At 45.4% G+C, this 51,756-nt stretch carries 48 protein-coding genes and 1 pseudogene; 24 read left to right on the top strand and 25 right to left on the bottom strand.

Translation table 11 applies throughout. The features are described 5' to 3' along the window. Positions 1-339: hypothetical protein (locus QUB68_RS20600; RefSeq protein WP_332995923.1), on the top strand; the 339-nt coding region annotated here is incomplete at its 5' end. Here QUB68_RS20600 and QUB68_RS20595 read toward each other — a convergent pair. The 4 genes from QUB68_RS20595 to psbH form a co-directional block, all read right to left on the bottom strand. Further along, a complete protein-coding gene (locus tag QUB68_RS20595; protein ID WP_332995921.1) occupies positions 336-602 on the bottom strand; it encodes a DUF3146 family protein in 267 nt (88 codons plus the stop codon). The genes QUB68_RS20600 and QUB68_RS20595 overlap by 4 nt on opposite strands. Then, the gene (pth, locus tag QUB68_RS20590) at positions 599-1,261 is read right to left on the bottom strand and encodes an aminoacyl-tRNA hydrolase (RefSeq protein ID WP_332995919.1); all 663 of its coding nucleotides are present in this window, start codon (positions 1,259-1,261) and stop codon (positions 599-601) included. The genes QUB68_RS20595 and pth overlap by 4 nt, the downstream gene beginning before the upstream one ends. Then, on the bottom strand, positions 1,262-1,510 hold the full coding sequence (locus tag QUB68_RS20585) for a TatA/E family twin arginine-targeting protein translocase (RefSeq protein ID WP_332995917.1): 249 nt from the start codon (positions 1,508-1,510) through the stop codon (positions 1,262-1,264). A gap of 150 nt (positions 1,511-1,660) precedes the next feature. Continuing rightward, positions 1,661-1,864: a photosystem II reaction center phosphoprotein PsbH gene (psbH, locus tag QUB68_RS20580; RefSeq protein ID WP_006633692.1), complete on the bottom strand. Its 204-nt coding sequence runs from the start codon at positions 1,862-1,864 to the stop codon at positions 1,661-1,663. A gap of 214 nt (positions 1,865-2,078) precedes the next feature. Between psbH and psbN the strand changes: the two genes are divergently transcribed. From psbN to QUB68_RS20540, 8 genes are all read left to right on the top strand, one after another. After that, positions 2,079-2,210 (top strand): photosystem II reaction center protein PsbN, encoded by a 132-nt coding sequence (gene psbN / locus QUB68_RS20575; protein WP_332995915.1) that lies wholly within the window; start codon positions 2,079-2,081, stop codon positions 2,208-2,210. Beyond that, entirely contained in the window at positions 2,191-2,376 is a 186-nt protein-coding gene (locus QUB68_RS20570; protein ID WP_332995913.1) for a hypothetical protein, read from the top strand. The genes psbN and QUB68_RS20570 overlap by 20 nt, the downstream gene beginning before the upstream one ends. Before the next feature lie 238 nt (positions 2,377-2,614). Further along, entirely contained in the window at positions 2,615-3,715 is a 1,101-nt protein-coding gene (gene aroC, locus QUB68_RS20565; protein ID WP_332995911.1) for a chorismate synthase, read from the top strand. A 1-nt stretch (position 3,716) separates the two neighbouring features. Beyond that, positions 3,717-4,628, top strand: a complete 912-nt coding sequence (locus tag QUB68_RS20560; protein WP_332995910.1) for an MBL fold metallo-hydrolase — start codon at positions 3,717-3,719, stop codon at positions 4,626-4,628. A 932-nt stretch (positions 4,629-5,560) separates the two neighbouring features. Continuing rightward, positions 5,561-6,484 (top strand): hypothetical protein, encoded by a 924-nt coding sequence (locus QUB68_RS20555; RefSeq protein WP_332995908.1) that lies wholly within the window; start codon positions 5,561-5,563, stop codon positions 6,482-6,484. 617 nt (positions 6,485-7,101) lie between these two features. Continuing rightward, complete coding sequence (locus QUB68_RS20550; RefSeq protein ID WP_332995906.1) at positions 7,102-7,731, top strand: class II aldolase/adducin family protein; 630 nt, start codon at positions 7,102-7,104, stop codon at positions 7,729-7,731. A gap of 329 nt (positions 7,732-8,060) precedes the next feature. Continuing rightward, entirely contained in the window at positions 8,061-8,615 is a 555-nt protein-coding gene (locus QUB68_RS20545) for an Npun_F5560 family protein (protein WP_332995904.1), read from the top strand. Then, positions 8,608-9,261: a hypothetical protein gene (locus QUB68_RS20540; RefSeq protein WP_332995902.1), complete on the top strand. Its 654-nt coding sequence runs from the start codon at positions 8,608-8,610 to the stop codon at positions 9,259-9,261. The genes QUB68_RS20545 and QUB68_RS20540 overlap by 8 nt, the downstream gene beginning before the upstream one ends. A 51-nt stretch (positions 9,262-9,312) precedes the next feature. Here the strand turns inward: QUB68_RS20540 and QUB68_RS20535 are convergent, their stop codons facing one another. Beyond that, complete coding sequence (locus QUB68_RS20535; RefSeq protein ID WP_332995900.1) at positions 9,313-9,654, bottom strand: STAS domain-containing protein; 342 nt, start codon at positions 9,652-9,654, stop codon at positions 9,313-9,315. A gap of 324 nt (positions 9,655-9,978) precedes the next feature. On the opposite strand from QUB68_RS20535, the gene QUB68_RS20530 reads away from it, so the two are divergent. The 3 genes from QUB68_RS20530 (at position 9,979) to QUB68_RS20520 (ending at position 12,399) form a co-directional block, all read left to right on the top strand. Then, positions 9,979-10,602: a DedA family protein gene (locus QUB68_RS20530; protein ID WP_332995898.1), complete on the top strand. Its 624-nt coding sequence runs from the start codon at positions 9,979-9,981 to the stop codon at positions 10,600-10,602. Positions 10,603-10,861: 259 nt separating this feature from the next. Continuing rightward, positions 10,862-11,596, top strand: coding sequence for a hypothetical protein (locus QUB68_RS20525; protein ID WP_332995896.1), 735 nt, complete (start codon positions 10,862-10,864; stop codon positions 11,594-11,596). Between the two features lie 188 nt (positions 11,597-11,784). Then, the gene (locus tag QUB68_RS20520) at positions 11,785-12,399 is read left to right on the top strand and encodes a Uma2 family endonuclease (protein ID WP_332995895.1); all 615 of its coding nucleotides are present in this window, start codon (positions 11,785-11,787) and stop codon (positions 12,397-12,399) included. 36 nt (positions 12,400-12,435) lie between these two features. Here the strand turns inward: QUB68_RS20520 and QUB68_RS20515 are convergent, their stop codons facing one another. The 3 genes from QUB68_RS20515 to QUB68_RS20505 form a co-directional block, all read right to left on the bottom strand. Continuing rightward, entirely contained in the window at positions 12,436-13,335 is a 900-nt protein-coding gene (locus QUB68_RS20515; RefSeq protein ID WP_332995893.1) for a type IV pilin-like G/H family protein, read from the bottom strand. Between the two features lie 61 nt (positions 13,336-13,396). Continuing rightward, positions 13,397-14,443, bottom strand: coding sequence for a hypothetical protein (locus tag QUB68_RS20510; protein WP_332995891.1), 1,047 nt, complete (start codon positions 14,441-14,443; stop codon positions 13,397-13,399). Positions 14,444-14,676: 233 nt separating this feature from the next. Next, a complete protein-coding gene (locus tag QUB68_RS20505; protein ID WP_332995889.1) occupies positions 14,677-15,111 on the bottom strand; it encodes a hypothetical protein in 435 nt (144 codons plus the stop codon). Positions 15,112-15,437: 326 nt separating this feature from the next. On the opposite strand from QUB68_RS20505, the gene QUB68_RS20500 reads away from it, so the two are divergent. Next, positions 15,438-16,211, top strand: a complete 774-nt coding sequence (locus tag QUB68_RS20500) for a pentapeptide repeat-containing protein (RefSeq protein WP_332995887.1) — start codon at positions 15,438-15,440, stop codon at positions 16,209-16,211. A 112-nt stretch (positions 16,212-16,323) separates the two neighbouring features. Here the strand turns inward: QUB68_RS20500 and QUB68_RS20495 are convergent, their stop codons facing one another. The 3 genes from QUB68_RS20495 to QUB68_RS20485 all read right to left on the bottom strand — a co-directional run bounded on the left by QUB68_RS20495 (position 16,324) and on the right by QUB68_RS20485 (position 19,084). Beyond that, positions 16,324-16,911: a Uma2 family endonuclease gene (locus QUB68_RS20495; RefSeq protein ID WP_332995885.1), complete on the bottom strand. Its 588-nt coding sequence runs from the start codon at positions 16,909-16,911 to the stop codon at positions 16,324-16,326. Positions 16,912-16,970: 59 nt separating this feature from the next. Continuing rightward, entirely contained in the window at positions 16,971-17,660 is a 690-nt protein-coding gene (locus QUB68_RS20490; RefSeq protein ID WP_332995884.1) for a Uma2 family endonuclease, read from the bottom strand. A 221-nt stretch (positions 17,661-17,881) separates the two neighbouring features. Beyond that, a complete protein-coding gene (locus QUB68_RS20485) occupies positions 17,882-19,084 on the bottom strand; it encodes an argininosuccinate synthase (RefSeq protein ID WP_332995882.1) in 1,203 nt (400 codons plus the stop codon). Positions 19,085-19,412: 328 nt separating this feature from the next. On the opposite strand from QUB68_RS20485, the gene QUB68_RS20480 reads away from it, so the two are divergent. The 4 genes from QUB68_RS20480 (at position 19,413) to QUB68_RS20465 (ending at position 27,213) form a co-directional block, all read left to right on the top strand. Then, entirely contained in the window at positions 19,413-20,351 is a 939-nt protein-coding gene (locus QUB68_RS20480; protein WP_332995880.1) for a glycosyltransferase family 2 protein, read from the top strand. Positions 20,352-20,919: 568 nt separating this feature from the next. After that, on the top strand, positions 20,920-24,135 hold the full coding sequence (locus QUB68_RS20475; protein ID WP_332995878.1) for a PAS domain-containing protein: 3,216 nt from the start codon (positions 20,920-20,922) through the stop codon (positions 24,133-24,135). A gap of 243 nt (positions 24,136-24,378) precedes the next feature. Continuing rightward, positions 24,379-26,493: a bifunctional arginine dihydrolase/ornithine cyclodeaminase gene (gene argZ / locus QUB68_RS20470; protein WP_332995876.1), complete on the top strand. Its 2,115-nt coding sequence runs from the start codon at positions 24,379-24,381 to the stop codon at positions 26,491-26,493. A gap of 204 nt (positions 26,494-26,697) precedes the next feature. Next, positions 26,698-27,213, top strand: coding sequence for a DUF29 family protein (locus QUB68_RS20465; RefSeq protein ID WP_332995874.1), 516 nt, complete (start codon positions 26,698-26,700; stop codon positions 27,211-27,213). A 673-nt stretch (positions 27,214-27,886) separates the two neighbouring features. Here QUB68_RS20465 and QUB68_RS20460 read toward each other — a convergent pair. The 4 genes from QUB68_RS20460 to sixA all read right to left on the bottom strand — a co-directional run bounded on the left by QUB68_RS20460 (position 27,887) and on the right by sixA (position 32,693). Then, positions 27,887-28,864 (bottom strand): BsuBI/PstI family type II restriction endonuclease, encoded by a 978-nt coding sequence (locus tag QUB68_RS20460; protein ID WP_332995873.1) that lies wholly within the window; start codon positions 28,862-28,864, stop codon positions 27,887-27,889. 19 nt (positions 28,865-28,883) lie between these two features. Continuing rightward, the gene (locus tag QUB68_RS20455) at positions 28,884-30,413 is read right to left on the bottom strand and encodes an Eco57I restriction-modification methylase domain-containing protein (protein WP_332995871.1); all 1,530 of its coding nucleotides are present in this window, start codon (positions 30,411-30,413) and stop codon (positions 28,884-28,886) included. A gap of 413 nt (positions 30,414-30,826) precedes the next feature. Further along, positions 30,827-31,972, bottom strand: a complete 1,146-nt coding sequence (locus QUB68_RS20450; RefSeq protein WP_332995869.1) for a citrate synthase — start codon at positions 31,970-31,972, stop codon at positions 30,827-30,829. Between the two features lie 226 nt (positions 31,973-32,198). Further along, positions 32,199-32,693: a phosphohistidine phosphatase SixA gene (gene sixA / locus QUB68_RS20445; RefSeq protein ID WP_332995867.1), complete on the bottom strand. Its 495-nt coding sequence runs from the start codon at positions 32,691-32,693 to the stop codon at positions 32,199-32,201. Here sixA and QUB68_RS20440 point away from each other — a divergent pair. Then, the gene (locus tag QUB68_RS20440; protein WP_332995865.1) at positions 32,688-32,876 is read left to right on the top strand and encodes a hypothetical protein; all 189 of its coding nucleotides are present in this window, start codon (positions 32,688-32,690) and stop codon (positions 32,874-32,876) included. The two genes, sixA and QUB68_RS20440, sit on opposite strands and share 6 nt — an antisense overlap. Before the next feature lie 24 nt (positions 32,877-32,900). Here the strand turns inward: QUB68_RS20440 and QUB68_RS20435 are convergent, their stop codons facing one another. Then, positions 32,901-34,175, bottom strand: a complete 1,275-nt coding sequence (locus QUB68_RS20435) for a DHH family phosphoesterase (protein WP_332995864.1) — start codon at positions 34,173-34,175, stop codon at positions 32,901-32,903. 365 nt (positions 34,176-34,540) lie between these two features. Continuing rightward, positions 34,541-35,038 carry an HNH endonuclease gene (locus QUB68_RS20430; RefSeq protein ID WP_332946494.1) on the bottom strand — a complete coding sequence of 166 codons (498 nt, stop codon included), beginning with the start codon at positions 35,036-35,038 and terminating at the stop codon, positions 34,541-34,543. A 342-nt stretch (positions 35,039-35,380) separates the two neighbouring features. Here QUB68_RS20430 and QUB68_RS20425 point away from each other — a divergent pair, with 342 nt between their 5' ends. Continuing rightward, entirely contained in the window at positions 35,381-35,845 is a 465-nt protein-coding gene (locus QUB68_RS20425; protein WP_332995863.1) for a COP23 domain-containing protein, read from the top strand. A gap of 170 nt (positions 35,846-36,015) precedes the next feature. Here QUB68_RS20425 and QUB68_RS20420 read toward each other — a convergent pair whose 3' ends face one another. Next, entirely contained in the window at positions 36,016-38,739 is a 2,724-nt protein-coding gene (locus tag QUB68_RS20420; protein WP_332995861.1) for an AAA-like domain-containing protein, read from the bottom strand. A 212-nt stretch (positions 38,740-38,951) separates the two neighbouring features. Between QUB68_RS20420 and QUB68_RS20415 the strand changes: the two genes are divergently transcribed. Beyond that, positions 38,952-39,701, top strand: coding sequence for a 5-formyltetrahydrofolate cyclo-ligase (locus QUB68_RS20415; protein WP_332995860.1), 750 nt, complete (start codon positions 38,952-38,954; stop codon positions 39,699-39,701). Between the two features lie 55 nt (positions 39,702-39,756). Here the strand turns inward: QUB68_RS20415 and QUB68_RS20410 are convergent, their stop codons facing one another. Next, a complete protein-coding gene (locus QUB68_RS20410) occupies positions 39,757-41,634 on the bottom strand; it encodes an AAA-like domain-containing protein (RefSeq protein ID WP_332995859.1) in 1,878 nt (625 codons plus the stop codon). A 280-nt stretch (positions 41,635-41,914) separates the two neighbouring features. Here QUB68_RS20410 and QUB68_RS20405 point away from each other — a divergent pair, with 280 nt between their 5' ends. The 3 genes from QUB68_RS20405 to QUB68_RS20395 all read left to right on the top strand — a co-directional run bounded on the left by QUB68_RS20405 (position 41,915) and on the right by QUB68_RS20395 (position 44,069). After that, entirely contained in the window at positions 41,915-42,088 is a 174-nt protein-coding gene (locus QUB68_RS20405; RefSeq protein WP_332995858.1) for a hypothetical protein, read from the top strand. Positions 42,089-42,118: 30 nt separating this feature from the next. Next, positions 42,119-42,469 (top strand): hypothetical protein, encoded by a 351-nt coding sequence (locus tag QUB68_RS20400; protein WP_332995856.1) that lies wholly within the window; start codon positions 42,119-42,121, stop codon positions 42,467-42,469. Between the two features lie 277 nt (positions 42,470-42,746). Then, on the top strand, positions 42,747-44,069 hold the full coding sequence (locus QUB68_RS20395) for a serine hydrolase (protein WP_332995855.1): 1,323 nt from the start codon (positions 42,747-42,749) through the stop codon (positions 44,067-44,069). A gap of 248 nt (positions 44,070-44,317) precedes the next feature. On the opposite strand, the gene QUB68_RS20390 is transcribed toward QUB68_RS20395, so the two are convergent. The 6 genes from QUB68_RS20390 to QUB68_RS20365 all read right to left on the bottom strand — a co-directional run bounded on the left by QUB68_RS20390 (position 44,318) and on the right by QUB68_RS20365 (position 51,326). Further along, a complete protein-coding gene (locus tag QUB68_RS20390) occupies positions 44,318-44,686 on the bottom strand; it encodes a DUF4342 domain-containing protein (protein WP_332995854.1) in 369 nt (122 codons plus the stop codon). A gap of 287 nt (positions 44,687-44,973) precedes the next feature. Continuing rightward, positions 44,974-46,851 (bottom strand): DNA mismatch repair endonuclease MutL, encoded by a 1,878-nt coding sequence (mutL, locus tag QUB68_RS20385; protein WP_332995853.1) that lies wholly within the window; start codon positions 46,849-46,851, stop codon positions 44,974-44,976. A gap of 110 nt (positions 46,852-46,961) precedes the next feature. Then, the gene (locus QUB68_RS20380; RefSeq protein ID WP_332996117.1) at positions 46,962-48,056 is read right to left on the bottom strand and encodes an ATP-binding protein; all 1,095 of its coding nucleotides are present in this window, start codon (positions 48,054-48,056) and stop codon (positions 46,962-46,964) included. Positions 48,057-48,396: 340 nt separating this feature from the next. Beyond that, a complete protein-coding gene (locus tag QUB68_RS20375) occupies positions 48,397-49,692 on the bottom strand; it encodes a beta-ketoacyl synthase N-terminal-like domain-containing protein (protein WP_332995851.1) in 1,296 nt (431 codons plus the stop codon). 151 nt (positions 49,693-49,843) lie between these two features. Then, entirely contained in the window at positions 49,844-50,632 is a 789-nt protein-coding gene (locus QUB68_RS20370) for a peptidylprolyl isomerase (RefSeq protein ID WP_442923112.1), read from the bottom strand. 127 nt (positions 50,633-50,759) lie between these two features. Continuing rightward, the gene (locus QUB68_RS20365) at positions 50,760-51,326 is read right to left on the bottom strand and encodes a photosystem I assembly protein Ycf4 (RefSeq protein WP_332995848.1); all 567 of its coding nucleotides are present in this window, start codon (positions 51,324-51,326) and stop codon (positions 50,760-50,762) included. A 200-nt stretch (positions 51,327-51,526) separates the two neighbouring features. Here QUB68_RS20365 and QUB68_RS20360 point away from each other — a divergent pair. After that, positions 51,527-51,756 (top strand): annotated as a pseudogene (locus QUB68_RS20360) (photosystem II D2 protein (photosystem q(a) protein)); the annotation flags it as partial.

Here is a 51,756-nt window from a genome sequence, read left to right as displayed (position 1 = left end):
TTCGCAATCACAATTTTAGGCGTGTATTATGCACGGGGGCAAGAAACCGGGTTTTTTACGACAATAGTTGTTAAAAACCATAAATCTCGGAAAAAACCCGGTTTCTTAGTTCGTAGCGTCAAGGCCAAAGAAACCAGCTTCGCAATCACAATTTTAGGCGTGTATTATGCACGGGGGCAAGAAACCGGGTTTTTTACGACAATAGTTGTTAAAAATCATAAATCTCGGAAAAAACCCGGTTTCTTAGTTCGTAGCATCAAGGCCAAAGAAACCGGGTTTTTCATAGTTTTAGGGTGTTGCCGTCCAGTCTTTGGTAAAAACCCGGTTTCTGACGATTAAAACTCAGCCCGAACTGTAAACGAATAATCCCCCCCTGGTTCAAGCTGATAATCCCATTTTTCTAGAAAACGGTGCAGCGGTTCCTGAATCAATGCCCTACCCTGAGAAGGCTCAAGAATTAGTGTTTTTTCTTCCCGAAAACGCCACTGAAACTGCCACTCAAAGCCGCCGGCAGTTACTTCACCTTCAATCGTGCCTTTTTGCCAAGATTGACCCGTAACCCGGACGTATGCAGTAGTTTCAGGCAAAGGTCTCGAACTCACCCTTTTGTTTCCGTGTTTGTGGCTGCGATCGTGCGACTATTGTAAAGGCTCATGGATTTTTCTACTCCCTGATGGAGGCTAAGTTCCACAGCTTCTCTAACCAGTTTGAGCACTTTTTCTAATAACTGACTTTCCTCTGAGGAAAATTTTCCTAACACGAAGGAAATCGTATCTTTATCATTTTTAGCAGGATCGCTTTGAGGTTTGCCGATGCCAATCCGCAATCTGGGAAATTTGTCTGTGCCCAAATGAGCAATTGCCGATTTCATGCCGTTGTGCCCGCCCGCTGAACCGGCAAGTCGCATTCTCATTTTCCCGATCGGCAAATCCATATCATCGTATACTACTAATACGGACTGTGGAGGTATTTTGTACCAATCTGTGGCCGCCCGAATCGACTGGCCGGACAAATTCATGTAAGTCAGCGGTTTCAGCAACCGGATTTTCTGTCCCCGCGGCCGATTTCCCTCGCCGAATATGCCTTGAAATTTGCGGTTTTCCGACAATGAAATCTGCCAAGCTTTCGCCAAAGCATCTACTGCATTAAAGCCGATGTTGTGTCGCGTGCGATCGTACTTTGGTTCTGGATTCCCCAAACCCACAATTAGCTGGGGAATCACTAACTCCGCTGGAGTTTCCGACTTCTGAGTGTTGTTCATTTAACTATCTGCGGTATCTTCCTTAGCAGCCGCGAGTTTTTCTGGTTCCGGCTTGTTGGCGACTGCTTCTTCTAACTGCTTAGCTTCCCGCGTAAACTCCGACTCAAAATCCCGCGAAGCATCCTGAAAACCCCGAAGTGCTTTCCCGAAACTCCGACCAATTTCTGGTAATTTTTTCGGGCCGAATACCAACAGGGCGATGGTAAAAATTACTGCCATTTCCGGCAAACCAATGCCAAAAATATTCATTTATTTTCTCCTGCAATTTGTTTAATTAGTTAGCATTTAATTACGAGGCACTAACGGGAAAGGGCAAGGGAAAATGGGAAAACTTAGCTTTTACCATTTCTCCTCTACCCTCAGCTTTTACTGTTAGTCTTAATTTTCGCTGCTCAATTTTTAGCGGCCGAGACTCGACCAATCGACATCCACATTCTCTAGAATCAGGGAAGAGTTGTAGATTTGCAAAATAATCAACAAGAACACGAAAAACAGTCCGATGAAAACGCTCATCAATAGGGTGGTTCCCCAACCTGGGGCTACCTTGCCGTATTCTGAGTTAAGGGGTTTGAGTATATCTCCTAACCAAGTCCGTTGTGCCATAAATAACCTGCAATGAATCTCTACAGAAAAGTTTGACATATTTTCACCCCTAATTGCGATCGCAATTTCTCAGAAATGCGGCAGGGGGACTGGGAGAAGCGGAAGTGGGGCTCGCTGCTGCCATACCGTACTGCGCCTAAAATTACTAGATTTTCCGACAAAATGTGATTTTTTGTAATATTATGGGGTTGAGCACTCATCATAAATCAAAAATATGGAACCAGCAGCAGTTCTTGGTATTTCTCTCGGTATGTGTCTGGTGGCAATGACTGGCTTCTCGATTTACACGGCTTTTGGCCCTCCCGCTAAGGAATTGAGAGATCCTTTTGAAGAACACGAAGATTAAAGAAGTTCGGCAACGAGCACGCGATCGGGAGGTAACGGATGGATGGAAGTTCGGCAACGGATTTTTTAACGGATGTAACGGATGGAATGAGGTTCGGCAACGAGCACGCGATCGGGATGTAACGGATGGATGGAAGTTCGGCAACGAGCACGCGATCGGGATGTAACGGATGGATGGAATAGGGAAGAAGGGAGATTTTTACAGTTTTCCTCTTCTCCCAATTCTCTCCCTCTCCCAATTCTCTGCGTAGATATTATTTTACCCCGATGCGATCGAACTTCTGTGCTGCGATCGACCGTTCGCCGCCAGTCAATGCTATATTCTTCAGGAATACAGTAAGTCTATATTTGAAAAATCTATCTTCCAGTTAAAGTAAAAATAATCAAGTTTCACGCAAAAGCATCATGGGCAATACCTTTGGGCATCTATTTCGGATATCGACATTTGGGGAATCTCACGGCGGTGGTGTCGGAGTAGTAATTGATGGTTGTCCTCCCCTGGTGTCGATCGACGCATCGGAAATTCAAGCGGAACTCGATCGCCGCCGCCCCGGACAAAGCAAAATTACCACCCCCCGCAAAGAAGCAGATACCTGCGAAATTCTGTCGGGGGTGTTTGAAGGCAAAACCTTGGGAACTCCGATCGCAATTTTAGTCCGCAATCAAGACACTCGCCCCCAAGATTACGGCGAAATGGCCACAACTTACCGCCCTTCCCACGCTGATGCTACCTACGATGCTAAGTACGGAATTCGTAACTGGCAAGGCGGAGGTCGAAGTTCGGCGAGAGAAACTATTGGTAGAGTAGCAGCAGGGGCGATCGCCAAAAAAATTCTCTTCCAAGCAGCAGGAGTCGAAATAGTCGGCTACGTTAAACGTATCAAAGACTTAGAATGCGTCGCCGACCCAGACACTGTTACCTTAGAACAAGTAGAAAGCAACATCGTCCGCTGTCCAGATGCCGAATGCGCCGAAAAAATGATTGAACTGATCGAAAAAGTTCGCGACAGTGGAGATTCGATCGGCGGTGTAGTCGAATGCGTCGCCCGCAACGTACCCAAAGGCTTAGGAATGCCCGTATTCGACAAACTCGAAGCCGATTTGGCCAAAGCGATCATGTCCTTACCCGCCAGCAAAGGCTTTGAAATTGGTTCGGGCTTTGCCGGGACTCTGCTTTTGGGCAGCGAACACAATGATGAATACTATACTGATGAACAAGGAGAAATTCGCACAGTAACGAATCGCTCCGGTGGAATTCAGGGTGGCATTGCTAACGGTGAAAATATCATTCTGCGGGCGGCTTTCAAGCCAACTGCGACAATTCGGCAGCAGCAGCGTACAGTTACCCGAGAGGGCGAAGCAACGCTGCTAGCGGCCAAAGGACGGCACGATGCTTGCGTTTTGCCAAGAGCTGTGCCAATGGTGGAAGCAATGGTAGCTTTAGTGTTGTGCGACCATCTGCTGCGCCATCACGGACAATGTGGAACCTTAAAGTCTGAATTTTAAAATGGAAATCAGCTTGTCCTCTGTAATGGAAAATCCCGTTGATTGCCCTCAACCCTCCGAAGCAATAACAGGTATAGATGATTTTGTAGTGCAGTTCTGGGGGGTGCGGGGCAGTGTTCCGACACCCGGACAGGAAACGGTTCGCTACGGCGGCAACACTTCTTGTTTGGAAATGCGAGTCGGTGGAAAACGCTTGATTTTTGACGGCGGAACTGGTTTGCGGATGCTGGGTGACCAGTTGCTGGAAGAAATGCCCGTGCAAGCTTATATGTTTTTTACTCACTATCACTGGGATCACATTCAAGGGTTCCCGCTGTTCGCCCCAGCTTTTATCCGCGGCAATAGCTTTGATATTTATGGGGCGATTCCGCCGGATGGAGATTGTCTGAAAAGGCACTTTGTGGAACGGGTGCTGCACTCGAATTCGCCTGTGCCGCTGATGGGTTTGCAGGCAGATTTGAATTTCTATGAGCTCAATCACAACCAGACGATGATGCTGGACGATATTGAGATCAGGACTGGTTCTCTGAATCACCCGAATACTGCTATGGGATATCGGGTGACTTGGCAAGACCGATCTGTTGTTTACTGTTCGGATACGGAACATTTTCCCGATCGACTAGATGAGAATATTTATAATCTAGCCCTCGATGCTGATGTGCTGATCTACGATGCGATGTACACCGACGAGGAATATCACAACCCCAAATCTCCGAAGGTGGGTTGGGGACACTCGACTTGGCAGGAAGCGGTGAAAATAGCTAAGGAGGCCCGGGTGAAACGAGTGGTGATTTTTCACCACGATCCGGCTCACACTGACGATTTTCTCGATCGCATCGCCGAAGACGTGCAAATCGCCTTTCCCAAGGCAGTTATGGCCCGCGAGGGTCTTATTTTGCCGATCGGCTTCTGAATATTGACCGTCAACGGTCGATCGATCGTACCTTTGTCAAACCATCATTTGATGTGGAGCAGGTCTCGCGGCCTGCTCCACAACTTTTTTTATTTGTAGCAAACTCTCTGAGTGCGTGGTATAATTCTTGGCTAGTAACTTTTTAGGAATAATATTTAAGGTTTTTTTGATTGTTTGACCCGCTCTTATTGGAGAAGATCGGGCACGCATTAGCAGTTGGCGATCGGGTTTGCCTTCGTTCGATCGGATCGAGTCTGTAGGCGCGATCGCTTGGCTTTGTGCAACTGTCAAGGGTTTAAATATGCCGGCGGGAAAAAGTATCTAGTGCAGGCAAGGTCTCAGACTTTTGCGAAGTGCCGCGACACAACTAACGTCGCTGCTAAACTAAAGTAAAAATTTATGGCGACGTACCATTATCTGCGATCGAATAACGACGCATCTGCCCGATAGCTTCCGCAAGATGCCCAGCAAGACGTAAAATAAGTGGAGGATTGCCACAGGCTCTACAGGTGAAAGTTTTAATTGTCAACAAACACGGCAAGGCTTTGCAAGATTTCACCAGCAGAGCAATCCTGCTCTGCTGGTGGCAGCAGACTTCCTGAATCCTGGTCGCGCCTGCAACTTTTTGTAGTAATTTATCAAGATAAAAGCTGAGGTTATAGTTACGATAAAACACAACTACGATGCTTTTTTGGAAACATGAATATTGGCAACTCTGAAAAGCCGATATGAAAGCTTTTCGCTACAATCTGAGTGATTTTTCAGCAGTCAATTTCACTCAAAAGAAAAAGAAAGAGACCATCGCTAGACGGTTTAGGACTAGCTGCCAGGCCGCATATGTTATGACTTGACTATTCACTATGGGAAATTTACGTTTTAGATCTTCAGCAAATCAATACAGATGGATTGCCCTAGGCAGTTTTGCTGTAATTATGGGTATTTCAGGGGCCCTTGCCTATCGCCTAGCTCCGCCGCCCGGATTCATGGCTCAAGGCACTCTGGGCTCTAATAGTCCGCCAGTAAAATTTTCGAGCACCGGCACGACAATTCTCAAGCAGGGAGAGCAACTGACTCCGGATGTTCTGCTGGCAGATAATGTTGTCCAAGCAGTGGCAGATGCTGTTAAGCTGTCGCCGCAGCAAGTTCGACAAAATGCTAGCGTCAAGATTTCTAAGCCGGAACAACCGCTAGAGATTGCTGTTGGGTATCGCTCGCTCGATCGCGAACAAGCAGTGCAAACGGCGGATATGTTGATGAAGGGCATGGTTGAAAAAAGCCGCCTGATTAATAGATACCGGTGGCAATCAGTCAATCAGTCGCTCAACCAACGCTTGGCGCAAGTCACTCAAGACCTGAAACAAGCTCAGCAAAAACTCGACCAATACGAAAGAGAGCGCGCTCGCCTGTTGGAGCAAATGAAGCTTCAGCAAGACGTTTACAACAAAACTCAACTGGCGATGGCGGATACGCAAGCCTCGGAAAAAGAAATGGTGAGCAGTTTGGCTGCCGCAGAGGCGCCGCAAGTTGTGGCGACGCCCACGAGCGATCCGACTGTGCCTCTAATTTTGGGAGTGGGCCTGCTGTTGGCGATTTTGGTCAGCCGCGGTTTGATTCCTTCGGTGGCGGATTGGCAGAACAAAACAGCTTTTCAGCGAGAAGAGAGCGAAAGGCTGCAAAGTGCTTTGTACCGACTGATCAAAGAAGGCAGCGGCGAAATCACTCTGGTGCGGTTTGCGATGGAGACGCGGCTGTCGCCGGATGTGGCTCAGCGTTTTTTGAACCAACAAGCTGAAGTCTTTAATGCCAATTGCGAAATTAAAGACGACGGCAGCATCTTGTATCACTTCCACATTTAAAGGGCTGCGGACGCGCGGCGCAGCTATCCCTCGGGGTGAATCGCTCTACACAAGATTTTAGCCGATCGGGCATTCACTGCTCGGTCGGCTTGCCTTTTGGGCGATCGGCTAAAAAATATTTGATTTTTGTGTTCGACTCGCTGCAAGATCTGTATAATTTAAAAAATCAGTAAATATACGGTTGTTTTTTACCTGAGTTACCGGATCGAGGGCTACTTGCTCGTTAAATCTTTCTTAGGGAGTAAGTCACCTCAGTATAAATGCTGTAGTGTAGAAGAATAAGTTGTTGGGGTAGGTTACATAGTTTCACAGAAGAAACTCGATCGGGCAAGAGCCTGGAACAAACTCCCATCCTTCCAAGCGTTCGTTTTCACATTCAACTTTTGCAATCACCTGTTGAGGCACAACTATGATATTTGGCATAATTGGTTCTTCTTTCGTAGTTTACTTTTTGCTAATGTCGATCGCCAATTACGGCGACACAGGAATGTAGACTATTGAAGGCACTTATGCACTATCGACAAAAGGCAGCAGGCAAAAAAGCAGTTTCACAACTTCGGTGAAGTCTGGGCCTCGGACTTGTGTGTCGTCGTGCACGCGACAGGTAGTAAATATACATGGATGAAGGAGTCGTTAAGTACCGCTGCGACTGGAAACAGGCAGAACCCGTATCTGCTGAGGACATAGCGGATTTGATAGACTGGCGCGATCGAATCCACTCGTGGGGACTAATTGGCGTCTACGAAAATGGTATTGGTTTTGGGAACGTCAGCGTCAGGATTGGCAATTCTTGCCAGTTCGTGATTTCCGGCACCCAGACAGCACACTTGCGAGCTATGGGGCCTGAGTCATACTGTACTGTTACCGAATTTAACTTAGAACAAAATTTCCTCGGCTGCCGGGGCCCCGTACCAGCTTCGTCGGAGTCCCTGACTCATGCAGCTCTGTACCTTCACGGTTTCGATGTGGGGGGGATAATTCACGTCCACAATCCTCAACTATGGCAGCAACTGCTGTTTAAGATTCCTACTACTAGAAAAGAAATACCTTACGGCACTCCTCAGATGGCCTTAGAAATGTTTAGACTGTTTGAGGACGAGAATTTGGGCGATCGCAAAATTATGGCGATGGCCGGTCACGAGGACGGAATTATCTGTTTTGGCAGCACCTTGGACGAAGCTGGCAAAGTGCTCGCGGCTGCGATCGGTTATAGAGGAGATCTGGCACTATGCTCAGAAAAAGCGTAGAAACCGGGTTGATGGACAAAAAACCGAGGATGTGACGCGATACCAGTTCAAAAAAAGAATGCAACTACAGACCCGCGATCCAAACCCTTATAGAATAAGTAATTGCCAATTCTTTAATCTTTAATCTCAAATGGCATAAGTCTGTAGTCAGCAGCTAAGGTGATGGCGTTGGTGCCTGATGTGAGTTAAACTGAGCTGGGCAGTTGGCCTGTGGCAGATCGATCGATCTAGCCGGCGCGGGTTCAAAACTTTTAAATTGCCTCTTGCCTGTCAGGTAAGGTAAAGATATTTTAAAGAAACACACCATATAACAAAAGCTGAGAATCATTGTGAATCCAACTAAACTTGTAAGCTCAAAAGAACTGCAATCAGAGGTATCTCGTCTCACCGAAGAGCTGCAAATGCGCGACCAATTGGTGCAGCAATTGTCTCAAGAACTTTTTAGGCTGGTAAAGGGAAATTCAAGTTTTGTACCGGCGCCAGAAGTTTCCGATCGCCACAAAGCTCAAATGCAGGCGATGCGCGAACAACTGCAAGCTGTAGAAGAACAGGTAGGTTTTTATCAGGAACAAATTGCCGATCGGGATACAGAGGTTTATCAACTGCGGCAGTCGGTGCAAGAATTGACCGATCGCTCTCGGATGCTGGAACAAGTGGTGCAGGAATTGCCGGGAGTTTACCGCCAGAAGTTTGCCGAGCGGATCGAGCCGATTAAGGAAAAGTTAGATCAACTGCAAAAGGAAAACCGCCAGTTGCACACCGAGTTGCAAAGCGTTACTTACCGTCTGGCGGTACGCAATCGCAAGGCGAAGGGCCTGGATCTACCGAGTGTCGATCCTGATGACGATCGCGGGATTCAAATGCCGAGCTTTGGCAATGTCTAAGGTTTTGATTGTGGCGGGCGATTCGCGGGGCCCGGCAGATCGTCTCCTGGAGGCGATCGCTCAATCCGATCCTGTAACTGAAGTCAATATCTGTGGGGTGTCGGAACTCTATTCTGGTGCGATCGCCGATGGTGGAGCGATCGTTTGTCCTTTGACGCTGGATCTGCCGTCCGATCTGGTTTTTCTGGGTCAAGATGTGTTTAGATTTTGCGCTAATGTGGCGGCGGCGCGCGATCGAGTGGGGCAGAAACTACAAGTACCCGTGGGCGAGGGCAATTTTTGGCTGCCGGTGGTGTTGACTGCAAAGGGGCCGCTGTATGCAGAGGCGATCGCAGCGGCATCTGACAAGTTGTCTGGCGAGGTGAGTTATTCCTTGCCGCTGCATTTGTCGGATGTTTGGCGACAGCAGCTTTACGAGTTGGCTTTCCGCTTGCTGGTGAATCTTTTAAATGCGCCGCCTGCGACTTATTTGATGCAGTTTGGGTTCGTTGGGGACAGGATTTGTTTCGATCGGCTTTGGCCTTTTCCTGCTGCACCTGCGATCGCTTCTGTCGGCGTTCAAGTGCCGGATTTATTTGTCTGTCATTGGTATTGCTTGACAAATAAGCCTATTTATGATTTGCAAATTAGCTCTGCGGTTGTTTGAAGTGTATTTGAAATTTGAGATGTGAGATTTCAACTCGGCAGATGATTTTAATTAAGCAACTAAAGCGGGAGTTTCTGTTGAGATAATTTGCTCGCAACTGTCGAAAATCTCAAATAGTTGGTCGAGTTGAGTAATTTCAAATATTAGCCTGACTGTGACTGAGAGGTTGCAGATGACGAGGCGACATCCCCGGTGGCGGGCGGCGTTGAGTCCGCCGACTAGGGCGCACAAGCCGGAACTGTCGATAAAATCTACGTCGCCCATGTCTATTACCCATAGTTTGTGGCGATCGGGCAAAATCTCGGCTAGCTGTTGCTGGAGGAGGCTACCTGCTTGGGAGTCGAGGCAGTTGTGAGGTTGGAGGATGATGTGTTGGTTAAAGGAAAATTGCATAGCTGTTATCCTACGATTGTCAAGTATGAATAAGTGAGTTGACTTGCTGATTCTGAGACCGAGAATCAGCGGATGTTAGCTAAGGTTTTAGGATGCGCGATCGGGCTGATGATAAATTTAGTATGAAAATAGGCTTTCGATGGGCCCAACGCAACCGCAGCAATTCTCGATTAATCTAGTATGCCTGGAAGGGTAATTTTTAGTTGGGCGGGCGATCGCAAGTGTAGTGTGTTTTTCATCACAGCGAAAGATTGCACTATTGGCGGAATCGAGCCAATATATAAAAGTATTGAGCTTTGCAAAAGTTTACGAAGGCAGTATCGAATGTCTTTTGAGTTTTTATCGTTAGAGACTATTCAGCAGTTTGCTCATGATTACGGCTACTGGGCTGTATTTTTGGGAATTTTGCTAGAAAATCTGGGAGTCCCTCTTCCAGGCGAGACTATTACTATTGCTGGCGGGTTTTTAGCCGGCAGCGGGGAACTGAATTACTGGTTTGTGCTCGGAAGTGCGATCGCCGGTGCGACTGTGGGTGGAAATTTGGGTTATGCGATCGGCAGATACGGCGGCTGGCCACTACTGCTGAAGCTGGGACAATTTTTCCGCTTTCGGGAAGAACAACTGTTTGACCTCAAAGAACAGTTTAGCAAAAATGCAGCTAAAGCGGTATTTTTGGGTCGTTTCATCGCACTGCTGCGAATTTTTGCCAGCCCTCTAGCGGGTATTGCAGAAATGCCTTTTTGGAAATTTTCGCTGTTCAATGTTCTGGGTGCAGCAAGCTGGGCATCTGTGATGGTAAGTTTGTCATATTTCCTAGGACAAGTTGTGTCTTTGGAGAAGTTGGTAGCTTGGGCGGCTCAATTTGCGGTAGTTGCTTTACTGTTAACAGTTGCTTGGATTGCAATTCCTATTTGGTTGGAGTCGCGGAATTTGGACAAGACTAAGTAAAATTGGAAGCGATTCCCCAAAAAAAAACTCAATCTTCTTGTGGAACGGGCATCTTGCCCGTTCTTGAAAAGAGTGCAACAGATGAAACTTACATTTTGTACCGTGGAACGGGCATCTTGCCCGTTCACAAGAATAGTTGAACAGATGAAACTTACATTTTGTACCAATATCAGCAACGGGCTAGAAGCCCGTTCCACAAACAATAAACTTTTTACTGAAGTGGACTTCTACACCTCTACATTTATAAAAGATAAAAATCATGGGATACACTACAATATTTGACGGAACATTTCATTTAAATAAACGGTTATTAGACAGCGAAGCTATTTACTTATTAGAGTTTTCTCGGACGAGGCGGATGAATCGAAATCCTGCAATTTTGCAAGATGTTCCCGATACGGCGAGAACGGCTGTGGGTTTGCCATTGGGCAAGGAAGGCTGCTATTTTGTCAATGAAAAGTGGGATGAAGAGTCGGAATTGTCGATCGTAGATTACAACCACCCGCCGAAGACTCAGCCAGGATTGTGGTGTCAGTGGATTCCGACTGCTGACGGCGGGGGGATTCAGTGGAATGGCATGGAAAAGTTTTATGATTATGTGGAATGGTTGCAGTATCTCATCAACAATTTTATCGAACCTTGGGGTTATGTTTTGAGAGGCGAGGTGAATTGGCAAGGGGAAAGGGAGGAAGATGTGGGTATGATTTTGGTTGAGAGTAATGTGATTATTTCGCCGGAGGGTGCACAGGAATTGTTGAGGTATGCGGTGTCGCCGGTATCTGTGCCAAAGGTGGTTTGGGATTGTTTGCAAGCGGTGGAAGCGACGGGAGTTCCTCTGACGGGTTGGTATGAATTAGTCGATCGGGCTGTGGAGTTAGGACACGGGGAAGCGGCGCTTTGGGTTAAGCCTAATATTGAGAAATATCTCGATGGTTTGAATCGGGGTTTTGAGTTTGAGGGGAAGGTAATTAAAATGACAGATATTGGGCTGTAAGCAGTTGTTTTGATTGCGGATAAGTAGGTCATTGGAAAAAAACAATAGTATTTGGTAGGGGCGGGTTTAGCCGAGAATCCATGATACAAGCCAGTTGATCGAGGCAAAACCCGCCCTCCCCATCTAATATTTATTTGTACCCACTTAATCCGGTTATAATTGTGAGTACGATCGCACGAGGATGTAGTATGACGGCATCAACAGAAATTCGCGAAGAAGTAATGGAGAGTAAGCCACAGCCTTACTACTCTCCTGAAGAGTATTTAAAGCTGGAAGAGGTGGCAGAATTTAGAAGTGAATACCACGATGGCGAGATAATTCCTATGACAGGCGGCACACCGAATCACAATCGTATAGCCCTGAATTTTGGTGGGGCCCTGAATTTTGCTTTGAAGGGGCAACCCTATGATGTATTCATGAACGATTTGCGTTTGTGGATGCCGTCGAAGCGGGTTTATACTTATCCTGATGTCATGCTGGTGGCGGGGAAGTTGGAGTTTCTTGATGGTAGAAAAGATACGATTACTAATGCGGTGATGGTGGCTGAGGTTTTATCGAAATCGACAGCAAATTACGATCGGGGTGACAAATTTAAACTTTTTCGTTCTATTCCTAGTTTTCGGGAGTATGTTTTGATCGATCAGTACGAGATGCACGTCGAACAGTTTTCTAAGAGGGATGATAATAAGTGGGTTTTGTCTGAGTATGATGGTGCTGATGCGGTTCTGGCGTTGAGTTCGGTGCAGTTTGAGATGTCTTTGGGCGAAATGTACGATCGTGTGGATTTTGAGTCTGAGGAGTGAGGGATGGGGAAAGTGCGATCGCACTTTTGCCTCCACTCAGTTAATTTGAGAATAACCAACAGGACATTGTAGATTGCTCCTAGAGTTAAATACTGGCGATCCTGGAAGCTTTTTTGATGGTTGATTGCTTTGACAAAGTATACTTGATGTAGTTGGTTCACCACTAGCGCTTTTAACTAAATAAACTATACCTATATAATTTCTCAATCCATCTATCTTTGGCAAAGCAATTGATTGAACAAAACGGTTATTGTTGCTCAAAATAATGCTATAAAAGTAATTTTCTATTTCTGATTTCATGCCTAGTTGCAATTTTTCTATGCTAGATGTGAAACTATTTGTTTCGGCGTAAACAGCTCGTTGTGCCTGATTCATCATACCAACATAATTTTTTGCTTTTGCCTGTCTAGCCCTCTTTTGTTGCTCTTCGAGATTAACTACTGTAAGATTAGCAGGAAGTGCCGTTTGCTCAGATATTTTCCGAAAAACCTTTGCATTAGAACTAAAAGAGGTAGGTCTTGATTCTCCAATATTATCTAATTCTAAACGTAATTGATCATCAGCCGTCAAATCAAAAATTGTTCTTGCAATAACTTGATTTCCTACTAATAAATCTAGATATTTTGGTTGACGATTTACGTCAGTACGATACTCAAGTTCCATAAGTGAAGTAGCTGAATTAGACAAAAATAACTTCCCTTCCTGGGTGAAAATTAATATGAAAGACTGACCTGAAACTTGTATTTGCCATCGACCTATCAATTTTTTAGCAACAGAATTTTGAGTAATAGCAGTAGCTACAGAACTTGGAAAAGTTTGAGGATTGATTGAATTCCAGAATCCCAAGCCATCTAGACCTAATAATACTGTCGAGCCAGCACCAATTAATGCCCATTTCCAAGGTGCAAGATTAGAGTTCTTTTGAGGTATAGTCATAGTAATTACTTTTGGGTAGTTTGAGCAGAAATCGACGATTAAATTTAAATTCAAGAATCAATTAAGGAGCAGAAATAGTAAGATTATAATTGGTTTCTCTTGCCTGGAAGCCAACAACAACAATATAGTTGCCCACACTCAGATTTCTTTTAATGATTGCAGGCTTATCTTTAAAAGCCGATAGTATGTCTAGTCTACCACTAATCACACCATTCCCACTTCGATCTTCATATAAAGAGATTCCCACTTCGCTGTTCACACCATCTAGAGACAAATTGATGTCACTGGGATTTGCCAGTTTAAAACGGTAATAACGCTGTTGATTGTTGGAGCTAACACTTCCAGTTAGGGGGATACTACCTTGAAGAAACTCAAGATTTTTTGCTTGGCTTGTATTATTGATAAGCTGAAGTGAGTATTGAGTTTCTCTAACTTGAGATCGAATCACAACAATATAGTTGCCAACACTCAATTGTCTGTCAATAATTCCCTTTTTGGAGTTAAAAGCCGATTCTACGTTTAGTCTACCGCTCTTCACACCAGTCCCAGTTTGATCTTCATATAGAGACATTTCTACTTCGCTATTCACATTACCAAGATATAAACTGATGTTACTGGGATTGTCTATTTGAAAACGGTAAATACTTTCTTGATTGTTAGAGTTAAGATTCCCTGTAAAGGTGCAAGAACTATTGAGAAACCCAAGGTTTGCGGTAGTGCCATTTTGCTCTACTGTGCAGGGTTTTTCGTCAACAGATACTGTTGGAGTTGGCGATGGCGAGACTGGCGCTGGAGTTTGTGGTGCTGGAGAAGAAGTTGATGTCGGTGACGATGAAGGAGTAGGATCTGGTTTAGGAAACTCAGGTGGAGCGGGAGATTTAGGGCTGGGCGGTGGGGTTGGATTGTCTGGTAGATTATTATCACATTTCAAAATACCAAATTTACATAGAACATTATCTCCAAAAAGCCAGGTTCCTATATTCGCTATATTCGCAGCCGCCACTAAACCGCCTGCAAGACCTCCCAAAACTATAGCCATCCCTATTCTTCTTGTAGGTCCGCTAGGGCCACCACTACCGCGACTACCGCCACTACCACCTGATGACATTAATATTTCCTCCTATGCTAACAATTATTTGTCAATCACATTGCCTTCTCAGTCCTAGACACATGAAGACCAAAGAAACCGGGTTTTTCACCTAATCTGTGGGCTATAACGAAAGATTTTCGTAAAAAACCCGGTTTCTGACCTCCCCTGCATCCAGGACTATTTCTAATCATTAGCCTAATGTTGTTGAGAACGACATCAAGCTAGTACCGTTACTTTTTGCCTATTTCCACCTAATCATCTTTTATATTGAGATCATTCCAGTAGACGGTATCAAATAGATTATTACCAAAAACCACTTTTGTGAGCGCCCAACTTCCATCGGTATAGCGCGAGAATGTAGCTTCGCCCGGGCCTGAGTAGTTTACTTCTCTATATTCTGTTTTAACTCTTAAATTGGAAGCCTGTAATGTAGCTACAGCAGTATTATCTGGATTTTCGCGGACTCCTAATATCTGAATTGTTCCACTTCGGGAAGATTTCCATTTATTCACTATTTTTTCTGCTTTACTTGCAGACAAGGATTTATCTTGTTTAATTAAATCACAACCCGTAGTTAAAGTAGACAATACTCCTACACTACCAAGGTAAGATAGGGCAATCAAGCTGAATGTTACGAACTTTTTGTTTAACATGAAACTTCCTATTACTAAATTAATAGTCAGCAAAAATCAACCTAGACTAAGGTTTGGCACAAGACTTAAGGGTCAACACTGTTTGTATTGATTACATTCCACTTTAGCAAATCCACATCAGTCTTAAGAAATAAAAAAGTAATAAAAAAGTAACAGAAAAGTAATAATTAAGGGTAGACACCAAGTGGTTAGACTATTTAGGACTTAGGCAGAAACCGGGTTTTTTACGAAAATATTGCATCAGAGCCTTTAATATCGGTTAAAAACCCGGTTTCTTTGGTATTGATGCGTTCAGGACTGACTACTGCGGTATAATCTAGTGTTGAGGATAAATTATAGTTGTGAGAGGACTGTGACACATGACCGTTGACGAAGCTTTAACGATCGCAGAAACAGCCCTCAACTACGATCGCCTCAACAAAGTTCAAGAGATAGTGTTTCGTCAATCCTGGGAAGGGCGGTCTTATCAAGAAATTGCAGCCAGTGCTGAATATGACTATGATTATATCAAAGATGCTGGTGCTAAATTATGGAAATTACTATCAAAAGCACTAGAAGAAAAAGTAAAAAAAGATAATCTTAAATCAGTATTGAAACGATACTTACGACGCAATCAAGTGAACATACAGCGCAATCTGACCATCGAAGTTAACCTCAGCGGCGCAAATCTCAGTGGAGCAAATCTCAGCGGCGCTAGATTATTCGCAAACTTAAATGAAGCTGATTATGGTCAAGCAGATTTAGATAAAACCATAACCGCTAACACTGAAACAGAATTAGATAACTCTGAAAACGAAATTGACTGGAATGGTTTCTGCTTCCACTCAGAAGCACAAGTGAAAATTGCCGAAACCCTCGATCGCACTTCCGCCCTCTTCATCCCCAACACTCAACTGCGACTGACAACACCCGCCGGCAGACAAAACCAAAAAGCTCAATTTCTCGTCTTCCACCAAGGCAAATTAGGGATTCTTGAGGTTGACGGGCCCGAAGATGCAGCACCAGATGAAGCGGTAGATATTCTGGCGATAAATTCTGGAATCTGTCTTGTTAAACATTACGAAGCTACCCGATGCAGCGAACAACCGGATCTAGTTGTGCAAGAGTTTTTGGAAATATTGAGTCAGGAATAGGTATCATATCAAATCTTGATTCTTCAGTCTGCGGAGGCAGACTTCGTTGGTATAGTCGCGGTTTCAACCGCCGACTCTTCATTGGTATACTCGCGGTTTCAACCGCCGACTCTTACTCGATTTCCGAATCATTTCCAGTAAACACTACATCCTCATATATAGCATCCATAGTCGTGCGAAAATGAACACTAGCTAAATAAACTTCGCTTCCGGGCGTGTAAGACTGCAAAACCCACAACCCCTCAGCATTGCGGCGAAAACACTCCACTCGCTGCCGTTTTTGGCTAATCAATACGTACTCCTGAAGCGTTTCTAACTCCTGGTAGTCAGCAAACTTATCTCCGCGATCGAGCCCTTCTGTACCCTTTGACAAAACCTCGATAATTAAACAAGGATGTCTTTTAAAAGATTGAAATGCTTTGTCGCGTTCATCGCAACTTACCATCACGTCGGGATAGTAGTAGAGATTCTTAGATTCAATCCTCGCTTTCATGTCTGACATATAAACACGACAGCCACTACCCCGAACATGATTTCTTAACAGTGCAAATAAGTTGCCGGCGACAGTCACATGAGCATCGCTTGCACCAGCCATTGCATAGACTTCGCCCTGAATGTACTCATGTTTAATCTGGCTGAGTTCCTCTAATTTCAGGTATTCTTCTGGGGAGATGTAATTTTGGCTTTTATTGGCAATCATTTTTTTTTGAGGATTAAGTTTTTTATAATTCTAGTATCCGCAATCATATTATATCACAATCATTCTTTTTTTAAGCTCGCAATCTGTTGAGCAAACCACATAGCTGCACTGCCATTTGTTTCTGCATTCAAACGTTCCAAAGTTTGATTCAACAAACAAATTGGCAATCCTGAAAGTGCTAGAGAAGTCTCGCATTCCTGATACTTGCCGTTTGACTGCAATTGAAAGGCAAAAACTCGCAAACCTTTAACGTCAACTACCCAATATTCAGGAATTCCCAAACCGGCATAGAGATATTTTTTCTCATCTAAATCTATTGTTAAAGTTGTGTCCGAGATTTCGCCAACCAAATTAGGAACTCGCCACTGTTCTAAATTGATATAACGCCGTTCTCCTGTTTGCCAAGTTGGGTATTCGCTACCGAGGTAAAGCATTAAATCTGGCGATGCAGCTTGCTTTTTAGGTTTTTCTAGCAAGCAGCCGCCTAGCAAACTAAATATCTGTTCTGATTTTTTGCTAAACCAGATTGCGAATAACATCGGAAACAAGTTATTGATGATGGCGTGATTGATTCCTTCTCTTGCTATATCAATTACCAAGAGCCGATCGCAATTAAAGCACAATCCGATGTTATCATTATCGTTTGGAGTGTCGCGATAAGCCAAGTAATCTTCCCAAGTGGCGGTTTTCCACTGAGATGCAGTTGCCGTAATATTTGTTTGAATAACTCTTGAGATTGAGGCGGTCATGGCATTTGCGGGGATTTTTAAATTATTCTATTTATACCTTAGCAAATGCGGTGCGCCGCGCACACCCTACGTACTTTAAATCAGGTGCGCCGACTCCGATCTTCTCTTCAGTCCGCGGAGGCGGACATTGTTTGTGTAGACGCGGTTTCAACCGCCGATTCTTATCTGCCGATTCCGATATTTAAAATAAGGTGCGCAATGCGCACCCTACCTACTAATTTCTAGCCTCGATTCTTCTCCGACCAAATGCGCGTTGGCAATCCCCAAACATAGACAAATCCTTCGGCAGCTTTGTGATCGAATTCATCCTCTGCGCCGTAGGTTGCTAAGTCGAAACTGTACAGCGAATACTCGGATTTGCGGCCGACAATTGTGGCATTTCCTTTGAACATTTTTAGGCGCACGGTTCCAGTTACTCGTTTTTGAGTATCCTGAATAAATGCGTCTAAAGCTGTTTTTAAAGGGTTGTACCAAAGACCGTTGTAAATCATTTCGCTGTAGGTTTCTTCGATGCCGCGCTTGTATCGCGTGACATCTGCTGTCAAGGTCAAACTTTCTAAATCTCGGTGCGCGTGCATCAAAACTAAAATCGCTGGTGTTTCGTAAATCTCCCGCGATTTAATCCCGACTAGGCGGTTTTCAATCATGTCGATACGCCCGACTCCGTGATTTCCAGCTATTTGGTTGAGTTGGGTAATTAGGGCGACTGGTGCTAATTCTTTGCCGTTCAAACTGACTGGTTTTCCGCACTCGAAACCGATTTCTATGTATTCGGGTGTGTTGGGAGTGTTTTCGATCGCCTTTGTCATCAAAAACACCTCTTCCGGCGGTTCCGCCCAAGGATCTTCGAGGATTCCGGCTTCGATCGCCATTCCTAGCAAATTGCGATCGATACTATAAGGCGAAGACTTCTTCACCGGCGACGGAATGCCACATCTTTCGCCATAGGCGATCGTTTCCTCGCGGCTCATTTTCCACTCCCGCGCAGGTGCTAAGATTTTAATCTTGGGATTCAGTGCGCCGATCGACACATCAAACCGTACTTGGTCATTTCCCTTACCTGTACAACCGTGGGCGATCGCATCCGCACCGTATTTTTCCGCAGCTTCTACCAACAATTTAGCAATCAGCGGGCGGGCTAACGCCGTAGAAAGCGGATACCGATTTTCGTAAAGCGCGTTAGCTTGAATTGCTGGAAACGCATAATCCTTGACAAATTCCTCGGTAGCATCGATTACCAACGATTCCGAAGCACCAGATGCCAAAGCTTTTTTGCGGATCGGTTCTAATTCGTCTCCCTGTCCCAAATCCGCCGCCAGAGTAATTACCTCTTCGACTCCCCACTCCTTCATTAGGTAAGGAATGCAGACGGAGGTATCGACTCCGCCCGAATATGCTAGCACAACTTTTTTAGCGCGACTCATTGCTATTTACATCCTGAATTTAACTTAATACGGTTGGGTTAAAACTGTTTATTGCCCGGAGATCCCCCTAAATCTCCCTTAATAAGGGGGACTTTGATCAATTTCTTGTCCCCCCCTTTTTAAGGGGGGTGCCAGGGAGATCGGGCTTAACCCAACCGTATTGGAATTTAACCAACTTTGTATTATGCACCTAATTGCGATCGATTCTTGTCAGCAATCGTACAGATTTAGATATTCTTTTTTTGCTAAAGTTGGCTATTTCCCGGCCCAGTTGCTGCGAAAAATCTGCTACCGTGGGATACGGTAACTGTGGCGATGGAGAAAAGTTGTGTTTTTTAGTGTTGTGATTCCGACCTATAATCGTAAACCGATTTTGGCAAAATGTCTACTGGCTTTGGAAAATCAGCAGTTTGGTAGTAGTGTCATCGATTATGAGGTGATTGTAGTCGATGACGGCTCGACGGACGGGACGATCGAGTGGTTGGCCGCAGATGCCGAGTTTTTGCCGCACGTGCGATCGATCTGTCAATCTCACCAAGGCCCCGCCGCCGCCCGGAATTTGGGCGTTGAAGATGCCAAGGGCGATACGATTATTTTTATTGACAGCGATTTAGTTGTTACAGAGGATTTTTTGCAAGCACACGCAGATGCTTTGCTACAAAGTTACGGAGATACTGATGCGGTTTTTACTTACGGCAGCGTCATCAATACTTGCAACTTTGACAACCCTACCTCGGAACCTTACAAAATTACCGATTTTTCAGCGGCTTATTTTGCTACGGGAAATGTCGCCATTGCCCGCCACTGGCTGCTGGAAGCTGGACTGTTTGACAATCGCTTTCAACTGTACGGATGGGAAGATTTAGAATTGGGTGTCAGGTTGAAAAAATTAGGTTTAAAACTGATTAAATGTCCGCAGGCTGTAGGCTATCACTGGCATCCAGCTTTTAAGTTAGACCAAATACCCGGCATGATTGACCGAGAAATTCAGCGCGGGAGAATGGGAGTTTTGTTTTATCAAAAACACCCAATTTGGGAAGTAAAGCTAATGATTCAAATGACTGTTTTGCACCAAATACTGTGGGGAGTTTTGTCTTTGGGCGGGATGCTGAACGAGCGGACGATGACTCCTTTTTTGCAGTTGTTGATTAACCAAGGCAAACCGCAGTTAGCTTTAGAAATAGCTCGGATTTTTCTGAATTGGTATAATGTCAAAGCCGTGTATGCCGCTTACGGTGAATTGCAAGCTGATCCAAAAGTTTCATAAATTAGCCCGATCGCCTAAACAACATATAAGATATTGTCAGAGCTTGTTAGGGCTTGTGTAGTTGCCGAAAGAGAGTAAGTAGATATACTGAGAAAACACAAGTCCGAGCAACCCGATAAATACAGGAAAAACTGGGTTTTAAACACTGTAAAAGTTTGACGTTTAATGAAATTTGCCGATCGAGCCGGTGATTTGAGGAAGATTGGCTGTTTTCTCGATCGCCTGCGATAATTTGATTTGAAAAAAAAACCTTTATAAACTTATGATACAATTAGTAAACATCTAAGGAGTGCGCTATTTTGGCGATCGGATGGTTACAGGGAGGCTGAGGGTCTGATTTATGCTACATAGCTGATAAAGGCCTCGCATACAGTCGCTCATTAACCGCCAGCGCTCGAAAAACAAGATGCGGAGCTGATTGAAACTTGTATTGCTCAAATCCGCGCCATAAATCAACGTCTACCCAATACTCTTGTTGCTGCAAGCTAATAGTTAGATGCACAAACAGTTGTGGGATTTAATGAATTTTAAAATAAATTCAAAAAATAATACTTTGAGGGGGTCTGTTGTGAATAAATCTGACCAAAAATATGCAAAAATACAAACACGGGCATCTGAAAGCGATGCCTTAAAACCAAATATTTTAATCGTTGACGACCACCCAGAAATCTTGCGCCTTTTATCCCAGCTTTTCTCTAACCTGGGATATAAAGTACGGCCGACACAGGATGGCAAATTAGCCCTGAAGTTTGCGCTGTCCACTCCACCGGATTTGATTTTGCTGGACATCATGATGCCCGGTATGGATGGCTATCAAGTCTGCGAACAGCTAAAAGCTTGTCCCGAAACCAAAGATATTCCTGTAATTTTTATCAGTGCTTTAAATGAAGTATTTGATAAAGTCAAAGCTTTTGCGCTGGGAGGAGTAGATTACATTACTAAACCGTTTGAAATAGAAGAAGTAGTAGCCCGCGTCGAAAATCAACTGCTTCTATCCCGGCTTTCTAAACAAATCATAGCACAAAATGCGCGGCTGCAAGCAGAAATAGAAGAACGCAAGCGGATCGAAGCACAACTGCGAGAAAGTCAGCAGTGGCTGTCGGCAATAATTAAAATGAATCCCAATGTTTTGTACGTTTACGATGTGATCGAACAGCGGACTCTGTATCTCAATCGCGAACTGTATACCGATCTTGGCTACTCGCTGGCAGAAATACAGCAAATGCCATCAGCATTTCTTCCTAACTTAATACACCCTGACGATTGGCCGGCATTCTCAGAACACATGAGCAGGATTGAGACTGCAAAAGACGGTGAAAGCTTTGAGTTTGAGTACAGAATCCAGCACAAAAATGGTGAATATTGCTGGTTTGTTAGCCTGGATACCGTGTTTGTCAGAACAGTGGATCGCAAACCTTGGAAAATTCTGGGAACTGCTACTGAAATTAGCGATCGCAAACAAGCAGAACTCGAACGGCAAACAGCTTTAGCTGCTTTGGAACGGCAAATCAAGCAAAGATTTTTGCTAGAAACAATTAGTCTCGAAATTCGCTACAGCTTAAATCAGGAGCAAGTTTTTCAAACAGCGGCGGCCCAAATCGGTCGAGTTTTTAATGCCGATTCTTGCTTAATTCATACCTATACAGAAGATCCAATTCCCCGCATTCCTTGTGTGGCTCAGTACACAAAATCTGAATCGAAATCGCTTTTAAATGTAGAAATTTCCGTGCAGGACAATCCTCATGCTCAGTTTGTATTGTCCCAAGACAAAGTTGTAGTTACTGACGATATTTGTGCCGAACCGCTACTAGAAAATGTCAGAGATTTATGCGGCAAAATAGGTTTTAAGTCGATGATAGCCGTCCGCACTTCCTACCAGGGAAAAGCCAACGGAATGATCGGCTTGCACAAGTACGATCGTCCCTACCACTGGACGCAAGATGAGATCAGATTATTGAAAACTGTGGCGGCACAAATGGGAATTGCGATCGCCCAAGCCAATCTTCTCGAACAAGATAAACAGCAGCGACTGAAACTTCAACAGAGCGAAGCTAGTCTAGCCGCCGCCCAGAAAATTGCCCATATCGGTAGTTGGGAATTTGATTTTCTGACAAATAAAATTACTTGGTCAGAAGAAGTATTTCGCATTTTTGATCTTGACTCAACCGCACCAGAACCGACATATATCGAACTTGTAGAGATGTATCATCCCGACGACAGAGACTTGTTCCAACAAACTGTCAGCCTCGCTATCTCACAAGGAAATTCCTATAAAAAAGAGTTCCGAATTTTGCATCCCAGCGGTCAAGTTCGATACATGGAAACAAGGGGAAGATCTGTTTTCAACGAAACCGGAGAAGTAATCAAACTGTTGGGAACAGTCATGGACATTACCGATCGCAAACAAGCCGAAGCTGCTTTGCAAATTAGCGAAGAACGTTTTTCTCTAGCATTTGAAGGCAGTGCGACGGGATTGTGGGATTGGAATCTTGCGACGGGAGAAGTCTATTTTAATTCCCGGTGGAAAACGATGCTGGGATATGAAGTAGAGGAGGTAGAAAATAATTTCGCTGGGTGGGAGCAACTGGTACATCCAGACGATGTGCGTCCGGCTAAAGCAGCGATAAATGCTCACCTGGAAGGCAGAGAGCCGACTTATGAAAAGGAATTTCGGATGCTGACAAAATCCGGCGAGTGGAAGTGGATTTTGGCTCAAGCTAAGGTGATGGAACGCGATGCTGCGGGAAATCCTCTGCGGATGACGGGCACGCATACTGATATTAGCGATCGCAAACAAGTAGAAGGAGATTTGCAATTTAGCGAACAGCGAGAACGAGAAAAAGCCCAACAGCTAGCACAAACTCTGGAAGACTTAAAAAATGCTCAAGCCCAACTCATTCAATCCGCCAAAATGTCAAGTATCGGGCAAATGGTAGCGGGAGTTGCCCACGAAATTAACAACCCGATTAGCTTCATCTACGGCAATATTATTCCAGCCGCACAGTACGCTGGCGATTTGGTAAAATTGATCCAACTTTATCAGCAATACTATCCCGAACCAGTTCCCGAAATTGCCGAAGAATTGACAGAAGTCGAAGTAGATTTTATCGCTGAGGATTTCCCGAGAATCCTGGCTTCAATGCAACAAGGTGCTAACCGAATTAAGCAGATTGTGCTGTCTTTGCGCAACTTTTCGAGACTGGATGAAAAAGAGCGCAAAGTAATCGACATTCATGAAGGGATAGAGAGCACTTTGGTGATTTTGCAGCACCGATTGCAGTCACAGCCACAATTTCGGGAAATTCAAGTTGTTAAAAATTACGGCGAACTGCCAAATGTCGAGTGTTATCCGGCGCAATTAAATCAGGTATTTATGAATTTGCTGTTGAATGCGATCGACGCTGTGGAAGAGTCATTAGTCATCAGTCATTCGTCATTAGCAAACAATATTTCAACAGTTACAAATGATGCTGGACAAATGTTTGAGAAAAATCCTCAGATTCGCATTAGCACTGAAATAAATAGAGACAATCAAGTTGTTGTGCGGATTGCTGACAATGGGCCCGGTATCCTTCCCGAAGTTCAGTCAAGGATGTTTGACCCATTTTTTACTACAAAGCCGATCGGCAGTGGCACTGGTTTGGGATTGTCGATTAGTTACCAAATTGTGAAAGATAGCCACGGCGGTAAGTTGTGGTGTGATTCAGAAGTTGGCCGGGGAACAGAATTTGCGATCGAACTACCGATTTCGCAAAAAGTGAAAGTTCGGCAACGGATTATGTAGCGGATTTAACGGATGTTAGGGAAGGATCTATTTTATGGTGCGTTAGAACCTGATATTTTTTCTGATATTTCAAGCAAACTGTTTAGCTTTTAGTTTGATATTATCCTAATCGTGATACAATTAAAGGCTACTTTTTTCGCTGCTAGACGTTGCACTCTTTCTCTTGGGAATGAATTTTACAGTTGATTTCATACATATTATCTCAACTTGCGTCTGTAGCATCTACTACATTTTTACTGAATTATGACTGACTCAATTCGCTTCCTCATGTGCGCTCCCGACCACTACGACGTAGATTACGTGATTAACCCTTGGATGGAGGGCAACGTCCACAAATCATCGCGCGATCGCGCCGTCGAACAGTGGGAGAAACTCTACCACGTCCTCAAAGACAATGCCGTTGTAGACCTCGTGCCGCCCGAAAAAGGCTGGCCGGATATGGTTTTCACCGCCAATGCAGGCTTGCTTTTAGGCAATACTTTTGTCCTCAGCCGCTTCTATCACAAAGAGCGCCAAGGCGAAGAACCCTATTTCAAAGCATGGTTTGAAAGCAAAGGTTTCACCGTGCACGAACTGCCCAAAGACTTGCCGTTTGAGGGCGCTGGCGATGCTTTGCTCGATCGCGAAGGACGCTGGCTGTGGGCCGGATACGGCTTCCGTTCCGAACTCGACTCGCACCCATTACTAGCAAAATGGCTCAACATAGAAGTGCTGTCGCTGCGTTTAGTAGACGAACGTTTCTATCACCTAGACACCTGTTTTTGTCCCCTGACAGGCGGCTATTTGCTCTACTATCCAGCAGCATTTGATTCCTACTCAAACCGCTTAATTGAAATGCGAGTTGCGCCGGAAAAACGCATTGCCATTGAAGAAGCTGATGCCGCAAATTTTGCTTGCAATGCTGTCAATATTGACCAAGTTGTGGTAATGAACAAGGTCAGCGAAGGCTTGAAAACGCGCATCACTAAAGCCGGTTTCCAAGTAATTGAAACGCCGCTGAGCGAATTCCTGAAAGCCGGCGGTGCAGCTAAGTGCCTGACGCTGCGGGTGACGGAACCGGTGCAAGAAGATCGATCGGCAAACGTGATGGTAGAAAGCCGCACAATTCGCATGGAAGGCCACTTGCTCGATGCGGGTTTAATCAGCCGCGCTTTAGATTTAGTTATCGAAAACGGCGGCAGTTTCCAAGTGCTGAATTTCAATCTCGGAGAGCAGCGCCAAAGCACATCATCTGCGGATGTAAAAGTTTCGGCACCTTCCCACGATGTGATGGAAGAAATCATGGGATTGCTGATTGACTTGGGTGCAGTGCCGCCGCCGCAAGACATTTGCGACGCTATTTTAGAAGATGTAGTGCAAGATGGTGTCGGCCCGGATGACTTTTACGTTAGTACGATTTATCCCACGGAAGTGCGGGTAAGCGGCCAGTGGGTGAAAGCGCGAAATCAGCGGATGGACGGTGCAGTTGCGATTACTGAAACCGCAGGAGGCCCGGTGGCTACGTGCAAATTGTTGCGCGATTTAAAAGTAGGTGAAAAAGTCGTTGTCGATGTGGTTGGTATCCGCACTATCCGCAAAACAGAATCGCGGGAACAGCGTAATTCTCAGGAATTTAGCTTTATGTCTGGGAGCGTTTCTAGTGAGCGCCGGGTAGAATTGGTAGTGGAACAAGTAGCGTGGGAATTGCGCCAAATTCGCGATCGGGGTGGTAAAGTTGTAGTTACCGCGGGGCCTGTGGTAATCCACACCGGCGGCGGCGAACATCTAGCGCATTTGATTCGCGAAGGTTATGTGCAAGCGTTGTTGGGCGGAAATGCGATCGCGGTTCATGACATGGAACAATCGAGCATGGGAACCTCTTTGGGAGTTGACATGAAACGCGGCGTTGCTGTGCGCGGCGGACACCGACACCACTTGAAAATGATTAACACCACGCGGCGTTATGGCAGTATTGCTAAAGTCGTTGAAGCAGGCTTGATTACTAGCGGTGTGATGTACGAGTGCGTGAAGCACAATATACCCTTTTCGCTGGCTGGTTCAATCCGCGATGACGGGCCGCTTCCTGACACGCAAATGGATATGGTTAAGGCTCAAGAAGAGTATACTGAGCTGTTACGGGGCGCGGATATGGTGCTGATGCTGTCGTCTATGCTGCACTCGATTGGTGTGGGAAATATGACTCCGGCTGGTGTGAAGATGGTCTGTGTGGACATTAATCCGGCGGTGGTGACTAAATTGAGCGATCGGGGGTCGATCGAATCTACTGGAGTTGTTACGGATGTGGGATTGTTCCTGAGTTTGTTGGTGAATCAATTGGATAAGTTGACTAGCCGCCATCATGTAACTCAATCTGTTTAGATTCAGGGCGGATTCGGCGCGGATTCGGTGGTTGAAACGGTGTAGACTCGGCGGTTGAAACCGCGTCTACACAAACAATGTAGACTCGGCGGTTGAAACCGCGTCTACACAAACAATGTCCGCCTCCCCGGACTCAAGAATAGAGCGCGTAGGGTGCGCAATGCGCACCTTACAAAATTCCTAGAAATGTTGAGAGGAAAATCAATGGTACAGGAATTAATAGACCTCAGAAATTGTATTTTAGAAGGCAGGAATGAAGATGCTCTCTTCATTGTCGATGAATTAGAGGGCATGAGCAAACAAGCAACTCTGCGGAATATCGGGTCTTTTTTACTAATTCTGCTAATCCACCTCATTAAAAACCAAGTAGAACAGCGTTTAACAAATTCTTGGGCCGCTTCTATTGCTAATTCTGTTCGAGGTATTAAAAAGCTCAATCTCAAAGATAATAAAACATCTTACTATATCAATGCCGATGAGTGGGAGCTTTTCATAGAAGATGAACTAGAAGCCGCAATTCGTGAGGCTAGTAGGGAAGTGTTGGAAGGAAGGTTAAGCCGCGCTCAACTTGCTAAGAAGGTGGACAGAGAGCAAATGGTTGCGATCGCAAATCAGCTACTATCCCTGACATACACTTATGCTAGAGGAGAATTCGAGGATGCGATCGACGAATATTTATCGCAGTTACCTGGGGGTGAAGAGTGGAATGTAGACAGTTAAAAAACATTACTAGATAGTCGGTAATCTCGCGCGTTGGGTGTGCGTTGCACACCTTGCGAAATTCCTATAAATATTGAGGTCAAGAGCAATGGTACAGGAATTAATAGACCTGAGAAATTGTATTTTAGAGGGCAGGAATGAAGATGCTCCCTTCATTGTCGATGAATTAGATAAGAACTAATGGCTGGCCCTAAACCTCCGATTGTGTATGGTATCCAAGATAGAGGTTCACCATACCAAAGCGTATTAAAATATCTATTCCCTATGATAATAATTGACCAACAAAACCATGTTATGGAAAATGTGTAAAGCAGAAAAAGCCCGATTGGTAGTAGCGATCGCTTTTATAGTTTCATATTTCCTCTAAATTAGTATATTATCGCAAATTTTCACTCAAAGTTTATGCGATCGCCTCAACAATCATCTTCTCAAGTTTGCTAAAGGCGATCGCTATCTCGCTCAACAACAAATATTCTCAAATGATTTGATGTGTTTTAGAGGGCGATCGGCAATTATCTCTCGAAACCTAGCAACTAAATTAACTATTTTTGCTGGCCTAATCTCGAATAGAAATAAATAATCTCAACGATGCGAGCTCCAAGGGTCTAACGGCTTACGCTTCAACGAACGGCAATGATATAGCGTGTGTCACCTTTTTGCGTGCAAGCGCTTGTTAGATACTTTTACCATGAGGACCGAGGAAACGCTCACCATTAAAATGAACTAGATGATCAGGGTTATCTGCAATCCACACTTCAGTTTCCCATGCAATATCAGCCGCATTCTTGCGAAATTCAGCACGGTCTGGAAACGCTGTCACGTAAACAAGACCTACCTTACAATCTTTGAAGGTTTCCTCAAGTTCAATCCAACGCTTTGGGGATATAGGACCATGACTGGTAACTGCTTCAATCAAAAATAGCCATTCCCGATCTTCGTCATACACTACAATATCTGGCAATTTGTCATGTGACATTGGGGTTACACCTAGAGATTCCAGATATTCGGCTTCTCGGAACATCAGCTTTCCGCCTTCTTTTCGACTGCTGGCGGTGTCACCAATGTATAACAATCGACCGCCAGAACCGATGAAGCGCGAACAGAATTCGTGAACAATGTCAGCGTGAAGCTGATTATGCTTACCAGGTGACAACGTGATAGTTTCGCCATTTGGTAAGCTAATTGGAATTTTGTGCATATCAAGAGCGCGTTCATATTGTGCCTTCAATTCGGGCACCGCGTCTTTGTAATTTTGAACTTTTCCCAACCAGCCGCCGTTCGGGTATTCCGCCAGAATTTCCAATATTGACCGATTCAATGAATAGTTATTGTCTTTGCTATTGGTTGCTCGTGTAGGGTCGTCTCGGTTTCGATCAACAATACGGGCTTGCTCGAATTGATGAAGTGTTTGCCGTCTAATGGTTTCGCGACTGTTCGGCTTATAATCCATTCCATATTCGTTACGGATGAATTCCATGATCTTTACGGTTTGCAAAAGCTTTGCTGTTGATGAACTCCAGTTATCTGAAGGTTTTATGTTAGCCAACGCCAAAAAGACCCATGCTGATCGATTATTACACTGTGCTTTTGGCAGCCCCAAGGCGGTCAATAATGCTTTCGCTTCATTAAGTTTTTCTTGTTGTTGTACCATAAATCCCAATTTCTACCCCTTATATTAAATCCACTACACCAAGAACTGGGTTCACGATTAAATCAATTTTAGCCGTTTCAAAAAGCATCAGCTTTTGTGCTTGCTCACCAATTTCTTTCACTTGGTCACGGGATGGAAATTTCATCACCCTAATTTCAGTAGCATTAACTTGAGTATTTCCCGAAATACACCTAAAATACTTGTCCATGAATGATGAATTAAGAACAGCCGCAAGACCATAGGCTTCAATAGTAGATAATTCACCACCTAATACACCGATATAATTTGTCTTGTTGCCAAAACCAATCCATTCGCAATAGTGCATCTTGGCAAGGTGAACACTAGCGACCAATCGCTGTTTTTCGTCTTTGGATGAAAAACGCTTTAGCAACACATAAGTACCATTTTTAATCATATGTTTGTCATGGTCTTCATTAAGGCTGAAGGATACGTCTTTCCTATGGTTACCCGTCCAAGTTGCAGTTAATGGTGTCACATTGTGTGGACGGTATAGCGGAACTGTATTTTTTGTCCTAGTTTCTTTGGTGATATATTGACGGGTGCGATGTTCGACCACACGACCAGTCGAAATAAAATATCCTGCATCTTCAAAAGTAGTTTTGAAAGTTTCAGCTTTCTGCAAAATGACAGCAGCACAAGCCGATTCAGGAATTCTAATTAATCGTTGATTGTTTGAAGAATCGACGATTAAATGAACTGGATATTGTTTTTCATCAGCATGGTTGATGCTGATATCACAGTCACTCGACCTAACTGTTATAGTGTTTGTATTACTACCTTTAACGAGGTAACAAATAATATTTTCTTGAAGCACCGATGAGTCATCATTATTAAACACCTTGTCTCGGTGTTTGAAAATATGAATCAAGCTTAGTGCTGATTCAGTCAGTAAGTATTCACGGAAACCTTTGAAATATAGTCCATTTGTGAAGCTGCGAGGTGTTATTGTGACCATTTGCCCACCAGCCTTCATGGAAGCCATTACAACTGCCATGAATGAAGCATATATATTCGGATCGCCGTGATACAAATCGGCTACCGCTTTAGCATAAGGTGAATCTTTCGCACTGTATTTAAAGTATGGCGGGTTAATTACTGATATATCAAATGGCTGAATATTTTCTTTCTTATCTGGTCTAGCAAGTACAAAGTCTTCACAACAAATTTCATAAGTGAAGGTTCCTAGCTGTTTACAAAACTTGTTCTGAACAATCTTCAGTGTTTGTTCAAGGCTAACAACGGCTTCACAGTCAAGTTCATATAGTACAGCATGAACAGTCCTACAACCCATACCTAAGCAATGCAAAGCAGTAGAGGCAGTTAATATACCAGTTCCTGCGCCAGCGTCCAGAATGCGAACAGTATTACTTTTGGGTTTGACGACCAGAGATGCCATGTAATCTGACACAACCGACCCGGTGAAGAACTGCCCTAAAGTCTTCCTGCTTTCTAATGACTTCGATCTGAGAAACGCACTTTGAAGGCTAATAATATCGTTTTTTGGTTCAATAAATGATTGCCGATTCAACGATTTTTACCCTTGCCCGTCTTATAAACTATAAACATTATCTCTCATTTGACTCAATTTAGGATGCACTATATTTTGTGTAGCTAACGGCTAAGTTGAGCGGCAGTAAAGTACATTTGCTCAACTAAAATATCATATTTGTCCGATCCAATGATCTATTATACCACGATCGCTTCTCAATTCTTAATTTTGGCGATCGCCCCAAAAATTTATCTTCTCAAAGTTAAGCCCTAGGGTGTGTCGCCATCGACAATCCTTCATCAACAGCGAGAATCTCATGGCGACGCACCTGCTCTTTTCCAGAGATGAGGAAAAAAAACCAACATTTTGGTAAGGTGCGTCGCTACTCGAAAAGTCGATTTTTATTGAGAGATTTTTGCAAGGCGACGCACCCTACGGCTACAGCTTTGAGGTTAGGATTGGGGCCTGTCCTCGATCGCAATATAAGGCTCACCGTGAGTACCCGTATAGATTTGAGTCGGGCGATAAATGCGGTTTGTCTCTAGCTGTTCCTTCCAGTGAGCTAGCCAACCGGCAACCCGGGCGATCGCAAAAACTGGCGTAAACAAATCCGTCGGAATTCCCATTTTTCGGTAAACCAGACCCGAATAGAAATCTACATTAGCATAAATTCCTTTGTGAGCCATTTTTTCCTCAACCACTTCTTCCAACTTGACAGCAATGTCGTAATAATCATCGCGGCCGAAGTTTTCAAACAACTGTTCCGCTAACCCTTGGAGAATAGTTGCTCTCGGATCTTTCACCTTATAAACTCGGTGTCCGAAACCCATGATTTTGTCCTTGTTTGCGACGGATTTCTCGACAAAAGCCCGCACATTTTCTACCGAACCAATTTGCTCCAACATCTCAATCACTTCTTCATTCGCTCCCCCGTGCAGAGGCCCAGCCAAAGTGCCAACTGCTGAAGCAATCACCCCGTAAGGATCAGTCAGAGTCGAAGCTGTTACCATTGCCGAGAATGTAGAGGCATTGATTGTATGTTCGGCGTGCAGAGTCAGACAAACGTCAAAAATGTTAGCTAACAGCGGATCTGGTTCTCGCTCGTTCAGCATATAAAGAAAGTTAGCCGAGTAGTTCAAATCATCCCTCGGCCGCACTGGGTCATTTCCCCGCCGCATTTGTTGAAACGCCGCCACCATTGTCGGAATTTTGGCTAGCAGCCGCACTACAGCTTCTCGAATGTATGCTGGGTTAGCCAGAGCTCGGCGCGAGTAGAACAAGCCCAGGGCGGCCGCTGAAGCTTGCAGCGCGTCCATGGGATGTCCTCTTTCGGGAAAGCATTTCATCATGTCCCGGATGCGATATTTGATCCGGCGGTGATAGCGAATTTCATGCTCGAAAGCTTCTAGTTCTTCCTTTGTCGGAAGTACGCCCCAGATTAATAAATATGAAGTTTCCACAAAAGAACTTTTCAGTGCTAGTTCCTCGATGCTAATCCCGCGATATTCCAGCACCCCTTTTTGTCCGTCTACGTAACTAATACTGGATAAGGTGGCGGGAACACCTTCTAAACCTGGTTTGAATTCGCCGACGACCATTGCGACACCGTGTTGTGTGAGTTGAATCTTACTGAGAGTACATTACCAGAAACCAAGAGAGTGTCACAGTCTTGACAAATAATCATTTAATTCAGGACTCAGGCGCAAGGATGCTCAGAAACCTGATTTTTCAACGGAGTTGCCGATCGCACCGCTAGATATTTTAGCCCCTCAAACCCGGTTTTTGCGTCCGAGAATGCGGGTTTAAGAGGGCGATTCGCGGTTTCTAGGGGAGCAAAAACTTGGGCCCAGTCAGTAAGAACATTTGGCTGCGGCCGACTGGGGAGCCTGTTTCGGGGAGAATTAAGCCGATGATACCTGCTTTTTTGATGATGAGGCTGTCTTGCGATCGCCCCCAAAGCAAAGTTTCAGCCCAATTGCCCAAATCTGGTTGGTGGCCCACCAGGGCCAAGCTGCGGCTGCCTGTTTCCTGCCACTGCTTGTACCACCTCAGCCAGTCCCCGATGTCTCCTGAAGGTGCGAGGGCTGTGGATTCTTCTATCTTGGAACTTAAGCCGATCGTTTGCAGGATTTGCGCGGTTTGGGCGGCGCGTAGTAGGGGACTGGCGAGCATCAGATCGAACTGAATTTCGAGCTCGTACAGGCGCTGGGCGATTTTTCGGGTTTTACGATCGCCCTCTTTAGTCAGCGGGCGTTCCTCGTCTGTTTCGTATTCTTCGGGTTCCGCTGCGATGCCGTGACGGATCAAATATAAATGCACTCTCGCTGTCCTTTTGATGGCTGTACGATGGCTACGCCCCGGCTTACGCCTACGCACTTATGGGTGAAGTTTGGCGCGATCGACATTTTCCTCCTATTCTACAACTGCATTGACATTTGGCGCTGTCGTCTAGTTTACACTTATAGGCTGTGCGATCGCATTCCCAGGCTCTTGCTGGCATAAAAACCGCACCTACAAACTCCAGAGTTAATGATCGTAAACTGGATTATCTTTGGGACTAATTAAATTCAGCAATTTTTGTTTAATCTGAGCATCGAATACTTCCCATTTGTGCCTTGCATAATCGCTATTCTCATTCCTGCCAGACAGAAATCCCACCGGAATTTCAAAACCTCCAGCTTGACTTCTGCCACCGCCAAAAAAGCGTCCTTGAGCATCTTGGCCGAAGGCTTCTTTAATAAATTCGTCGGGGTCGAGAGTAAGTTTATTCGTTCGCAGCGAGCCGATTACTACTTCAATTTCTTCGTCTTTATCGTGTACAATTGCGTAGACAACTGCTGTGTGTACGTTCTCTTCTGTTACTAAAAAGTCCGCCGCTTGGGGAATGGAATCGCGATCGTCATAGCGCAGGTAGCCGATGCCGGCGATCGAGAAATTGTTCTGGACGGTGCGGTGTTTGAGCGATCGCTCGATCGCATCCATCACCCACTTAGAACGAGAGGACTGTAACACCGCATTCAGCAACTGCGGGTCATAAAATCGGCTCAAATAAGCCGCAGCTAAAAAGTCCTCCTCCTGAGCTTGTCTGAGGGCGTTGGTATCCGATCGCAAACCGTGCATCAAAGCCGTAGCGCACTTGACGTGCTGGCTGACATTGCCATCGAGAGTTAGCATTCCCGCCTGTAAATACTCCGTAAAAATCGTGGCTGTAGCGCGGATTTGAGGGCGCAAATCCGTAAAATCTGCGTTCATTTCTCCTTGCAAATTGTGGTGATCGATCACGGCTGCGATCGGAACTCCCGCCCCTAAAATAAACTCGGTTAAGTTACAAGTCGTACCTTGATTGTCGATAAAAACGCAGCCCTGAAACGCCGACAAATCCTTCGTTTTTGTCGTTTCCAGTGTCCACCGCTGCAATGGCAACCCTGTCAATTTAACTAAAGCAATATTTTCTTGGTGGCTGAGGGCGCCCGCGTAGATCATCTCGCATTGGATATCGTACTTTTCGGCGATTAATTTGTAAGCCCAAGCGCTGGAAAGTGCGTCGGGGTCGGGAAAATCTTGCAATAATATTAACTGGCGATTGCCTCTGTGCCGATCGAACATTTGCCGCAATTGCTCGACTTTGCGATCGTGCAATTCCTCCCGCAGACTGGGGCGATGCTCTTCGGAAACAACTTCGGCTTTGCCGCGCCGTTTCCCGGGTGCACTCGCGGATGGTACAACCTCGTGGCTGGGGTCAACCTCAGCTTCGAGATTACCAGACGTTTCATCAGAATTGGTAGGGGATTGGTCTTTCATTGTTAAACATTAACCATTTATTTAATTTAGGACTTACGGACGAGCAGCCAGAAACCGGGTTTTTTACGAAAATTATTCGCTGTAGTCCATAGATTAGGCAAAAACCCGGTTTCTTTTATTTTGGTGCGTCCAGAAGTGTAATTCTTTCAGGACTTGCGCGCCAAAAGCTCTTAAACCCGGTTTCTTTGTAGGTGCTTCCTTGTCAAACCCAATATTTCTCACCAGAAACCGGAGTTAAGAGCGTAAATTCTCTCTTTAACTATTTAACTCTTTAACTCAAAACTATCGGGCGGGCACTCACAGGCGCCCCCCCTACAACTGAGAACTTTCCCAAAAAAACCCCGCGCTTGCTTGCGACAGGGGTTTCAAAGGCCGATTACATATTTTTGCCATTCTTGGTGCATACCGCTCTTAACGTGTCTAGTCACTTCAAAATAAAGACCGCTGTGAGGTTTCCTCGGCGGATATCGCAGCAGCATTCCCGCTTCTTTCGGGGTGCGGCTGCCTTTATTGACATTGCAGCGCACGCACGCTGTAGCCAGGTTTTCCCAACTGTCGCCTCCCCCGCGCGATCGGGGAATCACGTGATCCAGCGTCAAATCGTCCCCAGTATACCCACAGTATTGACAAGAGTGCGCGTCCCGGTGCAAGATGTTCCGGCGAGTCAGCGGAATATCCTTATATGGAACTCGGACGTAATGCCGCAGTCGAATCACAGTTGGTAGCGGGAAGTTTGGCGCAATAAATTTCCCGTTATGTTCTACCTGTTCTGCTTTTCCTTTCAGCAACAAAACTACCGCCCTTCGCCAATTGGTGATGTTGAGCGGTTCGTAGGAGGCATTCAGCACCAGAACATTGCCCATTGTTGATTATTAAAGAGAATATTTTTAATGATGCTAACACAGGTTCCAATTTAGGGGGGCGGGCTCAGGAATGGCAAGGCGATCGCCAAAAACCGTAAAAAACCGCACCTTTACCCTATACCTTCTGCGGCTGCGCCCCTGCTGCACCTATTTTCGGCCTTCGGTGTTTGTAGCGCGAGGATTTTTATCTGAGTTTAGGCCTAGAGGAAGCCAGTATGGGCGATGGCAAAACTTTACAGAATAAATTTTATTTTTTTCCCTAAATGCCTAATCTTCCCGGCAAGCAGCACTCTAACTTTTTAGAGTATTAGTAACCATCAATGAAAAAGCTTATTACCGCCCATGAAATTTCGGCTTTTAAAGTCAGTTTTTAGCGCGTCAATTATTGCCCTGGCAGCTCCGATTTTAGCAAATAGTCCCGCCCTTGCCCAAACAACGTCATTCTTCTGTGGCGCTGCTGGCGGCCGTCCAGCTACAATCGCTGTCCAACAAGGCAAAAATATTCCCGTTATTCTGTGGGTAGCCGATAACTATTTCAATGAATCGGGAGAAGACGCAATTACTCGCTGCACCAGAGTCTCGGGAATTCTCAACAACTCGCAACCCCAAGGAAGCTGGGATAATATAGTTACAGCAGGTGCATCTCCCAGGGGTCAACAAATTATTTGTGCAGCTAATCCTCAAGACGGTTCCTGTAGATTATTATATCAAGTACCCAAAGGACAAAATCCCGAACAAGCCCGACAAGAACTCTTAAGAAGAGTCAAAAATCCCAATGTAAATGCTTCGCCAGTTCAAGTAAATTAAACAGTTGACAGTTGACAGTTGACAGTATTTGTAGGGTGTGTCGCCATCGATAATCCCCAAAAAAAAGAGCGACAATCTCATAGCGACGCACCGCACACACCCTACAAACATGGTAAAAAAACCACGGGTAGGGAAACGGCATTGCCGTGTCCGTATTTCCATTGCTGTTCTTATTTACAGATAGTTGAAACCCTGCTCAAATACTCCGGTTGACTGCTGAGAAAATTGCAGCTTTGCTTCAGCAACTCTTCCAAACCTTCAACCTGTCTCAGCCAGACAGTCCCATTGCTTCCAGCTACAGCAATTTGCTTGCCATCTCGACTCCAACCAACACTAACAACATTCTCCTCAAACTCAAATTGAGCAACCTGCCGCCCCGTTAAATTCCACAGCCGCACAGTCTTGTCAATTCCCACTGTAGCCAGCCGTTCTCCGTCGGGACTAAAACTAATTGATTTCGCATCTAAATGCAGCGTTTCAAATTCACTAACTAATTCTTTTTCTGACAGATTCCACAGCCCGACTTTGCCGTTCAATGTTACTGTAGCAAAACGATACTGCTGTGGGGCAGGACTGAAGCTGATACCAATTGCCTGCACCGGCAGTGTTTTTTCCTGTTGTCCCGACAAATTCCAAATTCTGACGGTAGATTGGCTATCTAAAGTAGTTAAAAATTCGCCTTTTGGGCTAAAATTAACGCTTCTAACTAAGCCGTTGTGACCGGGAAGTTTCACACTAGACGATATTATTTTTGGCAGTTTTGATAAATTACAAATTGCAGCGCTGCCGTCGATTCCGGCCGCCGCTAACCACTTTCCTTCGGAACTAAAACTGATGCTGGTAACAGAGCCTTTAATTCCTTTGAATTTAGAAATAAGTTTACCTGATAAATTCCATAATTTAACTGTGCTTTCCCTTCCGGCAGTCGCTAAAAATTTACCATCTGGGCTAAAGCTCACCATATTAACTGACTGCTGCAAAGCTTTCCATTCAGCAATTTTATTACCGGAAAAGTTCCAAATCCGAACTCTATCGTCTATGCCTGCGGTTGCCAAAATTTGTCTTTCTGGGCTAAAACTGACGCTGGTAACTGCACCTGTATGAGCTTGCCACTTCAGCTTTTTTGGGGAAATTGATGATGCTTTTGTCTGCTGTTTTCCGCTAATTTTATCGAAAATTACTTGTAAGGCTAACAGCGGTCTAGTCGCAGGATATTGTTCGAGGTGCGGTTTGTTTTCAACCAAAGTTTTTAATCTTTTTCCAGAGGCGATCGCCCTCAATAAAGCTTCTGATAAAGCTTCGCCGTTTTCGTTTTTTTGAGATACCGCCAACAGTAAAGCATCGCTGCCATTTTGTTCGATTTCAATGCTTGCTTGTGCTAGCTTAAAGCGCTGGTAAGCGAGAGTTGAAAAGCCGATCGCGCCAACTAACGATGCTGCTAGTACCGCCGAACCAATTCCTATCCACTGTTTGGCTTTTTGCTTGGCTGCGCCAGCTTCACTCCAAGCTGTTTCGGCATCGCTTGCAGCTTTTTTTGTTTCGCGCGTAGCTGCCAGCAGCAGTTGATTTTGGTCGCTCAAAATCAGTTTTTGGCTGGCTGTCAAAAACTGAAAATCTTCGTTTCTCAAACTTTTATCAGCAGCCCAAACTAATGCTGACTGCAAATCATCACCGCGCAACAATTGGGAATCATCTTCACTGTTAGAATGCAGCCAGACTTTGAGCGCTTCCGAGTAAGGGGATAGTTTTTGTAGTTTTTGTGCGATTAAGTTTTGGTTAAATACAGCTTCATAAATAGGATTAGAAATTGTGAGTTTTTCTCGGCGCTTGACGATTAATCCAGTCAATCGCAATTCCATTTGTTCCGCACTACCATCGGGGACTATTTCAACTTGCTGTAAAATTTGTTGATATAATCCGAGTCTTCTGATAATGCGCTGGTTTTCTCTAAAAAGCCGATCGCGAATTGTGGACAAATGTTCGGGCACATCCTGAGATTCCCAATTCTCCACGATTTTCAAGCGCACTACTTCCTCAACCCACTCTCGCGGATTTTGAATGCGATATTGCTCCCCCCCTTGACAAGGGGGGGCTGGGGGGGGTGCATTTTCAAATAAGAGTTTGCAGAGCTTTTGAGTCAAGAAAGGCTGCCCGCCCGTCCAATACAAAACCTCTCTCAAAACTTCCCCAGATTTGTCTGTTATCTCTGCCAACCCGGCTGCTAGCGGTTGCGCTTCTGTTTCGTCAAAACCCGTTAATTCGATCGCCCTGCCGATATTAAAAGGAGTGTTGCTGCTGGCATTTTGCTCGCGGCACAAATCCGCCGGCGATGCTACGCCGAGGAGTGCCCACGTCAGGCGATCGAATTCTGAGTTATTGGCGCGCTTATTGTAGCACGATCGAATTAAGGCAAAAAAATCGTCGGCGGGAAAATCTAGGGCGAGAATGCTGTCGATTTCGTCGATAAAAATGACAATATTGGTGGAAATGTTGGCTAACAGTATGGTTTCGATGAATTCGCTCAATCTTTGAACCGGAGTTAAAAAATTGCGATCGCGCCACCAAGTCCGCACGTTGACAACATCCGACAGATTAAAGTTATTTTCGAGAATGCGGAGAAGACCAGCATACCACTGTTCGGGAGTCACGCCGCGGTTGCCAATTTCCGAAATGTCGATCGCAGCACAAGCAATTCCCTCATGTCTCAACCGTTGAATTGTCCGCACCTGCAAGCTAGACTTGCCCATTTGTCGGGAATTCAAAACATAGCAAAATTCCCCCGCCTTCAATCCGTTATAAAAGTCGTCATCTGCTTGGCGCTTCACATAATTCGGAGCGTTATTGGTGAGACTGCCGCCGACTTGATAGTATGATGGTTTGGGATTTGTGCTCATTACTTAATTTTTTACATAAACTTAGTCTGTAGTGCGATCGCCAATTTCATTGTACAATAAACTCAATATCTTGCAAAAGTTCTTTTAATCAAATTTGGGAACGGGCAAGATGCCCATTCCACAGGAAAATAAAACTTTTTGAACTGGCTATAAGAAACCGTCTTAGATATTTTGGTCAGAAATTTACTGCATAAATCAACCAATTTATAGGTATGAATACTGAGTGGAGCGGCCGCCATCACGACAAAGACCAATTAAGATCGGAAGTTTGGTCATCTCTGAAACAAAATAACGCATCAATTGGCGATCCGTTCGATCACATCCCCAATTTTTTCTGCGCCCAAAAGGCTGCTAAACTGCTGGGACAATTACCAATTTGGCAACAAGCAACAGCAATCAAGTGCAACCCTGATTCGCCACAAATTCCCGTGCGATTGCGGGCTTTGCAAGACGGAAAACGCTTGTATATGGCTGTACCGCGCTTGACAGATAGTCGCTGTTTTGTCGAGTTAACCGCTGAGGATTTGCACAGCCGCAATATCCCGCTAGCCGAAGCTGCGATCGCAAAAACAGCAGTCAAGTGCGGGCGGTTGGTGAGTTTTGCAGAAATGCAGCCAATTGACTTAGTAATAGTCGGTTGCGTAGCGGTAACGCGCCACGGTGGACGCACTGGAAAAGGAGCAGGATTTGCTGATTTGGAACTGGCGATGCTGGCGGAATTTGGATTAGTAAAAGCTGATACTCCGATTGTCACAACAGTGCATCCTTTGCAAATTGTGGCAGATTCGCGCTTGCCAATGCAGCCTCACGATTGGGCGCTGGATTGGGTTGTCACTCCCGATGAGGTAATTGCAACTAATACTGTTTATCCGCGTCCAATGGGATTAGATTGGGAAGAATTGCGATCGGAACAGTTGGAGAAAATTCCTATTTTGCGGAAATTGCAAGACAAATTAATCTAGAAGAAAACGAACCGCGAAGGCGCTAAGGACGCGAAGGAAGAAGAGGAAGGTAATTTCATAGCGGAAAGGAAGTAGTTACTAAGTGCGATCGAAAATATTGCCGATACAATTCGCACCTCGGAATACACTCATTTCCTTGCAATTTAACTAACCCCAAACTATCTAATTTAAACGCCTGCATCGCCTTTAATGGAACGGGACTATCTGCCGCTGCAATCTCTCTCATTCCCTGCGCTAACTCGGGATATTCTTCTAAATTCCACAGTTGGCGGCGCAGGTGATCGCTGTAAATTCCTGCATCGCTTGCAGCAGTTTCTTTTAATTGATCCAGTCTTAAATCCGATCGCGAAATGTGATATAATGCAACTCGCACTAAATACGGATGACCGCCGACAATCGCCATCAATTGCTCAACTTCGGCCTCCGACCATTGCAAATTGTGGCGCGCTGCTAAATCTTGGATTTGGTGAGGGTTGAATTCGGGCAAGTCTACGGGTAAGCCGACGTTGAAGGGCGATTGATTGATGTTCATCGGGATGTACACTTCGGTGGAGTGAACGACAATTAATCGCAGTTTTTTCCAGATGTCGCGCCGCTTCGATTCTTCGTGCCACGCCCGCAGCAGTCCTAAAAAGTCTTCGGCAATGTCGGGATATTGGAAAACGCGATCGATCTCGTCTAATCCTAAAATTAAAGGACTATCGATTTGCGGTAAAATGTATTTTTCAAAGTAATCTTTGCAGTTGACTTTGCTGCCGAAAATCTCATCCCAATAATCATCTAATTGATTTGGCAAGTGCAACTCGCGGCCGACGTAAGCGCAAAACCACCTTAAGAATTTATCTAAGTTGGCGAATACGGCTTTATCTACTAACTGAAAAGTTAGCGGCACTGTGCAATAACCTTGACGAGCTCCGTGATGCAAAATTTTTGCCATCAAGGACGTTTTGCCCATTTGTCTCGGTGCCTTAATTCTAATTAACGCGCTGGGCTGCAAAATAGTTTGATAGCAGCGTTCTTCGATGGGCGGGCGTTCTACATAAAATTGAGAAGCGACATCGACTTGTCCTCCCGGTAATTCCGGTTCGGCGGCGGGTAGAGGTATTTCGTAGCTGCTAATTTCTAATACTTGGTTTGGCGTTAAATCTTCCGGTTGTTCTGTGACTGGTGCGGGAGTTTCTGCTAGCAAATTCAGAACTTCTTCGATAATAATTGGAGTGTCGGCGGTGGTTTGCCATTCCCTCTGTTCGATTCGGTACAGATAGCCCCGCAAATCGTGGTTTAGGGGCGTGTTCAGCGGAAAACCGACGCGAATCGGTAAAATTATTGGTTTCTTGTCAGGACGCGAATCTTGCAGTTCTTTTGCTTGCTGAACTTGATATGTTAGCAGTTCGCTTTGACTGACTGTTGGTGGTAATAGCAACAGCAAATAATCGCATTCTTTGAGGAAGAAGTTAATGCGATCGAACCAATTATCTCCCAATCTAATGTTATTTTCTGCTGTGAAGACTGTATGCCCGATCGCACTTAGCGCCATTTCCAACTGTTTTCCCAACTCGCGATCGGGTTCGGCGCTGCGATAACTCACAAATACTTTAGCACTTCTGCTGCTGCTGGCGGTTTCCCCCGCTGCGGGCAAATTGTCCGACTCACCGACATCTTCGGCATCATCTAGTTTAGCCGATCGATGGTCGCCATTCGTCAGAGTCAGCTCAAACGCCGCGAACAACTGTCGCAGTTTGCTGAGATCCGCACCTTCTCTACCCTGCTTGATTTTGCTGACTGTATCGGCACCCACGCCAGACTCAGCCTCGATTTCAGTCAGAGTACCTCTAATGTTATATCGGTCAGACCATTCTTGGAGCGCCTCGTTAAGTTTCTTTAAGCCGGAGGCTGTGAGAATTCGACCGCGATCGCGTTTTGACTTGAGCACTTCGCTTGCACTGAAAGGGGCAGGAATTTAAGAATTTTAACGCCTTAAGTGCTTATTTTAAGCGATTTTAAGGGAGATAGTCGGGCAGCCGGAATTTAAGGAATTTTACTACGCCCCGGGGTTTTGGGCGATCGATCTCCTCAAACTCTGTCCTGATAACGGCTTCAACCTTTGAATATATTTGAAAAGAAAAAATTTTTTCTTAACTCCCCAATCTCCCGTGCGAGTAACCACTGATTTTTTTTAGAGTAGATACATCAAGCCAAAAAGGAGCATCACCATGAGTAAAATCTTACACAGACTCGCAATGGCAGCTTTAGGAACCGCAGCGATTTTCACAATTAATACACTTAATAGTTTAACAGAAGCATCAGCCGCTGGTAAATTTGACCAACCCGAAGTTCATCAAAACAGTGTTTTTCCAGTTACATTACCTAGTCAGTTCCATAAATAGGAAATTTGTTACTTTAATCAAGGAGAAATTATGAAGTCTACACTTTACTCGCCAACAGCTACCGCCACCAAATCTGACTTAGTTGATGCTGATGCGATCGATGCCTGCACAGCCCTTGCTTGGGTTGAATTGGTAGCCCTAGATGACAGCGCTCTCACGGGTGATGATTGGCTGGTTTTGTGCGATGATATTGATAGCGGGGAAATCTACCGCGGCTGGTTCCTCTGGCACGATCGCGAAGTTAGCGGTAATTGGGAAGCTTACGACCATTTGAACGATCGCCGATTTGTTGCCAAAAGCCAAATTTTTGCCCAAAGTGCGATCGACTCCATCGAAGATGCGAGAAATCTGGCGATCAGACAACTAGAATTTGTTATCTAAAACAAATACAATTCGCGCCGAGGAAACAATAATTCTGCGCAGATAATTCCCGACTGAATGAACTTTCCAACCTACGCGAGACGAGAATAAAAAGGTTTAATATAACCGGATGCGATATAATTCCCGGAAACCGAATATTCTCAAAGAAAATAATAAAAATTACGGGTGCGGGCAAGAGTTAACTGTATGATGCTAGGTGGTTCGCAACGACAAAGCGGTTGAGAACACTGTTCCAGCCGTTTTCACGTTGCAGCCGTTAAACTCTTACTCCTCACACATGACTCCAAAACTGCGATGGCTGTTACCTGCCTTAATTAGTGTTTTGTCGATCGCCCTACCTGCAAAAGCTGATACACTAACATCATGGCATTTCGATGCCCGCCAAAATCAACTCAATTTAACAACAGATTCAGGAGTCCAGCCGCAAGTTAAACTCATTGCAAATCCCACCCGCTTAGTAATTGACTTGCCAGGAATAGTCTTAGAATATCCCGAAAGTCCTCAAAGCTACAACTCCGCTATTCAAGAAATTAGAGTCGGGCAATTTGACACCGAAACCACCAGGTTAGTGATACAATTAACTCCCGGTTATAAATTAGATCCGCAACAAGTCCGAGTCATTAAAGAATCTGCCACTCGCTGGTCATTTCAGTTGCCCAATCCCGAACAAATAGCAGCAAACGAGTCTTTTCCACCAGCAGCTATTACCCAGATTCAACAAAAACCCGGTCAAGTTCCCGTCACTGTTTCTTCAGAAACTCCCAGAAACTATGCTGCTGATTTGGCGATGCGCGCCGGTTCGGAGATGAGCGCGATTAAGCCTCAGATTGAAAGTGCGATCGAACAGTACAAGTCCCTCAGCGCCGGAATGTTCTTTCTGGATTTGGATACAGGAGACTATTTAGACATAAAAGGCGATCGAGTATTTCCGGCCGCGAGTACAATCAAATTGCCAATCCTGATTGCATTTTATCAAGATGTAGACGCAGGCAAAGTTAGCCTCGACGAAACATTAGTTATGAAGTCCGACTTAGTAGCCAGCGGTTCTGGAACCATGCAAGACGAACCAGATAACACTCGGTTTAGCATCAGAGAAACCGTAGATAAAATGATTACCATCAGCGACAATACAGCCACCAACATGATTATCGAACGTTTGGGGGGAATTGCAAAACTCAACGAGCGTTTTCGCAGTTGGGGATTAGTCGATACAAGAATTCGCAATTGGCTCGGCGATTTTCAAGGCACAAATACCACAACTTCTGTGGATATGGTAAAGTTGCTGGCGATGCTGTCTCGCGATAAATTAGTTTCGGAATCCAGTCGGGAACAGGTTTTAGAATTATTGCGGAATACGACAACTAGAACGCTGTTGCCTTCGGGTTTGGGGCCGGGAGCCGTGATTGCTGATAAAACTGGAGATATCGGTTTTGTAGTTGGCGATGCGGGGATTATTGATATGCCGAATGGTAAGCGTTATTTAGCCGCAATTTTTGTCAAACGTCCTTACAATGACCCGATTGTCAGAGATTTTGTGCGCCGAATTTCGCGGATTGTCTACAATTATTTAGACCAACCTGCGGCGAAAGTATCGAATTAAATTATTTCCTTTTTCTCTTCTCGTTTCCAGGCTCTGCCTGGAAATGAATACCAGGAGGCTCTGCCTCCGGTAAACTGAGACGAGAAACAGCGAGGCAGAGCCTCTAGATATGCGTTACCAGGCAGAGCCTGGTAACGAGAGTAATGTCATTGCGAGTGAAGCTAAGCAATCGCAGAGTCTAGGATTGCTTAGCTTCACTCGCAATGACAAATTAAATTATTAAATGACTAATGACTGCTGACGAATGACTACTCTTTCCGCTCGACAGCCACAGTCAAATGAGCCACCACTGCCCCAACTGTCGCAAGTACGGCAGCAATTGGAAATACTACAGCCCCTGCAACGCCACCTACCAATCCCGCCATCAGGGGAATGTCTGCTAAAATCCGCCCTTGTGGGTTTTTGATGACGAGGCGGCGGAGTTTTCCTTGCTGAATTAGTTCTTTGACTTTACCAATTAAACCGTCGGCACTAATTTTAAACTCTTCCACTCTAACTTTTTCCTCTGTAGTAAATTCTGAGGCGAATAAAGGAGTTTCAACTGTTGGGTTGGCTGCCTCTGCTGCTGTGTCGTCTTGCAGGATTGTTGCTTGTTGTTCTAGTTGTTGTGAGTTCATTTTTTGTAGGGCGGGCGAAAACCAGCCGTTGAATTTCTATACTTTTATCTTGCCCGATCGCACTTGGCAACGACAGGCAAGGAAACCCTACAACCTGCATTCGTAGTTTCCCCCTCTGCCTTTTTACTCGAAACTTTATATCAGTTCGGAAAGCAGAGTTTATCTATTTCTAAAGGTATAGCTCCCCCTACGCTGCTGGGGATAATCTCATGTCCTAACTAAGATTAGTTCGTAGTGAGGACTTTAGTCCTCTGAATTATCAGGACTAACGAACAATCAAACAGCAATTAAATCCCGTGACTTTTACCAATCACCCAACTGCGGCGGAAAATCCGAGCCAGAGTCGATTCTTCCAAAGCAAAATAGATGGGGCGGCCGTGAGGACAAGTGCGCGGATTGCGAGTTTGCTGCCATTCATCCAACAAATTTTGCATTTGCAAAAGACTTAAAGGAGTACCGTTGCGAATAGCGCTGCGACAAGCAGTAGCAACTTGAGCAGCTTGCAAATCTGCGACTTTACTGAGTTCAAAAAGCGCATCTGCACAGTCATCTCGCGAGGCTAATAATTCAGGCACTTCGCGCGCCGCCCATAGCTGTTCGCCAAAAGTTTCTACTTCCAAACCCAAGCGCGACAAATTCTCAATTTGTAGCGCCGATAATTGACTGAGAATCACTGGTTTTTCTAGAGATTTTAACTGCCAAGCGGCGCACAGTTGCTCGTACAAAACGCGCTCGTGAGCGATGTGCTGTTCCACCAACCACATTCCGCTGGAGTGTTCCGCTACAATGTAAGTATTGTGAACTTGAGCGATCGCCCTCAGTTCCATCAATCCTATTTTATTACATGAGGCCTCTTCGCCGCCGTCATCATTCTGGCGAGCCGAAACCCCGACACTGTAAGCACTTTTTTGTTCCGATGCCTTCAGCAATTGTCCTACGCGATCGGGAATTGGAGGATCTGGCAAAACCTCATCATTCAGGTGCAAAGCCCGATTGATTGCCACACCAACTTGCGCTTGCCAAAAACTCGGATCGTGCAGATAAATTTCCACTTTAGCTGGGTGGCGGTTCCAGTCGATTTCGGAGGGGGAGATTTGCAGGTGCACAAAACACACGGGATAGCGATCGCGCGGACAAGTGCGGGCGAAGGCGCTGAGAATAGTTTGCTCTAATTCGGGCGATCGCACAACCCGCCGATTCACCGCCACCTTCACCCAATCGGGCCGCCTGCGGTGACAGCGATCGGGCAAACCAATTACTAACTCCAAAGACTGGGAATTGGTAACAGATAATTGGGAATCGGCAACAGGTAATTGATAATTGTGCTTACTTGTAGCTCCCACAAGTTGAGTTTCTCGCAAAAAATTTGCTGCTTGCAGATTTTGAGGACTCGCAGGCAAATCTAACTTTAAATACTGCAAATCGCTCGATCGCACGCCGCGCACAAATTGAGGTAAAATTTGTGACGCTGTGCTGGCAGAAGTTACATAAAAACAAGGCGTATTTGCTTGACGCAACTGCCAATTTACGTGGGGGTGACAAATCGCAATTTGCTGAATGATTGATTGAATCGATCGCATTTGCTGTGCCGGCGACAAAAAAGTGCGGCGCACAGGCCAATTGCCAAACAAATTAGCCACAGTGACTACCGTACCCGGGGCGATCGCCGCTGTTTCCACCTCCACAGCTTCGCCCGCCCTGTTGTAAACCACCCGCCAGCCCGATCGAGCATTTTCAGCTCCACCCTTGTTAAACGATGAGTTGGCGGGGGTTTGCACAGACTCTCGATTTTCCCAAAAATCGCCCAATCCCAAATCGTTCGATCGGCTCAACACCTCCAAACAGCCCAACTGAGCCAAACTGTGCAAAGCTTCCCCGCGAAATCCCAAAGTAGCAATTTTGTACAGGTCTGCTTCCGTGGTAATTTTGCTGGTACTGTGAGGCGAAGCCGCCTGCTGCAAATTTTCCAGATCCATTCCCGTACCGTTATCAGCAACTTGCACCCGCCACTGTTCGGGCCAAACAGACACAACGATGCGAGTTGCGCCAGCATCCAGAGAATTTTCTACTAATTCTCGTACCGCTGCGGCGATCGAGTCAATCACTTCGCCTGCGGCAATTAAGTTGATAACTTCTGCGGGTAACGTTTGAATAGTAACTGGCATCAGATTTTTAGCGGTTCGTCAATTCAATTCTACTTGATTTTGCAACTCGCTACACACTATTATGACTTAAGTAGGTGGTGACAAATAAACATTACTTAAACTCGCTCTGCTCAAGCCATATTTTTCGGCAGCCGGATGTAAAAAGTTGTCCCTTTTTCGTTTTCCGACTCATAAGTAATTTCTCCTTTGTGAGCATCAACGATCGACTTAGCAATCGCCGTTCCCAAGCCAGTACCAGTCCGCTTTCCATAAGTCACAAACGGTTCAAATAACTTTTCTTGAATTGCCTGCGGAATACCTGGGCCGTTATCGTAAATCGTAATTTCTGCCCACTCCTCGCTTTGTCCGACAGCAATCTCTACTCGCCCCCCGCGCCCGCCAAAAGCTTCAACAGCATTCCCAACTAAATTTTGCAAAACGCGCAAAATCTTATTTTCGTCCGCTTCCACTATCACTTCTGTCACCCGTAAAACCAAATCTACTTTTGCCGCCTCAAAATAAACTCTGTTCAACCTTTCAAACTGCTGCAACGTCTGGATCAGATTAAATGGTTTTTTATTTAATGCAGAGTTGCCGCGCGAAAATTCTAACACTTCTTCAGCCATCCCCAACATTCGCTGAACCTGCAATTGAATCAGTTCACACCACTCCTGAGTTTCATCATCCGGGTGCATTTCTTTGAGCATTTCGCTGGAGAGTTTAATTCCCGTGAAAGGACTTTTGAAGTCGTGAATAATTGTGCTCACCATTTCTCCTACCAAGACCATTTTTTGTTTGTGTACGAACTGGCTAACATATTGATCCGTGGTAGACCGCAAATTTTTAATAATGAAACTAAACATTTGCAGTACCGAACTGCCTTTAGCAAACTGGAGAGTTGCTATCAGTTCTTCGCGGCATAATTTTGCCAAAGTCGTGCCGCCAACTGCCACAGCTCTAGCACTGCGCGGTTCTCCGTCTAAAACTCCGAGTTCGCCAAAAAAATCGTCGGGCTTAGCAACAGCAATCGTTTGGTATTTATTGTTTTCAACCCGCTTGCTAAACTCGACTTCACCTTCTAAAATTAGATATAAAAAATCGGCTGTTTCTCCTTCTTCAAAAACCAGCGTTTCCTCAGCAAAACTCTCCACTACGGCTATTTGGCACAGGTGAGCAGCTTGAAGAGGTTCAAAATAAGACATAAATCGATGAGATGCCAGATCCATGTGAAAATACCTGAGGCTTAATTTAAACAGTTTCTTTCTTCTATCTTCGCCGATCGCCATTGCTGCGCCAATAAAATACAATACTGCTTTAATCAGGCTCTATTTTCTGGTATCCCTGGTTTTGAGGGGAGGGTAAGCGTCGGAATGCAGAGCCAGACTAGCACAGCAGCACCAGCAATTTCACCAAATTTTCTCAGTTAGTTGACTAAAATACATAAATATGATATTGGCTTTCAGATTTAAATTGGATGTGCGATCGAGCTCTCCGACGCGCCCCACAAGATTTTAACTGTAGAGAGATGGTGCAATTTAAATGCCGATCGACCTATTTGGCCAAAAATTAACGATCGCCAGATAACACAATCGCAGCATTCTGCCCGCCAAACCCAAAACTCAAACAAAGCGCATTTCTCACAATAGTCGATCGGGCACAGCGAACAAAATCTAAATCAAACCCCGGTTTTTTCATGCCAGCGCCTGGTGGCAACATCTGATTTTGAATACCCATCAAACAAAAAGCCGCGCCCAAAGCTCCCGAAGCTCCCAAAGTATGACCTGTAGCGCCCTTAGTCGAACTAACAGCAACTCCTCGGCGAAACAATTTCTGAATTAACAGCGCCTCGTGTCGGTCATTTAAGTCAGTTGCAGTACCATGAGCGTGAATAAAATCTAGATCAACCGCCGATAAATTGCTACGTTTCAAACATTGATTTACCGCCGCGATCGCACTTTCCCCCCCAAGCTCCGGCGCGTTAGCATAACAAGCATCATTTGTCAAGCCAAAACCCGAAATTCCACCGTAAATTTTAGCGCCACGACGATGTGCCAACTCAATCGATTCTAATACAAATAAAGCCCCGCCTTCGCCGAGCACAAAGCCTTCCCGATGTTGATCAAACGGATAGCAGCCAGTGTTAGCCAAAGCACCCATCCGGTTAAACCCAGCCAGAGTCAGCGGTGTAATTGGCGCTTCCACAGCACCTGCGATCGCCCGCTGACACTCACCAGTCCGGATCAAATCAACAGCACGGGCGATCGACTGTAGGCCCGTCGCACAAGCAGCCATCGGCGCCAGCACAGGCCCCGTCGAGCCAATTGCCCTCGCCGCGGCGATCGCCCCCATGTGAGGCAAAGAATCCACAAATTGAGCATTGGGAATTAGTAATTGGGAATCGGGCATTGGGCATTGGGCATTGGGCATTGGGAATTCCCTTCCTTCTTCCTTCTGCCTGACATCCGTTACATCCGTTACAGAATCCGTTGCCGAACTTCCCTCGGACTTCTTCAGTCCATCCGTTACATCCGTTAAATCCCGCACATTGCCCGTTGCCGAACTTCCTTCCCTTACCAACTGTTCCAAATTTCCTTGAAAGCCGCGACTAGAGCCAATAACAATCCCGCAATCAGGCAAATCCCAAGTCAAATCCGCATCTTGCAAAGCATCTGCCAAAACCTGCTGAATTAAACTTATTAAATCAGCAGGTTTTGTACCAACCAGAGCCAAAAGCTGCGGTTCAAGTTCTAAAAAAGGTTGATAGCGCTCAATTCCCGAATCCCCAGCCAACAGTCTTTTCCAGCTATTTTCCAGATTACCCAAAGCTGAAACAAGACCAATTCCAGTAACAACAACATCCATAAATTGAAATCAGAAGGCAGAAGGCAATTATTAGTTGTTAGTTGTTAGTTGTTAGTTGTTAGTTGTTAGTTGTCAGTTGTTAATCATCACTAATAACCAATAACTAATAACCAATAACCAATGACTGATGACCAATGACCAATGACTACCTTCAGCTACCAGGTTTAAAATCTTCCAAACCTTGAGTGACAGTAGCCTTCTCAATCCGATCGCCTGCTTGAATCTTATCAACAACATCCATCCCTTGCTTCACATAGCCAAAAACCGCATAACTACCGTCCAAAAACGGCACATCGGTCAAAGTAAAGTAAAACTGAGAAGAAGCCGAATCAGGACTCTGCGATCGAGCCATAGCCACAGCCCCGCGACTGTGCATCAACACCGGTTTATCCTTAACCCCAGCTTCTTCTAGCGTTTTGCTATAAGTCGGATTTGCAGCACCTTTAGCTTTAATTTCCAGAGGAATCCTGCGTTCTGTAGAAGTTTTCTGGTCAATAAAACCACCAGTTCCCAGCCGTGCAGTCGGGAATTTAGGGTCTTTACCCTGGGGGTCGCCGCCCTGAACTACAAAAGGCTGAGGTTCCCGCACGACTCGGTGAAATACCAGCCCATCGTAGACTCCCTTCTGAACCAAATCGACAAAATTGCCCGCAGTAATTGGCGCATTTGTGCCGTCGAGTTCGATCGTAATCGGAGCACCTTTAACCGTCATCACCACCGTTGCTTTTCCTTCCAAACGCGGCAAATTGCTAAATTGCGAACTCACCGCCACAGCATTAGAAGGAGACGGAGATGCAGACAAAGCAATGCTTTCACCAGACGCCGGATTCGGTGTCGGAGTTGAGTTAGCCTGCGGGGAACTACCGCATCCCCCGACAAACAGCGCACCAATTATTAAAAGTGAGAACAACCACCGATGAAGTTTGATTTGCATTTGCATTTGTATTTTGACTTTCACTTTCACTCAACCAGGTAACGTAGAGGGCGAGGCGCACCCTAGACTTATCGACTAGGGTGCGCGCGCAGCGCACCCTACTCGCCATTACCAATTCTTTAATCGCAAATCTCTAAAGTCCTTCGAGGGGAACTTGCAAAAATCGAGCCAATTCGGCAGCTTGATTTTCCACCTGAGACAAAGCAATCGGCTGTCCGACTCTAGTCAGGGGAAACTGACGGCGGTCTTTGAGCTTAAGATAAATGCTGCGGCAGGGATTGAGACCTTCTTTAATGTCCACCCGCACAGATTGCACGTCGGATGTCTTGCAAGTAAAATCAAGTTTGCGGTTTTTGCCAGGAAATCCCCAGCGAAAGATCCGAATGCTACCAGTAGAGCGATCGAACTCATTGTATCCGCCGCCGACATCCCAGAGAATCGTCAGCCACAGGTAAAGCGCCAACAGCACGCCGCAGACACCGTAGAAACCCATCGCGATACCTTGGGGGATGAAAATGAGCTTAGTCGGGTCAGAAAAAGGCAGCAAGTTCACGTGCAAGTAGCTGGAAATGCCCGACAGCAGGAAACCAGTGCCTCCAATGGTGACAATCGTCCCCCACCAGAAGTTGCTGAAGCGACGGGAGCCCAAAACCTGATAGCGCAGGACAGAATCGATCGAGGTCGTCGTTTTTGCAGTCATAAGATTAAACAGCCTTAAAGCCAAATTTTAATTCAAGTCGCCCACCTGTGCGTCACACTTCGCTGGCGCGATCGCGACTGGTGAGGATTCTGTATCAACTCCTGCTAATTATGTTGAAAATTTATGAACTTCTAATATATAGTTATGTTAACTTTAATTAGAAACCTTGGTCTTTTAACAAGCAAGAGGATTTTACCGCTATGACAATCGCCGTCGGACGCGCCCAGACCGAAAGAGGCATCTTTGATGTCCTCGACGACTGGCTCAAACGCGATCGCTTCGTCTTCGTAGGCTGGTCTGGCATCCTGCTATTCCCCTGCGCCTACATGGCCATCGGTGGCTGGCTAACCGGCACCACCTTCGTCACATCCTGGTACACCCACGGTTTGGCAAGCTCCTACCTCGAAGGAGCCAACTTCCTCACCGTCGC

Source organism: Microcoleus sp. A006_D1, from assembly GCF_036702805.1.
Lineage (GTDB): Bacteria > Cyanobacteriota > Cyanobacteriia > Cyanobacteriales > Microcoleaceae > Microcoleus.
This window is presented reverse-complemented; position numbering and strand designations above follow the sequence as displayed.

Coding starts and splice junctions, on each gene's coding strand:
- pth (WP_332995919.1), bottom strand. CDS start 1,261: ATGAACAACACTCAGAAGTCGGAAACTCCAGCGGAGTTAGTGATTCCC.
- QUB68_RS20585 (WP_332995917.1), bottom strand. CDS start 1,510: ATGAATATTTTTGGCATTGGTTTGCCGGAAATGGCAGTAATTTTTACC.
- psbH (WP_006633692.1), bottom strand. CDS start 1,864: ATGGCACAACGGACTTGGTTAGGAGATATACTCAAACCCCTTAACTCA.
- psbN (WP_332995915.1), top strand. CDS start 2,079: ATGGAACCAGCAGCAGTTCTTGGTATTTCTCTCGGTATGTGTCTGGTG.
- aroC (WP_332995911.1), top strand. CDS start 2,615: ATGGGCAATACCTTTGGGCATCTATTTCGGATATCGACATTTGGGGAA.
- QUB68_RS20560 (WP_332995910.1), top strand. CDS start 3,717: ATGGAAATCAGCTTGTCCTCTGTAATGGAAAATCCCGTTGATTGCCCT.
- QUB68_RS20555 (WP_332995908.1), top strand. CDS start 5,561: ATGGGTATTTCAGGGGCCCTTGCCTATCGCCTAGCTCCGCCGCCCGGA.
- QUB68_RS20550 (WP_332995906.1), top strand. CDS start 7,102: ATGGATGAAGGAGTCGTTAAGTACCGCTGCGACTGGAAACAGGCAGAA.
- QUB68_RS20540 (WP_332995902.1), top strand. CDS start 8,608: ATGTCTAAGGTTTTGATTGTGGCGGGCGATTCGCGGGGCCCGGCAGAT.
- QUB68_RS20535 (WP_332995900.1), bottom strand. CDS start 9,654: ATGCAATTTTCCTTTAACCAACACATCATCCTCCAACCTCACAACTGC.
- QUB68_RS20530 (WP_332995898.1), top strand. CDS start 9,979: ATGTCTTTTGAGTTTTTATCGTTAGAGACTATTCAGCAGTTTGCTCAT.
- QUB68_RS20525 (WP_332995896.1), top strand. CDS start 10,862: ATGGGATACACTACAATATTTGACGGAACATTTCATTTAAATAAACGG.
- QUB68_RS20520 (WP_332995895.1), top strand. CDS start 11,785: ATGACGGCATCAACAGAAATTCGCGAAGAAGTAATGGAGAGTAAGCCA.
- QUB68_RS20515 (WP_332995893.1), bottom strand. CDS start 13,335: ATGACTATACCTCAAAAGAACTCTAATCTTGCACCTTGGAAATGGGCA.
- QUB68_RS20510 (WP_332995891.1), bottom strand. CDS start 14,443: ATGTCATCAGGTGGTAGTGGCGGTAGTCGCGGTAGTGGTGGCCCTAGC.
- QUB68_RS20500 (WP_332995887.1), top strand. CDS start 15,438: ATGACCGTTGACGAAGCTTTAACGATCGCAGAAACAGCCCTCAACTAC.
- QUB68_RS20495 (WP_332995885.1), bottom strand. CDS start 16,911: ATGATTGCCAATAAAAGCCAAAATTACATCTCCCCAGAAGAATACCTG.
- QUB68_RS20490 (WP_332995884.1), bottom strand. CDS start 17,660: ATGACCGCCTCAATCTCAAGAGTTATTCAAACAAATATTACGGCAACT.
- QUB68_RS20485 (WP_332995882.1), bottom strand. CDS start 19,084: ATGAGTCGCGCTAAAAAAGTTGTGCTAGCATATTCGGGCGGAGTCGAT.
- argZ (WP_332995876.1), top strand. CDS start 24,379: ATGACTGACTCAATTCGCTTCCTCATGTGCGCTCCCGACCACTACGAC.
- QUB68_RS20465 (WP_332995874.1), top strand. CDS start 26,698: ATGGTACAGGAATTAATAGACCTCAGAAATTGTATTTTAGAAGGCAGG.
- QUB68_RS20460 (WP_332995873.1), bottom strand. CDS start 28,864: ATGGTACAACAACAAGAAAAACTTAATGAAGCGAAAGCATTATTGACC.
- QUB68_RS20450 (WP_332995869.1), bottom strand. CDS start 31,972: ATGGTCGTCGGCGAATTCAAACCAGGTTTAGAAGGTGTTCCCGCCACC.
- QUB68_RS20440 (WP_332995865.1), top strand. CDS start 32,688: ATGCACTCTCGCTGTCCTTTTGATGGCTGTACGATGGCTACGCCCCGG.
- QUB68_RS20435 (WP_332995864.1), bottom strand. CDS start 34,175: ATGAAAGACCAATCCCCTACCAATTCTGATGAAACGTCTGGTAATCTC.
- QUB68_RS20430 (WP_332946494.1), bottom strand. CDS start 35,038: ATGGGCAATGTTCTGGTGCTGAATGCCTCCTACGAACCGCTCAACATC.
- QUB68_RS20425 (WP_332995863.1), top strand. CDS start 35,381: ATGAAATTTCGGCTTTTAAAGTCAGTTTTTAGCGCGTCAATTATTGCC.
- QUB68_RS20420 (WP_332995861.1), bottom strand. CDS start 38,739: ATGAGCACAAATCCCAAACCATCATACTATCAAGTCGGCGGCAGTCTC.
- QUB68_RS20415 (WP_332995860.1), top strand. CDS start 38,952: ATGAATACTGAGTGGAGCGGCCGCCATCACGACAAAGACCAATTAAGA.
- QUB68_RS20405 (WP_332995858.1), top strand. CDS start 41,915: ATGAGTAAAATCTTACACAGACTCGCAATGGCAGCTTTAGGAACCGCA.
- QUB68_RS20400 (WP_332995856.1), top strand. CDS start 42,119: ATGAAGTCTACACTTTACTCGCCAACAGCTACCGCCACCAAATCTGAC.
- QUB68_RS20395 (WP_332995855.1), top strand. CDS start 42,747: ATGACTCCAAAACTGCGATGGCTGTTACCTGCCTTAATTAGTGTTTTG.
- QUB68_RS20390 (WP_332995854.1), bottom strand. CDS start 44,686: ATGAACTCACAACAACTAGAACAACAAGCAACAATCCTGCAAGACGAC.
- mutL (WP_332995853.1), bottom strand. CDS start 46,851: ATGCCAGTTACTATTCAAACGTTACCCGCAGAAGTTATCAACTTAATT.
- QUB68_RS20380 (WP_332996117.1), bottom strand. CDS start 48,056: ATGGATCTGGCATCTCATCGATTTATGTCTTATTTTGAACCTCTTCAA.
- QUB68_RS20375 (WP_332995851.1), bottom strand. CDS start 49,692: ATGGATGTTGTTGTTACTGGAATTGGTCTTGTTTCAGCTTTGGGTAAT.
- QUB68_RS20370 (WP_442923112.1), bottom strand. CDS start 50,632: ATGCAAATGCAAATCAAACTTCATCGGTGGTTGTTCTCACTTTTAATA.
- QUB68_RS20365 (WP_332995848.1), bottom strand. CDS start 51,326: ATGACTGCAAAAACGACGACCTCGATCGATTCTGTCCTGCGCTATCAG.